The organism is Bradyrhizobium sp. JR4.1 (assembly GCF_040548605.1).
Classification (GTDB): Bacteria; Pseudomonadota; Alphaproteobacteria; order Rhizobiales; family Xanthobacteraceae; genus Bradyrhizobium; species Bradyrhizobium canariense.
The window spans coordinates 1-55,277 of record NZ_JBEPRY010000011.1 but is presented as its reverse complement, the minus strand read 5'-3'; the positions used below and the strand labels follow the sequence as shown (position 1 = coordinate 55,277).

At 63.8% G+C, this 55,277-nt stretch carries 59 protein-coding genes and 1 pseudogene (1 of these 60 running past the window's edge); 10 read left to right on the top strand and 50 right to left on the bottom strand.

Annotated elements, in window-relative coordinates; all coding sequences use genetic code 11:
* Both ABIB90_RS21740 and ABIB90_RS21735 read right to left on the bottom strand, forming a co-directional pair.
* Positions 1-63, bottom strand: the 5' end (the start) of a protein-coding gene (locus ABIB90_RS21740) for an HAD family hydrolase (protein ID WP_354201329.1). It extends 654 nt beyond the left edge of the window; 63 of the gene's 717 nt are visible here — the first part of the coding sequence; it begins with the start codon at positions 61-63; the stop codon falls past the left edge of the window.
* Positions 64-98: 35 nt separating this feature from the next.
* Entirely contained in the window at positions 99-1,181 is a 1,083-nt protein-coding gene (locus ABIB90_RS21735) for an ABC transporter ATP-binding protein (protein WP_354201328.1), read from the bottom strand.
* Between the two features lie 206 nt (positions 1,182-1,387).
* Here ABIB90_RS21735 and ABIB90_RS21730 point away from each other — a divergent pair, with 206 nt between their 5' ends.
* The gene (locus ABIB90_RS21730) at positions 1,388-2,326 is read left to right on the top strand and encodes a LysR family transcriptional regulator (RefSeq protein WP_219681241.1); all 939 of its coding nucleotides are present in this window, start codon (positions 1,388-1,390) and stop codon (positions 2,324-2,326) included.
* 61 nt (positions 2,327-2,387) lie between these two features.
* On the opposite strand, the gene ABIB90_RS21725 is transcribed toward ABIB90_RS21730, so the two are convergent.
* From ABIB90_RS21725 to ABIB90_RS21695, 7 genes are all read right to left on the bottom strand, one after another.
* Positions 2,388-3,299, bottom strand: a complete 912-nt coding sequence (locus ABIB90_RS21725) for a lipase family protein (protein ID WP_354201327.1) — start codon at positions 3,297-3,299, stop codon at positions 2,388-2,390.
* 262 nt (positions 3,300-3,561) lie between these two features.
* Positions 3,562-4,752, bottom strand: a complete 1,191-nt coding sequence (gene uxuA, locus ABIB90_RS21720; RefSeq protein ID WP_354201326.1) for a mannonate dehydratase — start codon at positions 4,750-4,752, stop codon at positions 3,562-3,564.
* A 15-nt stretch (positions 4,753-4,767) separates the two neighbouring features.
* Positions 4,768-5,817 carry an L-idonate 5-dehydrogenase gene (locus ABIB90_RS21715; protein WP_354201325.1) on the bottom strand — a complete coding sequence of 350 codons (1,050 nt, stop codon included), beginning with the start codon at positions 5,815-5,817 and terminating at the stop codon, positions 4,768-4,770.
* Entirely contained in the window at positions 5,814-7,220 is a 1,407-nt protein-coding gene (locus ABIB90_RS21710; RefSeq protein ID WP_354201324.1) for a TRAP transporter large permease, read from the bottom strand. The genes ABIB90_RS21715 and ABIB90_RS21710 overlap by 4 nt, the downstream gene beginning before the upstream one ends.
* Before the next feature lie 4 nt (positions 7,221-7,224).
* Entirely contained in the window at positions 7,225-7,803 is a 579-nt protein-coding gene (locus tag ABIB90_RS21705) for a TRAP transporter small permease (protein WP_354201323.1), read from the bottom strand.
* Positions 7,804-7,939: 136 nt separating this feature from the next.
* Entirely contained in the window at positions 7,940-8,899 is a 960-nt protein-coding gene (locus ABIB90_RS21700; RefSeq protein WP_035969018.1) for a sialic acid TRAP transporter substrate-binding protein SiaP, read from the bottom strand.
* A gap of 107 nt (positions 8,900-9,006) precedes the next feature.
* Positions 9,007-9,813 carry a FadR/GntR family transcriptional regulator gene (locus ABIB90_RS21695; protein WP_354201322.1) on the bottom strand — a complete coding sequence of 269 codons (807 nt, stop codon included), beginning with the start codon at positions 9,811-9,813 and terminating at the stop codon, positions 9,007-9,009.
* A gap of 145 nt (positions 9,814-9,958) precedes the next feature.
* Here ABIB90_RS21695 and ABIB90_RS21690 point away from each other — a divergent pair, with 145 nt between their 5' ends.
* Both ABIB90_RS21690 and ABIB90_RS21685 read left to right on the top strand, forming a co-directional pair.
* Positions 9,959-11,443 (top strand): mannitol dehydrogenase family protein, encoded by a 1,485-nt coding sequence (locus tag ABIB90_RS21690; RefSeq protein WP_354160478.1) that lies wholly within the window; start codon positions 9,959-9,961, stop codon positions 11,441-11,443.
* A gap of 99 nt (positions 11,444-11,542) precedes the next feature.
* Positions 11,543-11,950, top strand: a complete 408-nt coding sequence (locus ABIB90_RS21685) for a nuclear transport factor 2 family protein (protein ID WP_018453996.1) — start codon at positions 11,543-11,545, stop codon at positions 11,948-11,950.
* A gap of 66 nt (positions 11,951-12,016) precedes the next feature.
* Here the strand turns inward: ABIB90_RS21685 and ABIB90_RS21680 are convergent, their stop codons facing one another.
* Positions 12,017-12,733, bottom strand: coding sequence for an HAD family hydrolase (locus tag ABIB90_RS21680; protein WP_219681255.1), 717 nt, complete (start codon positions 12,731-12,733; stop codon positions 12,017-12,019).
* A gap of 145 nt (positions 12,734-12,878) precedes the next feature.
* Between ABIB90_RS21680 and ABIB90_RS21675 the strand changes: the two genes are divergently transcribed.
* Positions 12,879-13,766, top strand: coding sequence for an SDR family oxidoreductase (locus tag ABIB90_RS21675; RefSeq protein ID WP_354160476.1), 888 nt, complete (start codon positions 12,879-12,881; stop codon positions 13,764-13,766).
* Here ABIB90_RS21675 and ABIB90_RS21670 read toward each other — a convergent pair.
* Positions 13,741-14,627 (bottom strand): annotated as a pseudogene (locus ABIB90_RS21670) (dienelactone hydrolase family protein). The gene ABIB90_RS21675 and the pseudogene ABIB90_RS21670 overlap by 26 nt on opposite strands.
* A 113-nt stretch (positions 14,628-14,740) precedes the next feature.
* Positions 14,741-16,030: an MFS transporter gene (locus tag ABIB90_RS21665; RefSeq protein WP_354201406.1), complete on the bottom strand. Its 1,290-nt coding sequence runs from the start codon at positions 16,028-16,030 to the stop codon at positions 14,741-14,743.
* 426 nt (positions 16,031-16,456) lie between these two features.
* Between ABIB90_RS21665 and ABIB90_RS21660 the strand changes: the two genes are divergently transcribed.
* Positions 16,457-17,035, top strand: a complete 579-nt coding sequence (locus ABIB90_RS21660) for a MarR family winged helix-turn-helix transcriptional regulator (RefSeq protein WP_354160472.1) — start codon at positions 16,457-16,459, stop codon at positions 17,033-17,035.
* 17 nt (positions 17,036-17,052) lie between these two features.
* On the opposite strand, the gene ABIB90_RS21655 is transcribed toward ABIB90_RS21660, so the two are convergent.
* The gene (locus tag ABIB90_RS21655; protein ID WP_354201321.1) at positions 17,053-18,057 is read right to left on the bottom strand and encodes a hypothetical protein; all 1,005 of its coding nucleotides are present in this window, start codon (positions 18,055-18,057) and stop codon (positions 17,053-17,055) included.
* 817 nt (positions 18,058-18,874) lie between these two features.
* On the opposite strand from ABIB90_RS21655, the gene ABIB90_RS21650 reads away from it, so the two are divergent.
* A complete protein-coding gene (locus tag ABIB90_RS21650; RefSeq protein WP_007595845.1) occupies positions 18,875-19,645 on the top strand; it encodes a response regulator transcription factor in 771 nt (256 codons plus the stop codon).
* Between the two features lie 175 nt (positions 19,646-19,820).
* On the opposite strand, the gene ABIB90_RS21645 is transcribed toward ABIB90_RS21650, so the two are convergent.
* The 37 genes from ABIB90_RS21645 to motA all read right to left on the bottom strand — a co-directional run bounded on the left by ABIB90_RS21645 (position 19,821) and on the right by motA (position 50,589).
* Positions 19,821-20,279: a hypothetical protein gene (locus ABIB90_RS21645; RefSeq protein WP_007595846.1), complete on the bottom strand. Its 459-nt coding sequence runs from the start codon at positions 20,277-20,279 to the stop codon at positions 19,821-19,823.
* On the bottom strand, positions 20,276-20,788 hold the full coding sequence (locus ABIB90_RS21640; protein ID WP_088940978.1) for a flagellar biosynthesis protein FlgN: 513 nt from the start codon (positions 20,786-20,788) through the stop codon (positions 20,276-20,278). Before ABIB90_RS21640 ends, ABIB90_RS21645 begins: the two co-directional genes overlap by 4 nt.
* 42 nt (positions 20,789-20,830) lie before the next feature.
* Positions 20,831-21,310 carry a rod-binding protein gene (locus ABIB90_RS21635; RefSeq protein ID WP_354201320.1) on the bottom strand — a complete coding sequence of 160 codons (480 nt, stop codon included), beginning with the start codon at positions 21,308-21,310 and terminating at the stop codon, positions 20,831-20,833.
* On the bottom strand, positions 21,307-21,726 hold the full coding sequence (locus ABIB90_RS21630; protein ID WP_035995241.1) for a hypothetical protein: 420 nt from the start codon (positions 21,724-21,726) through the stop codon (positions 21,307-21,309). Before ABIB90_RS21630 ends, ABIB90_RS21635 begins: the two co-directional genes overlap by 4 nt.
* 5 nt (positions 21,727-21,731) lie before the next feature.
* Complete coding sequence (gene fliR / locus ABIB90_RS21625; RefSeq protein WP_219681265.1) at positions 21,732-22,484, bottom strand: flagellar biosynthesis protein FliR; 753 nt, start codon at positions 22,482-22,484, stop codon at positions 21,732-21,734.
* Positions 22,481-24,562 (bottom strand): flagellar biosynthesis protein FlhA, encoded by a 2,082-nt coding sequence (flhA, locus tag ABIB90_RS21620; protein WP_007595850.1) that lies wholly within the window; start codon positions 24,560-24,562, stop codon positions 22,481-22,483. The genes fliR and flhA overlap by 4 nt, the downstream gene beginning before the upstream one ends.
* Before the next feature lie 94 nt (positions 24,563-24,656).
* Complete coding sequence (fliQ, locus tag ABIB90_RS21615) at positions 24,657-24,923, bottom strand: flagellar biosynthesis protein FliQ (RefSeq protein ID WP_018453982.1); 267 nt, start codon at positions 24,921-24,923, stop codon at positions 24,657-24,659.
* Positions 24,920-25,342 (bottom strand): flagellar hook assembly protein FlgD, encoded by a 423-nt coding sequence (gene flgD, locus ABIB90_RS21610; protein WP_007595852.1) that lies wholly within the window; start codon positions 25,340-25,342, stop codon positions 24,920-24,922. The genes fliQ and flgD overlap by 4 nt, the downstream gene beginning before the upstream one ends.
* Before the next feature lie 12 nt (positions 25,343-25,354).
* Complete coding sequence (gene flbT, locus ABIB90_RS21605; RefSeq protein ID WP_354160466.1) at positions 25,355-25,765, bottom strand: flagellar biosynthesis repressor FlbT; 411 nt, start codon at positions 25,763-25,765, stop codon at positions 25,355-25,357.
* Positions 25,765-26,109, bottom strand: a complete 345-nt coding sequence (flaF, locus tag ABIB90_RS21600; protein ID WP_007595854.1) for a flagellar biosynthesis regulator FlaF — start codon at positions 26,107-26,109, stop codon at positions 25,765-25,767. Before flaF ends, flbT begins: the two co-directional genes overlap by 1 nt.
* Positions 26,110-26,176: 67 nt before the next feature.
* Complete coding sequence (locus ABIB90_RS21595; RefSeq protein ID WP_354160464.1) at positions 26,177-27,223, bottom strand: flagellar hook-associated family protein; 1,047 nt, start codon at positions 27,221-27,223, stop codon at positions 26,177-26,179.
* 3 nt (positions 27,224-27,226) lie between these two features.
* Positions 27,227-28,705, bottom strand: coding sequence for a flagellar hook-associated protein FlgK (flgK, locus tag ABIB90_RS21590; RefSeq protein ID WP_354160462.1), 1,479 nt, complete (start codon positions 28,703-28,705; stop codon positions 27,227-27,229).
* A 34-nt stretch (positions 28,706-28,739) separates the two neighbouring features.
* Positions 28,740-29,987, bottom strand: coding sequence for a flagellar hook protein FlgE (locus tag ABIB90_RS21585; RefSeq protein WP_354201319.1), 1,248 nt, complete (start codon positions 29,985-29,987; stop codon positions 28,740-28,742).
* Between the two features lie 95 nt (positions 29,988-30,082).
* Positions 30,083-30,664, bottom strand: a complete 582-nt coding sequence (locus tag ABIB90_RS21580) for a transglycosylase SLT domain-containing protein (protein ID WP_026232641.1) — start codon at positions 30,662-30,664, stop codon at positions 30,083-30,085.
* The gene (fliK, locus tag ABIB90_RS21575) at positions 30,615-31,946 is read right to left on the bottom strand and encodes a flagellar hook-length control protein FliK (protein WP_354160458.1); all 1,332 of its coding nucleotides are present in this window, start codon (positions 31,944-31,946) and stop codon (positions 30,615-30,617) included. The genes ABIB90_RS21580 and fliK overlap by 50 nt, the downstream gene beginning before the upstream one ends.
* A complete protein-coding gene (locus ABIB90_RS21570; protein ID WP_354201318.1) occupies positions 31,943-33,139 on the bottom strand; it encodes a chemotaxis protein in 1,197 nt (398 codons plus the stop codon). The genes fliK and ABIB90_RS21570 overlap by 4 nt, the downstream gene beginning before the upstream one ends.
* Entirely contained in the window at positions 33,136-34,485 is a 1,350-nt protein-coding gene (locus ABIB90_RS21565; RefSeq protein ID WP_354160454.1) for a MotB family protein, read from the bottom strand. The genes ABIB90_RS21570 and ABIB90_RS21565 overlap by 4 nt, the downstream gene beginning before the upstream one ends.
* Before the next feature lie 6 nt (positions 34,486-34,491).
* Complete coding sequence (locus ABIB90_RS21560; RefSeq protein WP_354201317.1) at positions 34,492-35,187, bottom strand: hypothetical protein; 696 nt, start codon at positions 35,185-35,187, stop codon at positions 34,492-34,494.
* On the bottom strand, positions 35,184-36,815 hold the full coding sequence (gene fliF, locus ABIB90_RS21555) for a flagellar basal-body MS-ring/collar protein FliF (protein WP_354160450.1): 1,632 nt from the start codon (positions 36,813-36,815) through the stop codon (positions 35,184-35,186). The genes ABIB90_RS21560 and fliF overlap by 4 nt, the downstream gene beginning before the upstream one ends.
* A 304-nt stretch (positions 36,816-37,119) precedes the next feature.
* Entirely contained in the window at positions 37,120-38,031 is a 912-nt protein-coding gene (locus ABIB90_RS21550) for a flagellin N-terminal helical domain-containing protein (protein WP_007595875.1), read from the bottom strand.
* A 267-nt stretch (positions 38,032-38,298) separates the two neighbouring features.
* Complete coding sequence (locus tag ABIB90_RS21545) at positions 38,299-39,207, bottom strand: flagellin N-terminal helical domain-containing protein (protein WP_007595876.1); 909 nt, start codon at positions 39,205-39,207, stop codon at positions 38,299-38,301.
* 264 nt (positions 39,208-39,471) lie between these two features.
* Positions 39,472-40,212, bottom strand: a complete 741-nt coding sequence (gene fliP, locus ABIB90_RS21540; protein ID WP_007595877.1) for a flagellar type III secretion system pore protein FliP — start codon at positions 40,210-40,212, stop codon at positions 39,472-39,474.
* Positions 40,209-40,652, bottom strand: coding sequence for a flagellar basal body-associated FliL family protein (locus ABIB90_RS21535; RefSeq protein ID WP_007595878.1), 444 nt, complete (start codon positions 40,650-40,652; stop codon positions 40,209-40,211). The genes fliP and ABIB90_RS21535 overlap by 4 nt, the downstream gene beginning before the upstream one ends.
* A gap of 42 nt (positions 40,653-40,694) precedes the next feature.
* Positions 40,695-41,390, bottom strand: a complete 696-nt coding sequence (gene flgH, locus ABIB90_RS21530) for a flagellar basal body L-ring protein FlgH (protein ID WP_354201316.1) — start codon at positions 41,388-41,390, stop codon at positions 40,695-40,697.
* Positions 41,391-42,149 (bottom strand): MotE family protein, encoded by a 759-nt coding sequence (locus ABIB90_RS21525; RefSeq protein WP_007595880.1) that lies wholly within the window; start codon positions 42,147-42,149, stop codon positions 41,391-41,393.
* A gap of 64 nt (positions 42,150-42,213) precedes the next feature.
* Entirely contained in the window at positions 42,214-43,344 is a 1,131-nt protein-coding gene (gene flgI / locus ABIB90_RS21520) for a flagellar basal body P-ring protein FlgI (RefSeq protein ID WP_354201315.1), read from the bottom strand.
* Positions 43,341-43,817, bottom strand: a complete 477-nt coding sequence (flgA, locus tag ABIB90_RS21515; RefSeq protein ID WP_219681286.1) for a flagellar basal body P-ring formation chaperone FlgA — start codon at positions 43,815-43,817, stop codon at positions 43,341-43,343. The genes flgI and flgA overlap by 4 nt, the downstream gene beginning before the upstream one ends.
* A gap of 13 nt (positions 43,818-43,830) precedes the next feature.
* Positions 43,831-44,619, bottom strand: coding sequence for a flagellar basal-body rod protein FlgG (gene flgG / locus ABIB90_RS21510; RefSeq protein ID WP_007595892.1), 789 nt, complete (start codon positions 44,617-44,619; stop codon positions 43,831-43,833).
* A gap of 15 nt (positions 44,620-44,634) precedes the next feature.
* Positions 44,635-44,964 carry a flagellar hook-basal body complex protein FliE gene (fliE, locus tag ABIB90_RS21505; protein WP_007595893.1) on the bottom strand — a complete coding sequence of 110 codons (330 nt, stop codon included), beginning with the start codon at positions 44,962-44,964 and terminating at the stop codon, positions 44,635-44,637.
* 2 nt (positions 44,965-44,966) lie between these two features.
* Complete coding sequence (gene flgC / locus ABIB90_RS21500; protein ID WP_007595894.1) at positions 44,967-45,383, bottom strand: flagellar basal body rod protein FlgC; 417 nt, start codon at positions 45,381-45,383, stop codon at positions 44,967-44,969.
* 11 nt (positions 45,384-45,394) lie between these two features.
* A complete protein-coding gene (gene flgB / locus ABIB90_RS21495) occupies positions 45,395-45,775 on the bottom strand; it encodes a flagellar basal body rod protein FlgB (RefSeq protein WP_354160444.1) in 381 nt (126 codons plus the stop codon).
* Between the two features lie 85 nt (positions 45,776-45,860).
* Entirely contained in the window at positions 45,861-46,946 is a 1,086-nt protein-coding gene (flhB, locus tag ABIB90_RS21490; RefSeq protein ID WP_354201314.1) for a flagellar biosynthesis protein FlhB, read from the bottom strand.
* 13 nt (positions 46,947-46,959) lie between these two features.
* Positions 46,960-48,000, bottom strand: coding sequence for a flagellar motor switch protein FliG (locus tag ABIB90_RS21485; RefSeq protein ID WP_354201313.1), 1,041 nt, complete (start codon positions 47,998-48,000; stop codon positions 46,960-46,962).
* Between the two features lie 2 nt (positions 48,001-48,002).
* Complete coding sequence (gene fliN / locus ABIB90_RS21480; RefSeq protein WP_007595899.1) at positions 48,003-48,383, bottom strand: flagellar motor switch protein FliN; 381 nt, start codon at positions 48,381-48,383, stop codon at positions 48,003-48,005.
* A 76-nt stretch (positions 48,384-48,459) separates the two neighbouring features.
* A complete protein-coding gene (locus ABIB90_RS21475) occupies positions 48,460-48,774 on the bottom strand; it encodes a hypothetical protein (protein ID WP_354160441.1) in 315 nt (104 codons plus the stop codon).
* Complete coding sequence (locus ABIB90_RS21470; protein ID WP_007595903.1) at positions 48,755-49,693, bottom strand: flagellar motor switch protein FliM; 939 nt, start codon at positions 49,691-49,693, stop codon at positions 48,755-48,757. Before ABIB90_RS21470 ends, ABIB90_RS21475 begins: the two co-directional genes overlap by 20 nt.
* The gene (motA, locus tag ABIB90_RS21465; protein ID WP_354160439.1) at positions 49,690-50,589 is read right to left on the bottom strand and encodes a flagellar motor stator protein MotA; all 900 of its coding nucleotides are present in this window, start codon (positions 50,587-50,589) and stop codon (positions 49,690-49,692) included. Before motA ends, ABIB90_RS21470 begins: the two co-directional genes overlap by 4 nt.
* A gap of 142 nt (positions 50,590-50,731) precedes the next feature.
* Between motA and ABIB90_RS21460 the strand changes: the two genes are divergently transcribed.
* From ABIB90_RS21460 to ABIB90_RS21445, 4 genes are all read left to right on the top strand, one after another.
* Positions 50,732-51,520 carry a DUF1217 domain-containing protein gene (locus ABIB90_RS21460; RefSeq protein ID WP_007595912.1) on the top strand — a complete coding sequence of 263 codons (789 nt, stop codon included), beginning with the start codon at positions 50,732-50,734 and terminating at the stop codon, positions 51,518-51,520.
* Positions 51,521-51,523: 3 nt separating this feature from the next.
* Positions 51,524-52,252, top strand: coding sequence for a flagellar basal-body rod protein FlgF (gene flgF, locus ABIB90_RS21455; protein WP_354201312.1), 729 nt, complete (start codon positions 51,524-51,526; stop codon positions 52,250-52,252).
* 36 nt (positions 52,253-52,288) lie between these two features.
* On the top strand, positions 52,289-53,614 hold the full coding sequence (gene fliI, locus ABIB90_RS21450; protein ID WP_007595917.1) for a flagellar protein export ATPase FliI: 1,326 nt from the start codon (positions 52,289-52,291) through the stop codon (positions 53,612-53,614).
* 839 nt (positions 53,615-54,453) lie between these two features.
* On the top strand, positions 54,454-55,089 hold the full coding sequence (locus tag ABIB90_RS21445; RefSeq protein ID WP_354201311.1) for a MarR family winged helix-turn-helix transcriptional regulator: 636 nt from the start codon (positions 54,454-54,456) through the stop codon (positions 55,087-55,089).
* Positions 55,090-55,277: the final 188 nt, after the last annotated feature.

Genomic DNA, 55,277 nt, shown 5'->3' with positions numbered 1-55,277 from the left:
CAAGGTGCCGACGACGTCGAAGGTGAGAACCTTGAAATTGCTGAACGAGGCTGCTGACGACATTTTGGCTTCTTCTCTCGGTTGGACAAGGCTTGGGTTCAGTCCCTCACCCTGGGTACGACGATGGTGTCCTCGGGGTGAAGGGTCACGGTGAGGCTGCCGCCGAGTGGCGGGATGCGGCTGTAGGCTTCGTGATGACTGGCTTGGCGCAGGCTGAGCACGATGCCGTCGGCGAGCGCCAGGAAGATGCGCAGGCTCTCGCCCTGATAGACAATGTCGGTGACCGTGCCGGTGAGCCGATTGCAGGCTGAGTCCGGCGCGCCGTCGTCGATGAGCAGCTTTTCGCTGTGCACGGCGAGCATCAGCGCGTCTCCGTCGGGAATGGCGCGGGTGCTGCGCAGAAGCACATTGCCGAGCGCAACGCCGGAGGCATCGACGCGTCGCACGGGAAGCATCGTGGCTTCGCCAATGAAACTCGCGACGAAGGAATCCGCGGGATGATCGTGCAGACGCTCGGGCGCGTCGATCTGGATCAGCCTGCCGTCTTTCATCACGGCGACGCGGTCGCTCATGGTCAGTGCTTCGCGTTGATCGTGGGTGACGTAGATGATGGTGGCGCCGATGCGCTTGTGCAGCGCGCGCAGCTCGATCTGCATGGATTCGCGCAGCTGCTTGTCGAGCGCGGACAGCGGTTCGTCCATCAGGATCAGCCGCGGCTCGAAGATCATGGCGCGTGCGAGCGCCACGCGCTGGCGCTGGCCGCCGGAGAGCTGCGCGATACCGCGCTCTTCGTAGCCGGCAAGGCCAACCATCGAAAGTGCCGTGCGCACCTTGTCCGGCCAGACCGCCTTCGGCAGCCGTCGCGCGCGCAAGGGAAAGGCGACATTCTCGCCGACGCTCATATGCGGGAACAGCGCGTAATTCTGGAAAACGACGCCGATGTCGCGCTTGTGCGGCGGCATCCAGGTGACGTCGCGGCCGCCAAACAGGATCGTTCCGCTCGATGGCAGGATGAAGCCGCCGAGGATGCCGAGCAACGTGGTCTTGCCGGAGCCGGAGGGGCCCAGCAGCGAGACGAACTCGCCGGCGGCGACATTGAGGGACACGTCGTCGAGGGCGCGAACGGCACCATAGGCCTTGCTCGCGGATCTGATCTCGACGCTTTCCGCTCGTTTGTCCAACGATCGACCTCGCCATGCAACGGCGTGCCTCACTGCACGCCATAAGCCTGGTTTATAGACAGGGAACTTGAGCACTCACGGTCGAAGCGTGCACCGCACCAACATCTTCGCTCGCAAGCCCTGTCTTTAGGCTGTGACGCCAATGACACCAGACTTGGCAAAACTCGGCAATTGCCAAATTCTCACCTGGCTCATAACATGGGGTTATGCCCGAGCTGCGCCGCATGCTGCCCTCAAGTAACGCCCTGTTCGTCTTCGACGCAGCGGCACGCAATGGCAGCTTCACTGCGGCTGCCGCCGAACTGAACGTCACCCAGCCTGCGGTGAGCCGGATGCTGGGTCAGTTCGAGGACCATCTCGGCGTCCGCCTGTTCGACCGCAAGGCGGGACGCGCGGTGCTCACCGAGGAAGGCGAACTCTTGTATCGCCGCGTGCTCGAAGGCTTTCGCAGCATCGAAAGCGGGCTAGTCGAGATCGAGCGGCGCCGCAAGGGCACCGAGACGGTGACACTGTCGGTCTCCTCCGCCTTCACCACGCATTGGCTGATGCCGCGCATCGACAAGCTGCAGAAGCAATTTCCTCAGGTCGATTTGCGCTTCCAACTGATCTCCGGCGCGCTGCGCGGACCGGTGGAGAATGTCGACCTCGGCATGCGCTTCCGCGATCGCGAGGAGCCGTCATCCGGCGGCACGCTGGTGATGAAGGAGGTCATGCTGCCGATGTGCAGCCCTGCCTATCTCGGCGAAACCGATCCCGCGGAGGGCAACACCATCATTAGGCTCGCCGAGACGCCGGGCGACTGGGCCGCGGATTACGCATCGCTTCTCACCGGGCGTCGCGGTGCGGCCAAGGCGCTGAGCTTCACGGACTATGCCGTCGTGATGCAGGCCGCCCTGCTCGGCCAGGGTATCGCGCTCGGTTGGCTGACGGTCGCCTCGCACTGGCTGCTGACCGGCGCGCTGGTGCCGGCGTCCGACACGCTTACCACCACGCGCCGCATCTGCGAATTCCTGCCACCGCGCAACCGGCCGATGCGCCCCATCGCCGCCGAGATCCGAGACTGGATCACCGCACAGATGCAAGGCGAGATCGCCGCGATCGACCGGCTCTATCCAAAGCTCGGCGCGATGGCTGCGTGCTACTAGAGCGTTTTCGGGCGAAGTGGATATACCGGCTCGCGTGAAGAAAACGCGTCAAAACCGGAGTCTAGGCGGGTGTCAGCGCGGCACAGTAACGATCGGGCAGGTGATCGCCGATGCCCGCCGGGAGCAGCACCGTAAGCCTGCCGATGACATCCGACCGCGTGTTCTCGGATACGCCGCTGAGGAGATTGCGGACCTGCTCACCAATTCCAGCATTCGCCATTGGCTCATCCGAACCAACATTCGTCGTGAGCTGGCTGGCGCTGAATTTGGCGCCGCGTGCACAGGCGAGATAACGGCCGACGTGATGAAAGCCAAGCCCGGGCGGAGGCACGGTCGGGACGATGTCGGTGCCGTGCACGAGACGATAGGTCATCCTGCCGAACGTACCGTTGTAGAGTGCGACGAAATCGTCGCGGCCCACGCGCGGACAACCGTAAAGATAGATCTGCGCATCCGCGAGTTGGAGCTGCTCCCGCGCGAAGTCCACCGTTGCCACCGCGATCGCGGCGCCGAGGCTGTGCCCAGTGATGAAGATCGGTGATTTGCGCGCCAGCGCTGCCGCCAGTGCGCTCTTCACGTCGTCCCACACGGCTGCCGCCGCATCGACGAACCCCTGGTGCACGGGCGCCTTCGGTCGGCCAAGCGTGAAATCGCTGACCCAGTTCAGGAGATGAAGCGGGTCGGTGCCGGCGAAGGCGACAATTGTTGCGTCGCCCTTGCTCGCGATGATCCCGCGCGTGTCGGTCAGCGGCAGCGTCGAATGCGCCGGCTGGCTCAGCAGCTTGACACCGGACAGATCAAAGAACGGAGAGACCCTGCTGATCGTGTCCGGCACATGGGTCTCGTAGGCGAGTTGCGACATCCACATCATCGCGCGAGCGATGTCGAGATCAAAGCCGGTTGATGTCTCGTTGAATTTTGCAAATGCCCGTCGGTCATATTGATCGGGAGGAAGTTCGACCAGAATGCTCACATCAAGCTCCTAAATGGCTTATTGCTGCAATGCGTCGATCGAAAACGGAATGGCGCTACCTTCGCATATGGCTGGAACTTTGACAATCTGTGCGCGTGCCCGGGACGTATTCTGCCGTCGCGCTTAAGAGGACAAGGTTGAGACGAGGCACCTCTCCTCCACGTCATTGCGAGCGCAGCGAAGCAATCCAGAGTCTTTCCGCGGCGGGATTCTGGATTGCTTCGCTGCGCTCGCAATGACGGTGCGGATAGAGCTTTGGCCCCTATTGATGCTCGATCGCGCGGATTGCGCCGCGCAGCTCGGCGAGACCGCGGAGGCGACCGATCGCGGTGTAGCCCGGATTGGTGCGCTTGGTCGCGGCGAGATCGTCCAGCATGCGGTGGCCGTGATCGGGCCGGAACACAATCCTCTTGTCGGGCGAACGTCGCGCGTTCTCCTTCAACAGCGCCTTGAGCACAGGGACCATGTCGACGTCACCGTCGAGATGATCGGACTCGTAGAACGACAGGCCGTCGGCCTCGCGCTTGGTCGCGCGCAGATGTGCAAAGGCGATGCGCGGGCCGAAGCGCTCGGCCATGGCGGGGAGATTGTTCTCAGGCCGCACGCCGAGCGACCCTGTGCACAGGCAGATACCATTCGCCTTTGACGGTACGGCATCAAACAACGCCTGATAGTCGTCGGCGCTGGACGCGATGCGCGGCAGCCCGAACAGCGGACGCGGCGGATCGTCCGGATGCAGCGTCAACGACACCCCGAGCTGCTCGGCCACCGGCGCGACGCGACCCAAAAACTCGGCGAGATGCTGCCGCAGGATTCTTGGCGTGACGTCGTGATATGCTTCGAGCCGGTCGCGGAATTGCGGGATGGTCATCGGCTCGGTCGTCGAGCCCGGCAGCGCGCTGGCGATCACCATGACGAGATAATCGATATCGGCTTGGGTCATCCCATCGAACAGCTTTTTCGCGCGACCCTGCTGCTCCGGCGAATACTCAGCGGTCGCGGCCGGCCGCTTCAGGATGTGCAGCTCGAAGGCGGCGAAACGGTCCTGGTCGAAGCGCATGGCACGGGCGCCGTTCGGCAGCTCCCATTCGAGATCGGTGCGGCACCAATCCACGACGGGCATGAAATTGTAGCAGATGATCTTGATACCGGCCGCGGCAACCGCCTCCAGGCTGGCGATCCACGTCTCGATCGAGCGCGTTGCCTTAGCCCCGAGACGCTTGACGTCGTCGGGGATCGGAATCGATTCCACCACCGACCAGGTCAGCTGCGAACGGCCGGGCTGACCGTTCTCGATGAAGTTCTTGCGCTCCTCGACCGCCTTGCGGGTCCAGGCTTCGCCGATCGGCACCTGATGCAGCGCCGAGACGATGTCGCTCGCCCCGGCCTGCCTGACATCGTCGAGCGAGACCGGATCATCCGGCCCGTACCAGCGCCATCCCTCCAGCATCATCGAAATTCTCCCGGATCAGTTCGCGGTCAGCACGACCTTGACGCTCTGCGAGCGGTCGAGCGCCAGCCGCAGCGCGTCCGGCGCGGTGGACAGCGGCCGCTCGGCGGTGACCAGCGACAGCACGTCGATGCTGCCGTCCGCAATCAGCTCCACCGCCGTCATGAACTCGAGCCCGAAGCGGAACGAACCGCGCAGGTCGATCTCCTTGGCCATCACCGCATTCGCGGGCACCGGAATCTGACCGCCCGGCAAATTACCGATCTGCACCACAACGCCGCCGCGCCTGACGATACCGATCGCACTGGCAAGGCCTGCAGCCGTGCCTGAGACTTCGAAAGCGACATCGTACGGGCGCGACGCGGCCTGCGCCTTCAGGCCTTCCTCGCCGGCTGCGACATTCTCGACGTGAGAGGCGCCGAGCCGGGTCGCAAAGGCCAGCGGCGCCGGCGCGATGTCGGCCACCGTGACGTCGGTCATGCCGGCGCGGCGCGCGGCGAGCATGGTCAGAAGCCCGATCGGACCGGCACCGAAGATGATGCCGCGCTTGCCTTCGATGTTGCCGGCACGCGCCACCGCGTGCAGGCAGACCGCGAGCGGCTCGGCCAGCGCCGCGGCCTGATAGGACACATGATCGGGGATTTTCACGCACTGCGCCTGGATCGCGTCGAAATAGTTGGCAAAGCCGCCCTGCATATGCGGCGTCTTCGAGGCCGAGCCCATGAAGTAGATATTTTCGCAGAGGTTTTGCCGGCCTTCGCGGCAAGCGCCGCAATGGCCGCACCAGCGCGACGGGTTGACGGCAACGCGGTCGCCGACCTTCAGGTTCGCCGCGGAGCCCGCGATCTCCATGACCTCGCCTGAAATTTCGTGACCGAGCACCAGCGGCGATTTCACCACGAAATCGCCGGTGCGAGCATGACGGAAATAATGCATGTCCGAGCCGCAGATGCCGCCGGCGCCGAAACGGAGGCGCACCATGCCTTCAGCGAGCTTGTCGAGCGGATGCTCGACCATGCGCAGGTCTTCGGGGCCGAACAGGGTTGCGGCGAGAGCTGTGGATGTCATTTGGAAAGTCCCATGTATTTTGGCAGCCAGAGGGTCAGTTCGGGAATGTAGGTGATCGCGATCAGCGCGAGCATCAGCGGCACCAGCCAGGGCAGGATCGCCACCGTCGTGCGCTCGACCGAAAGCTTCGCGACGCGCGCGAGCACGAACAACACCATGCCGAGCGGCGGATGCAACAGGCCGATCATCAGGTTCAGCGTCATGATCAGACCGAAATGGATCGGGTCGATGCCGAGCTTGAGCACGATCGGCAGCAGGATCGGCACCAGAATGGTGATCGCGGCCGTGGTGTCGATGAAGCAGCCGACGAACAGGATCAGGACGTTGGCGAGCGCCAGGAACACCCATTTGTTATGGGTGATACTAAGCATCCAGTCCGACAGCATCTGGGCTGCCTGCGACACCGTCAGCAACCAGGCGAAGATCGAGGCTGCCGTGACGATGAACAGCACCGAAGCCGTGGTCTCGATGGTGTCGAAAGTCGCCTTCGCGACCGTTTTCATCGTCATGGTGCGATAGCGCACCAGGCCGAGGAACAGCGACCAGATCACGGCGGCGACCGCGGCTTCCGTCGGGGTGAACCAGCCGAGCGTCATGCCGCCGATCAGGATCACCGGCGCCATCAGCGCCATTACCGCGGAGAAGTCGAAGTACCAGTCGAGCGCGAGCAGCGCGACCAGGCCAAGCCCAACTGCCCAATTGGTGGAGAGGCCGGCGACCGTCAGAAGCCAGACGGCCATCGGGAAGCTCAGTACGACGAGGATCTCGAGCCCCGCCGATCCCAATTGCGGCCAGGAGAACGGCGTATCGCTGCCCCATTTGTTCTTGTGCGCGAAGTAGGTGACGGTGGCCATCATCAGCAGCGTCAGCACGACGCCTGGAATGACGCCCCCCAGAAACAACGCGCCGATCGAGACGTTCGCCATCATGCCGTAAATCACGAAAGGCAGCGACGGCGGGATGATCGGGCCGAGCGTGGCGGACGCCGCGGTGACGCCGACCGAGAACTCCGTGGTGTAGCCGTGATCCTTCATCGCCTTGATCTCGATGGTACCGAGACCCGCGGCATCCGCGATCGCGGTGCCGGACATGCCGGAGAAGATCACCGAGCCGATGATGTTGACGTGGCCGAGGCCGCCGCGCATCCAGCCGACCAGCGCGACGGCGAATTTGTAGATGCGTCCGGTGACGCCGGCGATGTTCATGAGATTTCCGGCCAGGATGAAGAACGGCACGGCGAGCAGCGGAAAGCTTTCCACGCCGGCGATCATGCGCTGCGCCAGCGTGACGTCGGGCGTCACGCCGCTGACCAGGATGTAGAGCAGCGACGACGACGCCATGGCAATCGCCACGGGAACGCCGAGCAGCATCAGGACGAGAAAGCCTCCAAGCAACAGCAGCATGAAATTACCCTTCAAAACCGTCGTAGGCGCCGGGACGTTCGAGGATCGAATAGCCCTGTCGCAAATGTTGCACGGCCACCTGCACGGAGCGCACGAACATCAGCACGAAGCCGAGCAGCACCGCGTAATAGACGTAGTCCTTGGGAAGATTGATCGTGGTCATGGATTCGTCGCCGATGATCTGGATGTAGACCCAGACCAGCTTGATGGCGTAGCCGAAGAAGACGATCCGGATCAGGTCGATCACTGTCGACAACGCGCGCGCCACGAGGTGGGGCAGATAGCGATAGAGCAGATCGACCTGGATGTGCCGCGACAGCCGCACGCACATCGAGGAGCCGATGAAGACCACGCCGATCAGGCAGTAGGTCGCGATCTCCTCGGTCCAGGCGTAGCTGTCGTTGAGCACGTAGCGGGTAAAGAACTGCAGGAAGACGGCGAGCGCCATCACCCAGAAGATCGCCAGCGCCACCCAGTCCTCGAAAGCGTAGATGCCGAGATCGACCTTGGGTGCCGCCTCTTCCTCGAAGGTGTGGGCGATCTCGTCCGCGGTGATCTGCCGGTGCGTTTCGGCGGTGGACATGGGTGTGCTCTCCAAACTGGTCACGTCGTTCCGGGATGGTGCGTTAGCACCAGACCCGGAACCTCGAGATTCTCAGGTGCGCGATTGCGCACCGTAGTTCGGTCCTGCGGACCGCCCCGGGATGACGACTACGTCGTCATTTCACCGCCTGAATGCGTTCCCAGTCGGCCTTGCGATAGCCAAACGTCTCGAACGCGACGTTCTTCAGAACGGTGTCGCGGAACTCGTTCTTGTCGACCTCGGTCACGGTCAGGCCCTTCTCCTTGAAGAAGGCAACCAGCTTGGCCTCATTCTGCTTGATCTCCGCGGTCGCCTTGGCGGCGGCTTCCTGCGCGACGTCGGTGAAGATCTTCTTGTCCTCGTCGCTGAGCTTCTTCCAGAGCGCACCGGCCACCACCGTGTTGAGATGGTCGACAATGTGGCCGGTCAGCACGATGTGCTTCTGCACCTCGTAGAACTTCTTGGCCTCGATCGTGGTGAGCGGATTCTCCTGCGCCTCGACGGTGCCGTTCTGGAGCGCCAGATAGACTTCGGCGAACGCGATCGGCGCGGTGTTGGCGCCGCAGGCGCGCGGCATCGCCAGATAAGCGGGCACGTCGGGCACGCGCATCTTGAGACCCTTGAGGTCGGCACAGGTCTTGATCGGCTTGTTCGACGAAGTCTGGCGCACGCCGTAATAGGTCACCGCGAGGATGTGGTGGCCGCTCTTGTCCTCGTAACCCTTGGTGAGCTCCTTGAAGATGTCGCTCTTGGTGTAGGCGAGCAGATGATCGGCATCGCGGAAGGTGTAGGGATAATAGGTCACGCCGATCGGCGGAAAGCTCTTGGCCGCAAAGCTCGAGCCGGAGATGATGATGTCGACCGAGCCAAGCGAGAGGCCCTGGTTGATGTCGGCTTCCTTGCCGAGCTGCGACGCCGGATAGACGTCGATCGCATAACGCCCATTGGTGCGCTTGCCGATTTCCTGCGCGGCCCACACTGAGGCGGTGTGGAAGGGCTCCGAGGTCTCGTAGACATGGGCCCATTTGAGCTTGGTCTGCGCCATGCCGGCGCCAGTCGTCGCAATCATCGCCGCGGCCGAGACCGCCAGCACCATTGTCATCTTTTTCAACACTGACTTTTCCTCCATTTTTCAAGTCTGCTTCTTTTAAATCTGCTTCTTGTCCGCCCGCCCCCGACGCGGGTGCGGGCCGCACAATCTCATCACCGTCGCGCGCTGCTGCTCGCAGCTCGCTTCTTCTTCGGCGCACGTTCCGGTTTTGACGGCTTTGCCGTCGATCGCCCCGCGCGCCCGGAAGACGGTCCTGCCGCGTTCTCAGCGCCGAAGTTCTGCGCAAAGCGCTCCTGGGATCGCGCGAGATGATCGCGCATGGCATCGCGAGCCGCTTCAGGATGGTGTGCGGCGATGGCGTCGCGCACCGCGCGATGCTCGTCGAGCGCAGTGCGCCACGTGCCCGGGCTCTCGAAATAATGCGCAAGCTGCGCGAAATAGGGATTAAGGCGCTGGTCGAACAACTCGCCGACCACGCGCACCAGAACGGCATTGCCGAGGCTTCCGGCGATCGCGACGTGGAAGGCGCGGTCGTGGACCATCGAGGCTTCGCCAGGGTGCTCTACATTCTCCATCGCGACAAGGGACGCATCGATGCGAGCAACGTCGTCCTTCGTCGCCACGCGCGCGGCTTCTTCGGCGATGGCGCTTTCCAGGAACTCGCGGGCGCGCAGCAGCTCAAACGGACCCTCGATGACGGAAGCAGGCGCGGTCGCCGCAACCGCCGCGGGCTCGATCACATAAATGCCGGAACCGACGCGGATGCGGAGGCGGCCTTCGACTTCGAGCGCGATCAGGGCCTCGCGCACCGTCGGCCTGGAAATCTTGAGCTGCTCGGCGAGTTCGCGTTCGGTCGGCAAGCGGCTGCCGACCGCGTACTCGCCGCTGTCGATCAGGCTTCGCAATTGATCGGCGACCTGGCGATAAAGCCGTCTCGCCTCCACAGCTTCCAGCGGCACGCTGGTCCTCCCGAAAGGGTCATGCCGGCAGCTCTCGCTGCCCGCGGCCCGCCAATTTTGGAAAATTGGTCTTACCAATTGACCGCAGCATTGACCGAGGACAGGCGCCATGTCAAGCAGCGGCCAAACAAGGGGAGAGACGACCATGCGCCCTGATCCAACGCGCCTTGGCCGCGCCAATCTCGACCGGCTGCCACAAGGCATCCGCCGCCCGGCCTACGACCGTTCGCGGGTCACGCCCGGCATCGTGCATCTCGGCCTTGGCGCGTTTCATCGCGCCCACCAGGCCGTGGTCATCGACGATTGCCTTGCCGCCGGCGCCACCTCGTGGGGCATCGTCGGCGCCAGCTTGCGCAGCCCTGACACACGCGACGCCCTCGCCCCGCAGGATCATCTCTACACGGTTGCCGTCCGTGCAGCCGAAGCCACCGAACACCGCATCATCGGTGCGCTGCTCGACAGCGTGGTCGCGCGCGAAAGCCCGGCACGATTGGTCGAGCGAATGGCCGATCCCGCCATTCGCATCGTCTCCCTCACCGTCACCGAGAAAGGCTATTGCCACACGCCGCAGACCGGCGATCTCGACGAACGCCATCCTGATGTCGTGCACGACCTCAACAATTTCGACGCGCCGCGCTCGGCTCCCGGCTTCATCGTTGCAGCGCTGGCGCGCCGGCGAGCCCTGGGCGCGCCGCCGTTCACCGTGCTGAGCTGCGACAACCTCGCCGCCAATGGCCACACCGTGCAGCGGATCGTGACGCAATTCGCCGCGCTGCGCTCGAAGGATCTCGGCAAGTGGATCGCGGATACGGCGGCCTTCCCCTCGACTATGGTCGACCGCATCGTGCCGGAGACGACGGATGGTGACCGCGACGTGGTTTCGTCGGCGCTCGGTTTGCGCGACGCATGGCCCGTCATGACCGAGCCGTTCACGCAATGGGTAGTCGAGGATCGCTTTACGGCGGGCCGGCCCGATCTTGCCGCCGCCGGGGTCGAACTGGTGAACGACGTCAAGCCATTCGAGCTGATGAAGCTGCGGCTGCTCAACGCCAGCCATTCGGCGCTGGCCTATCTCGGCTATCTGGCCGGCTACGAGACCATCGCCGACACCATGCAGGATCCGCATTTCGCGCGCCTCGCCGCGCAGGTGATGGAAGAGGCCGCGGTGACGCTGACGATGCCCGCGGGCACCGATCTGGCCGCCTATCGCGCCTCGCTGCTCAAGCGCTTCGCCAATCCGGCACTGCATCACCGCACCTGGCAGATCGCGATGGACGGCTCCCAAAAGCTGCCGCAGCGCCTGCTCGGCGCGATCCAGGATCGTCTCGCCGGCAACCTACCGATCGCGACGCATGCGCTCGCGGTGGCCGGCTGGATGCGCTACGTCACCGGTCTCGACGAGAACGGCCGCACCATCGACGTGCGCGATCCGCTCGCCGCCGAATTCGGTGGCTTGGCGCGCGAGGCAGGTCCCGTTGCCGAACGATTGGCGCCCGCACTGCTCGGCGTCGGAAAAGTGTTCGGGTCGCTGGGCGCGGAGCCGCGCCTGCGCGAGGCCGTGACCGGAGCACTCGGCCGACTCTACCAGGATGGCGCGCGGCGTGCGGTGGAGACTCTGGTCTCGGCGTGACCACAAAACGGGCAGCAATGCTGCATTGCGGTCCAGATCGACGGAAAGTCGACGGAAGTCTTGCTTGATTTTTGTCTGTCATTGCCCCACCCGAGAGGCATGGCAAAGGACAGCAAGGTGATCGCGGCGAACGCAGCGTTCTACGCCGCCTTTTCGACCGGCGATTTCGACGAAATGGAGCGGATGTGGGCGGACGATGACGCCATTTCCTGCATTCATCCCGGCTGGCCGGCCATCATCGGCCGGGCCACGGTGATCGGAAGCTGGCGCGATATCCTGCAGAGCCCGGAACGGCCGCAGATCGTGTGCGCGGAACCGCAGGCCATCGTCGATGGCGACAGCGCGCGCGTGCTCTGCATCGAGATCGTCGACGGCACGGCATTGGCTGCGGCCAACCATTTTCGGCGCGTCGGCGACGACTGGCGCCTGGTGCACCACCAGTCCAGCCCGATCGCGCAGATTGTCGAGCAAGCTGAGGACGATAGAGCGAGCCACCGCGTCCATTGAGGGCGGCCGGCCCGCAGGCACATTCTACTGTGCATGGGGTTGTTTTTCGGTTTTTTTGTTTTGGCCTCACCCGAGCCCGGACAGATCATCCAGCACGACCCGCGCCTGGCTAAAATCGTCGTCCCGGAAGAACATGCTTCTGGTGATGAGCACGGGAATGTTCGCTCGTGAGGCCGCGATCAGGCCGTTGGCGGAATCCTCGATCGCGATGCAGTCGGACGCGTTGAGCTTCAGCCGCGCCAGGATCTCGAAATAGACATCCGGCGCAGGCTTTTTATGCCGCACGTCATCCCCGGCCACGATCGCATCAAAATCCGCGGCCCAGCTTTTTCCCAAGGCCCGCGACAGCAGCGCATCGATATTGCCGTGTGACGTGGTCGTCGCGATCGCGAGCCGCTGGCCGCGCGCCTTGGCAGCAGCGAACAGATCCGTCACCCCGGGCCGTAAGGGGCAGCAGCCGGTCTCGACCAGTTCGGCAAAATGCGCAGTCTTGATGCGGTGGAGTTCCGCGATGTCCACATCCGATAATGGCGCGGCGATCCTCAGCCTTTCATGATGGGCGCGGATCCGTTCCTTGCCGCCGGTGACCCGCAGCAGGTCCTTGTAGACGGCCCGGTCCCACTGCCAGTCGAGACCGTGGCGGGCGAAGGCATGGTTGAAGGCCTGCCGATGCAGCTCTTCGGTCTCGGCCAACGTGCCGTCGACATCGAAGATCAGCGCGGCGGCGCGGCGGACCAGCTCAGCCGCGTCAGATACCATTATGGCGGGCGCTTCTGCCTGCATGTTCGATGCGTCCCTCCGACGAGCGACCATCGCCCGCACAGGCGGGCGGGACAAATCGCAATATCTTTTGCCGGACCCAAAAATCTCTTATGAGCGGAGGGCGCGCTGCGGCGCGAACGGGAACTCCGACCTGCAAGGAAGACGTATGCGGCTCTTTATCCTGGGTCTCGGCTACAGTGCCCGGCACTTCGTCCGCCTGTTCGGTGGCGGCTTCTCGCATATCGCCGGCACGGTGCGCGATCCCGCGCAGCGGGGCGACCTCGCCGGCATCGAGGTACACGCCTTCTCCGGGAGCAGTCCGGCACGCGAGACGGTCGAACGTATGAGAGACGCCCACGTCCTTCTCATATCGATCCCACCTGGCAGCGCCGGCGATCCTGCCATCGCGACCTTCTCGGACGTCCTGGCGGCGGACCGCCACCGCAGGATCATCTATCTCTCCACGATCGGCGTGTATGGTGATCACGCCGGCGGATGGGTCGACGAGAGCACGCCGCCGCAGGCCGGCCTCGACCGCACGCGCATGCGGGTCGCGGCGGAACAGGCATGGACCGACACGACCGGTGGCGACGCCGCGATCCTGCGGCTTGCGGGTATCTATGGCCCCGGCCGTAACGCACTGGTGACGCTGCGCGCTGGAACGGCCCGGCGCATCATCAAGCCGGGACAGGTGTTCAACCGCATCCACGTCGACGACATCGCAAGCGCGATCATGGCCGCGATTCATCACCCGAGCGGCGGCATCTGGAACGTCTGTGACGACGAGCCGGCGCCGCCGCAGGACGTGATCGCTTACGCGGCGAAGCTGATGAACGTTGCACCGCCGCCGGAAGAGCCGTTCGAGACCGCCGAGATGTCGGCGATGGCCCGCAGCTTCTATGCCAGCAGCGCCCGCGTCTCCAACGCGAAAATGAAGCGCGAGCTCGGCGTCACGCTTGCTTATCCGACCTACCGTCACGCCCTAGAGACGTTGTGGCAAGCGGGGGAACGAGGATCATGCTTCGACCTCAGCTCAACACGCCATACTTCTTGAACCAGGCCTGGGCCTGCTTCCAGGCATCTTCGGCGGCGTCCTTGCGGTAGCTGCCGCGGTAGTCGGCATGGAAGCCGTGCGGCGCTTCCGGATAGATCTTGAACTCGGCCGTCTTCTTGTTCTGCTCCAAGGCTGTCTTGAGCTGCTCGACCTGGGCGACGGGAATGCCGGTATCGGCGCCGCCATAGAGGCCGAGCACCGGTGCCTTCATCTCGGGTGCGAGCTGCATCGGGCTCTTCGGCCACAGCGGATTGGCTGGATCGACGGGCGGACCGTAGAAGGCGACGCCGGCCTTGAGCGTGCCGCTGTGGGCGGCATATTCCCACACGGTGCGTCCGCCGCGGCAGAAGCCGATGATGCCGAGCTTACCGGTGTCGCCGCCTTGCGATCCCGCCCACGCCACGGTCGCGTCGAGATCGGACAGCAGCTCGGCGTCCGGCTTGGCATTGACGATCGGCAGCAGGTCCTTGATCTCGGTGACCTTGGTCAAATCGACGCCCTTGCGAAAGTAATAGTCGGGCGCGATCGCGAATGCGCCGAGCTTGGCGAGGCGCCGCGTCACGTCCTTGATGTATTCGTGCAGGCCGAAAGTCTCCATCGCCACGATGATCACCGGCGCATTGGTGTTGCCGGCGGGGCGGGCAAAATACGCAGGCATCTGCTCGGAGCCGACCTTGATCTTGGCGTCGCCGGTCTGGAGGCCGCCGGTGTCGTCGTGATCGCCTCGGCGCGCACGGGCCCGGCTGCAAGCGTGTAGCCGGCGGCGACGGCCGCAGTCGCGCTCATGAACCCGCGGCGCGAGACAGGGGCGACCTTGGTCAGCCCGACGACGTCGGATGTCATGGTGGTCTCGATACTCATCGGTTCGTCCTTCCTGATGCGTGCCCCTGATCCTTCAGGCGACGCATTCGCCAATAATTGCCAGCGAAACGCAAATCACCAGCCTGCGAGCGCGCCGCTTTCAGGCCTTGTTTTCAGGTCTTGTTCTGACGCTGTTTCACTGGCGCAGTCTCGGGCATGAGGCTCATCGCGACTAGTCCGACGATCGCCGCAAGCAGCAGGTACCAGGCCGGCGCCAGCGGATTGCCGGTGACGTGGAGGAGCCAGGTGACCACGAGCTGCGCCGTACCGCCGAAGCTGGCGATCGCGACCGCATAGACGGTCGCGAACACACCGCCGCGGATGCTCTGGGGCAGCGCCTCGGTGAAGGTCGCGTAGAACGCAGTGAACGGCAGCGAGCCGATGACGGACAGGACACCGAAACCAACCAGGAGCGACAACGCGCCGGGGGCATGGACGATCCACAGGAAGGTCGGGTAGGTCAGCAGCAGCGTTGCGAGCTGCGGCCAGATCATCACCGGCTGGCGACCGAGACGATCTGCCAGCCAGCCCCCGACCAGCGCACCGACAAACTGGATGCCATTGCTGACCAGCGACACGGCGAAAGCCAGTGTCGACGACACATGCAGCGTGTTCTGCGCATAGGTCGTCATATATTGGGTGACGTAGGTCGAGATCGTGCCGCTTGCCAGGATCATCAGTGCAAGTCCGATGACGCCAAGGTGCCGTCTCGCCTGCGAAAGATGACTGGTGTGCTCGACGGTGCGGGCACCGGCTTCGGCCTGCGGGATCGTCTCGGGCAGCGTCCGGCGCATCCAGAACCCGAACGGCAGGCACACCGCTCCGATCAGAAACGCCACCCGCCAGCCATAGGCGTCGAGCATCTCTGGCGCCATCGTCCTGCTCAGGATGACGCCGACGAGTGCGCCCGCGGTCGCGGCGATCTCCTGGCTCGCCGGCTGCCAAGCCACCACCAGCGCGCGATGCTGGGGCGGGGCGATCTCGATCAGATAGGCGGTGGTCGGTCCAACCTCCCCGCCCAAAGCAAAGCCTTGCGCCATACGCGCCGCGATCACGATGACGGGCGCTGCAAGGCCGATCGATTGATAGGACGGCGTGAGCGCGATGGTCAGGATCGATAGCCCCATCAGCGCGAAGCTCAGCAGCATGGCAGGCCGCCGGCCGATCCGGTCGGAATAGATCCCGAGCACGATTCCGCCGATCGGCCGCGTCACGAAGCCGGCGCCGAAGGTCGCCAGCGACAGCATCAGGCTGCCGTACTCGCTTCCCGTCGGGAAGAAGGTATGGCCGATCTGGATGGCGAAGAAGCTGTAGGTGATGAAGTCGTAGAATTCGAGCATGTTGCCGACGGTGGCGGCCAATGCTGCGCGCTTGACGCTGAACGGCTTCACTTGCTCGATCACGGACGACACTCTGGCATTCCCGGGCTCGATCCTATTTCGATTTAACCGCCTGGCCGCATTGCAACGCAACATTCATTAACCGAAAACGGTGGTTCCCCCGTCCCCTTTTCCGCTGCCCCAGTTGCGGCCGCCCCGTCCGCTGGCGCAATTCGAGGCGCATCGCGCAACAAATGGGCTTTGCGGTAGTCGCAACGACACATCGTGCCGCACGCACATCCCGCGCTAGCGGAATTTGCACGCAAAGCCGCGGTCATTTGACTGAAATTTTCAGAAGAGTTGAGCCGGGCGATTTACTCGAACTTTCTTCGTGACACTCTAGTTCCACGGTCGGAAGGTTCCGCATCCCTCGGGATCTTCATTATCAGCCGCCCGGATTGCGCTACCAAAAGCTCAATTGAATCAAGATTTATCCGACCTGGAATTGAAATGAACTTGGCTCGCGAATCGATCGAACTGCTGGAACAGGTCGCCCGTATCCTGTGGTTCGAAGGCGCCAAGCACGGCTTGCGCGACCGCGAGTGGATGGCGCTGCGTTTCCTTTCCCGCGCCAACCGGTTTTCCCGGACGCCGTCGGCGCTCGCGAGTTACGTCGGCACCACGCGCGGCACCGCCTCGTTCATCATTGGCGAGCTGGAGCGGCTCGGCTATCTCGAGCGAAAGCGCTCGGCCCAGGACAAGCGGTCAGTGATGCTGAGCGTGACACAACAGGGCAAGAAGTTCCTGGTGCGCGACCCCGTCAACGTCCTCGTCGAGTCCATCGCCGTGCTCGAGGACGAGGCGAAAGTCAGCTTCCGCGACGCGCTCCGCCACGTGCTGGATCAGTCGGACGCAGCCGAACAGCGGCACCATACCGACGTCTGCAAGCGATGCATCTTCCTCCGCGAAGATCGCAGCACCACGGACAGCAGGACGACCGCCGAGTTCAGCTGCCGCCTGTTTCGCGCGCCGATCGCGGAGGCTGAGGTCGATCTGCTATGCACCAGTTTCGAGCATCACCGTAAATAGAAGGCGGCGGCCCTTGATCAGGGCGTTGCCTTGCGTGACGAATAGATGACGCCCCCGCTGGACTCGACCACCAGACGTCCGTTCTCGTTTTTGATCTCCTCGATGCGGCCAAGGCCGGGCACCTGCTGCCCCAGCACCGCCTCGACGACGCCGTTCGGGCCTTGCAGGATCGCAATCCCCTCGTAGGCCTGGCGGACCGACCAGCCTTTGACCGTCTTGCGCGGAGCCGAAATGCGCTCGGACGGTGCTACCGATCCCGTGACCTCGGGCGTAGCGGCCGAGGCCATCATCGGCATTGGCTGTGAAGCGACGGGCGCCGGAGCCTGGGCCTGCACCTGGGCAAGCTTGTCGAGCTTCACCGTAGAGGACGAGCTCACCCGTTCGATGCGATCCAGATTCTCGCCAAAACGGCCAAAACGGTCATTGGTCGCCTTGCTCGACTGATCGACCGCGGTGCGCAGGCCGTCGAGATTGTCGGACACGCCCGACACCTGCCTGCGCAGTTGTGCCACCGTCTCGCGCAGATTCCTGATCTCAGTATTGGCCGCGACGTTGTTCTGGGCGGGCTGCATGGCGAAATAGGCGATCACGCCGGTGCAGGCACAGACGACCAGGATCGCAGCGACCGCCAATGTCGCGAGCGGCGCGACCCATGTCGGACGCGGCGGCGGCGGCTTGGCCACGATCACGGCCGGCTTGATCACGATGGGCGTAGGCTTGGGGATTGCCATCTTGTCGAGGCGCGCCTTGGCGCGAATACGCTTCAGACCCTCGAGCGCCTCTTTCGCCAGAGTTTCATCACTCGCTGCTGCCGGCGCAGGCTTGGTGTTCGCAGCAGGCTTGCTAGTCCCAGAAGGATTGGTATTTGCAAAAGGCTTGGTGTTTGCAAAAAGCTTGGTATTTGCAGAAGGCTTGACCGTCGGCGCCGCATTGTCTTTGGCATCGCGCGTCTCCGCAGCCGGTTTCGCCGCTGCGGAGACATCCGCGGTCGCGTTGGGACGAGCTTGTCCATCGGACAACATGCGAGAATGCTCCGTTCGGTTCGATCTGTCGAACGGTGACGTTATTTGCCGAAGCTTGCCTGAAACGTGCGCGTCCAAAACTTTTCATCACGCGCGGTGCGACGTCACATGAGTCAAACGCGTCACGCACGTGGCGAGAGTGCGACTCGAAAGACACACCCTCGCCAAGATTTCGCCAAGCTGGAGTCGCCTCGCCATACATGAGTCGAATTGTCGCATGTGGAAAGACGATGACGGGAGTCAATCCCGGGTTGAAAACCCTCGATTTGCATGAAGCGCAGCACCGCCCAAAATACCTGTAATCATACGGGGATGCGGAACTTTAGAACCGCCAAGGTGCAAAACTAGTTCGAATTCCAAATCAACTGATGCGATTGAATATACAAAGAAACAACTCGAAACGAATCAACAGCATCAAGCACGTGTAGCAAACGCTTAGTTGCGCACGCTTGATCGGAAATCGGCAATTGTTACGGTCCTACTCAAGTGATTCTCGCCAGTTAGCGAGGAGATCGACAAAGTACAGTGGCGTTCGGACGCATGAGCAACTTGGCGCAACTGTTCTAGGTCGCTTTCTCAATCCGCTCCGCGAGGTGATCCGCAAGACACCCGCCGAGCCTCACGCAGTAAGCGTTCAGTATCGAGTCGAAGTAGCAGGCCTGCGAGACGCAGGCACTGAATGCGTAGGGCTGCCCGCGAATATCGAAACCATAATAACGGTTCGCGGGAAGGAATATCGTCAAACAGCACAGTTGCCGAGCCGGGCATCACAACAACCAACCGGCCGTAACAAGTGCGAAACAGGGGCGAAAAACTGATGTATATTATCGTTGATGATCGCGAGAGCGTCACGAACAGCTATGTCGGAGGGCTCGTTCGCGAAGGTGTATCGTCGATCGGCTTCTCCTCCGGAGAATTCTGGGACTGGCTGCAATCTGCGAGTGAATCGGATCTGGCCGCGGTGGACGCCTTCCTCCTCGGGGATTGCGACACCCGCGGAAGCCTGCCGCGGGCGATGCGCAAGCGCTCCTCGGCTCCCATCATCGCCATGAGCGGCCAGAAGATGCTCAAGAACACGCTGGAGCTCTTCGAATCGGGCGTCGACGACGTCGTCCACGTGCCGATTCACCTCCGCGAGATCCTCGCCCGAACGGCCGCGATTGCGCGCCGCCGGGTCGGGGAACTGCCGCGGCCCTGCGAGACCAGGATCCAGGTCTTCTTCAACGGACGTGACCCCGAGATCGCTGGCCACGCTCTCACCCTGCCCCGCCGCGAACTGCGCATTCTCGAATATATGGTCAGCAACCACGGCAAGTGGGTCACCAAGACGCAGATCTTCAACGCGGTCTACGGCATCTTCGAAGCGACGTTCGACGAGAGCGTGATCGAGAGCCACGTCAGCAAGCTGCGCAAGAAACTCCGCGATCGCCTCGGCTTCGATGCGATCGTGGCCCGCCGTTACGTCGGGTACCGCCTCGACATCCCGGCCGGCGAAACCATCGACGTGCCGATGCAGGAGCTCGACGAGGTCGGCATCCTGCTGAACAGGGCGCATACCGCCCCAGTGGCGTATCCAGCCGGAAACTGATCGGCAGGGCGCTGCCACGCAACCGACAACGGCCTCTGCGAACCATCTTCGCAGAGGCCGTTATAGTTTCGGCGACGTCAACGGCGAACAGAGCCGCGGCAGTACCGGCGCTGCGGCTCGCGTCTAAGTATAATTCTAGAGGCTCGCTTCCGATTCAATCAGAACCGATAATGCCCTAGGGCTTCTGCTGGAATTCTTCCTTCGACACGTAATTGAAGTCCTCGACAAGGACGTCCTGGACGACTTCGGCCTGCATTCGCTCGTTGACACGCTGCTTGATGGCCGTCGTGAGGATGGAGAGGTCGTAACGAGCGAGTTTTCTGAAATCGAGGCGGTCGTCGGCATAGATCCTGCGGAAGGCTTCATCGACGACGAACGGCTCGGGCGGCACGTTGAGCTGGTGCATGGTTCGCGCCTCAACGGTGTAGACAAAGCGCGCGACGATGTAGCCCTGAACGTTGCCACCCTCGACCATGGGCACGCTCAGCGCCCGCGTCTTCTGGTACTGCAGCCCGTCAAGGTATTCGTCCTTTGCCGGCAGCAGGCTGCCATTTTCCTTCCAATAGGCCACGGCGTAGCTCGTTCCCGCGGTGAGGATGCATACCCAGAGCCCGGCTAGCACGAGTCTGATCATTTTCCGTCCTGTGCTGCGCGACCGGTATAGGTGCCGTCCGACTCGGCGTCCTTGATGGCCTTGACTATGATGGTCGCGACCTCGCGCACCGCATCGTAATGCATTTCGAGGATGGAACGGTTTCGCTCGAGCTTCTCGCGCAGCCGCTGGATCTCCTCAGTGATCTCGACCTCGCCGCCGAGGTGCATTCGTGCCCGCATCAGGCGGACGAATTCCAGCATGCTCCGGCTCTTCCGGGCGCTGAACTCGTCGAAGTCGATTTTCTTGCCCGTCGCGAGCGCTGCCGTCTCCTCTTCGACGATGGCTTCGAGCCGGCGGATCGCGGCTAACAGGCCGCGTACCTCGTCCGATCTCGCCGGGTCCGCACCGTCGTTCGCCACCTCACCACCGACATTCGGCAGCAGAACGGGCAACAGCCCATCGCCCGACACGGCTGCCATCGTCGTCGCCTCGGTGTCCACGGCCGGCTGTTCCATCACCATGGCCGCCGCGCCTTCTTGTGCCTGCATAGGAAAGTCACCCTTCAACTTCTGTCATCCATTCCCGGATCGTCATCCGGCCTTGCCCGTAGCATCCGGCCCCGCCGGATGCGCGGCGGCGAGCTGCTTGGCAATGCCAATGCCCTTGCCCTTTGCCAGCTGAGCACCAAGTTGCTCCGCCAGCATCGACTTCCAGACGCCGCCGGCCGTGCCTTTTCCAAAGACCTCCTCCGACTCCTTCGGCAACATCGTCTCGACGAAGGTCTGGAGGATGAAGGCCTCGAACTTGCGGTACACCTCGCCGGATGCCGGCGCCTTGATCACCTGCACCGGCGCTCCGTTCACCGCACCCGACTGCGGTTCCGAAAGCTTCGTCGCGGATTGATCGGCAGCCGCCGCCTTGGCCTTGCCGACCTCCGCATCCATCGTGGCGGCGAAATCCGTGTCCGATGATTTGAGCGCGTCGAGCTTCGCTGTGGCCGCGCGCTGTGTCACGGGATCGGCGGCGTCGAGGACGTCGAGAACGAGGTCGGGTGTCGCGGCCACGATCATGTCTTGGTCCGATTGGCTGGCCGTGGCGTCCACTCGCGCACGGTGAGGCTTGTTCCCGTCATCTCCTCGAGCGATCGCTTCTCGACGTCGCGAAGCTTGTCCGCGAGCGCCGCCTTCGCGACCTGCTCGAACTGCTTCACACGGCGGCTCTCCGCGCGAACCTGGTCGAGCTGCTGCGAGGCCTGGGCCTGAATCGCGCGCGCGCCGACGCTGGTTCTGGTCAGGCGCCGCGCGATCGATTCGCTCGATGATCCCGCCGGCGGCTTCCCCTCGTTGAGAGTTCCGACCAGCCATTCCTGTTCGTCCTGCAAGCTGCGCTCCTGCTGCCGCAGCTGCGCGAGCTGCCACTCTGACAACCGGAGCTGGAGCTTCACGAGCGAGACCATCCGGCCGAGCTTGTCCGCGCGCGACGTCATGGCGATCACTCCGCCAGCCACGATGAGACGCCGAGCATGAATTGCCTCAGGAGCTCGTCGCTGGTGAGGTAGAGCAGCAGGAAGCCGCCGAACAGCACGAAGGGCACCGAGATGAAATAGACCGGAATCGCCGGCGTCAGCTTGTTGATCAGGCCGACCGCCAGGTTGACGACGACCGAATAGACGATGAAAGGGCTGGCGATCCGCAGCGTCAGCACGAATGCCTCCGATAGCCGGCCGACGAGCTGGTCGAGCGGCATGCTGCCGCCGAGCCGGTCGCCGGGATGCCAGACGTCGTAGGAGTTCATCAGCCCGCGCAGGACCTGCCAGTGCTGGTCGGTCATGAAGAACAGCGTCGTGACCGACGTCATGATCAGCGGCACCAGGGCCGGCGCCGGATCGGTGTCGCCGACCGGCGTCCCCGGGATGTTGCTCAGCCCGATCGCGCTGGCCATCACGGTGGCCATGGTCTGGAGTGCGAGAAAGAACACGCGACCGCCGAGCCCGATGACGGCACCGACCACGAGTTCGGAGCAGATCAGGAGCGCGAGCGTCAGCGGCGCCGCGTTGTCCGTGAGAGGTTTCAGGACGGCGGCCAGGATCGGCGTCAGTGCGAACGTCGTCACCAGCGCAACGAACAAGCGGACCTGGGCCGGAACATTGACGCTGGAATAGCCGGGGACCAGCATCAGGCAGGCACCGATGCGGCAGAACACGATGAACGTCACCAGCACGCTGTCGGTGAGGCCGCTGATCACGATATCGCTCCGAGGGCCCTGATTTCGGTGCTGCGCGCGACTTCGACATGCGACAGGATCGGCAGTGTCGGAAAGACCCGCTCCAGGATCATCCGGACGTAGGGACGCGCTTCCGGGGTCACGGCCAGCACCACGCTGGTGCCGTTCTCGGTAAACTTGCGGATCGCGGCGCTGGCTTCGGTCGCGAACTGCTCGATCAGGCGCGGATCGGCGTCGAATTCGACGACGTCGCCCTTGGCGTCGCGCTTCAAGCTCTGGTGGAACGCGAGATCCCAGCGGTTGCCGAGACGGACGACGTTGAGCACGCCGTTGTCGGAGAGATCGCCGCAAATCTGCTGGGCAAGACGCGTACGCACATGCTCTGCCACCTGCTCGGAGCGCCGCACATGGGGCGCGATCTCGGCGATGGCTTCGAGGATCAGATGCAGGTTGCGGATCGACACGCGCTCGGCCAGCAGGATCTTCAGGATCGCCAGCAGCCCCGAATACGATATCTGCGACGGGCAGAGATCCTCGACCAGGCGCTTGTATTCGGGATCGAGCCGGTCGAGCAGGCCGCGCATGTCCTTGTAGGACAGCAGCTGGGCGAGGTTGGCCCTGATCACTTCGCTCAGATGCGTGAGCAGCACCGACAGATTGTCGACCGGCTTGCAGCCCTGACGCTTGACCTCGTCGGTGAACGCGTCCGTCACCCACAGCGCCTTCATGCCGAAGGCCGGCTCGATCACCTCTTCGCCGGGCACGTCGGGCTTGCCGTCCTTGTCGACCAGCACCAGCACTTCGCCGAGCCGGAGCTCGCCCTGGGCGACACGAGTGTCGTGGATCCGGATCTGGTATCCCTTGGGATCGATCGACAGATTGTCGGTGAGCTTGATCTCGGGAACCACGAAGCCGTACTGCTTGGCGAACTTCTTGCGGATCTTGGCCACGCGGTGCGCCAGTTCGTTGCGCGACCCGAGCAGATGGACCGAGAGGTGCCCGCCGAGCGCCAGCTCGATCTCCGCGGTCTTGAGCGATTCCTTGACGGATTCCTTGGCATCGACCTGGGCACGTTCGTCGGCCTTGCGCGCATCTTCCTTCTGCTTCAGGGCTGCCTGCCGCCTGGGCAACGAGTATCCTACGAAGGCCATGACGCCGCCGAGCAGCAGGAAGGGCGCCGTCGGCAGCCCCGGCATCAAGGCGAGCACGAACATCATCAGCGCGGCGGCCGACACCGCGCGCGGATAGCCGCCGAGCTGCCGCAACACGGCCTGCTCGGCCGAACCCCTGGTGCCGCCCTTCGAGACGAGCAGGCCCGCCGACAGCGACACGATCAGCGCCGGCATCTGCGTTACCAGACCGTCGCCCACGGACAGCTTGGTGTAGACGTCGGCGGCGCGTGCCAGCGTCAACCCGTGATGCGTCACGCCAATGATGATACCGCCGAAAATGTTGATCGCGGTGATGATCAAACCGGCGACGGCGTCGCCGCGAACGAATTTCGAGGCACCGTCCATGGCGCCGAAGAACGCGCTCTCCTCTTCCAGCTCGCGGCGCCGGCGCTGGGCTTCCTTGTCGTCGATCAGGCCCGCGGACAGATCCGCGTCGATCGCCATCTGCTTGCCGGGGATGGCATCCAGAGTGAAACGGGCGCCGACTTCGGCGATACGCGTCGCGCCCTTGGTGATCACGACGAAGTTCACCGTGACCAGAATCGCGAAAATGATCAGGCCGATGACGAAGTCGCCGCCCATGACGAACTTCGAGAAACCGGCAACGACATGGCCCGCGGCGTTTTCCCCCTCCCCGCCGCGCGACAGGATGAGACGGGTCGTTGCGACGTTGAGCGCAAGCCGCAGGATCGTCGCGATCAGGAGCACGGTCGGGAAGGCCGAGAAATCGAGCGGCCGCTGGATCCACAGCGCGACCATCAGGATCAGCGCCGACAGCGCGATCGAGAACGCGAGGCCGAGATCGATCAGGATCGGCGGTATGGGCAGGAACAGGATCGTGAGCATGGCCACGATGCCGCCTGCGAAAAAGGCGTCGGCGCCCAATCGTCGCGGGGTCGGCAGGCTAGCGGCTAACGTATCGGACATGGGTCACCGGCAGAGGATCCGGCCCGTAATCTGCCGTGCAAAGCTTACGCGGGGGTGGTGGCAGGGGTGGCAGAGGCGGCCGGGACCGTCCGGATCAGAAGCCGCGCTCGATGTGCGAATAGACCATCTCGGTGAAGGTGGAGAGATGGGCTCCGATGAAGGAGCCGGAGACGGCAACGACCACGAGAATGACGATGATCTTCGGAACGAAGGTCAGCGTCACCTCCTGGATCTGGGTCAGCGCCTGGATCAGCGCGATGATGGTGCCGACCAGCATCGCGGCACCGACGGCAGGCCCGGAGGCGACGATGATGGTCCAGATCGCCGCCTGGACGATGTCGAGAGCATCCCGTTCGTTCATGACTGGCTGATGGTGAGACCGGGGCCGATCGCGACTTTGGTGCCGTTCTCGAGCGTCGCGACCGAGCCGTCGCTGTTGATGGAGATCGAAGCGACCTTGCCGCTGAAGCTCGCTCCGGTCGCGTCCGTGAAGCTGACGGTCTTTCCGATCAGCCCGTCGGCCTGCGACAGCGACTGCGAAGACAGCAGAGCGTCGAGCTTGGTATTGGTCTGCATCGCCTGCTCGACCGACGAGAGCTGTGCAAACTGACTCATATATTGCGAGGTATCCATCGGATTGGTCGGATCCTGGTTTTTCATCTCCGCGATGAGGAGCTGAAGAAACGTGTTGTAGTCGACGCCGGTGCTCGACTTCGGCGTCGTCGAGCTGGTCGAACTGGACGACTTGCTGGTGCTATCGGTCGCGCTGGTGACGTTCATGTAGTTCTCCTGTCAGGCAGCCTCGAATGGGGAATCGATCGTGGCGCCGGCCAGGATCGCCTGCTCCACTGGAAACAGTGCCCGGATCCGCTTGAGCGCCTCGAAGTAACGGGTCGCTCCGACCAGGTCGTCGACCGCGCCAAGCCCGACCAGCATCTCCTGGCTCTCGCACACCGCGAGCAGGGCCGCGTGATGCTGCGCGTAGAGAGCCGAAGCATCGCGGACGTCAGTCGGATTCATCAGCATGAGCTGGACGATGAAATAGAGCTGCCGCAGCGCCGTGGTGGCGTCGGAGGCCTGCATGATCTGCCCTTCGAGCAGGAACATCACGTCGTTGACGAGCTCGACGGAGACCTTGCGGTCCACGCGCAGCACCGCGCCGTTGATGTAGACCCGTTCGCCCGCACGCAAGGATATCTTCATCAAAGTGCGTCTCGGATCAGGCGGTTGATTTCGATGAGCTGGATCACGTCGTTCGACTTTTCTTCACGAAGGCGGTCGGCTTCCTTGACCACCCACAGGCCGATCGAGATGATGTCGGCGCGCAGCTTTTCCGGAAGTCCGTTTTCCGGATGCGCGAGATCCTCGATGAAGATCGTCCACAGCCGCCGCACATAGAGCAGGCTCTCGACCAGATCCTCGAGGCTGAAGCGGTCCGACTGGATCCGCTCGAGCCGGTCGATGCCGAGGCTGAGCGCCTGCCGCTCGCGGCCCCGCGCCTCATAGCCGCTCTCGTCGACGACCGATTCATAGGCTTCAAACGTCATCAGGACAACTCTGCGCAGGAGACCGAACAACAAGACAAGGGTTACGCGCCTTACGAAGGAGCTGGACTCAGAGATAGTTGATGAGGCTGATCTTCTGGAGCTGCGAGGTGAGCGCAAGTGCCGTCTGGATCTGCGTCTGCAAGGTGTTGACCCTGACGGAGGCTTCCGTCGGATCGACCTTCTCTATACCGACGATCTGATTGTTCAGAATATCCTGCTGCGTCTTGAGCTTGTCGGTTGCGGAGGTGATCCGCTGCTGGACCGTGCCGATGTCGCCGCCGAGGGTCGCAAGGTCAGTGATGGCGTTTCCGACAAGGCCGATGGCCTTGTCCACGACGACCTGGAACGTCGCTTGGTCCAGGTTGGCGTTCCCGAGATCCGCCATCATGGTGTAGGCCTCGGCGAGCTTGCGGAAGCCCGGCTGATTGGCGCTGACGGAGGTATCGGCAATCTCGGTCGTGGAGATGCGGCTTTGCATCACCTGGTCGGTCGCCGATGACCAATTCGTGTTCCAGGCCGGGCTCGCGAACTCGGCATCGAAGGTGGTGTCGAGGAAGGTCTGCATCTGGGCCGGGGTGATGGTGTTCACGCTGGGCGATGATTGCGAGAAGCCGAAGGTCGCAAGGAAGTCGGCGTCGACCTGGTTCTTGCTGGCCGAGCCCGCGGTGTAGGCCGTGATCGGCGTGTTCTGCGTGTTGATGCCCGCAAAGAGAGACGAGCCGTTATAGGAGACGTTCAGCGCGCCAATCAGATCCTGGAGGTTGGAGGACGCAGGTGGCAGGATGATGCGCCCGCCGCCATCGGTACTGCGCGCCGCGATCAGGTCCTTGAGGAAGTCCGTCGCGGTCGATCCAAGCTGGGTGATCCGGCTCTGCGTTATGTCCAGTCGCCCCGCGACGAGCCCATTGGTATCGACGAGCTGATCGGCGAAGCTCAAATCCGCCCGCAGGGTGACGTCGCCTCCCGTCGTGGCACCAAGCTCGAGGCCGACATCGGCGAAGCGGCCGGTGGTGGCTTCCTTCGAAGCCTTGGCCAGCGCGGCCTGATTGTTGGTGATCGAGGATCTCAACGACGAAGACAGCATCAAGGTCGAGATGTAGTTCGCGCTCATCATGACTTAATTTCCCACGGCAGCCAGCAGACTCTGCAACATTTCGTCGACGGTCGAGATGATCTTCGACGAGGCCGAATAGGTGCGCTCGACCTGGAGCATCAACGACATCTCGTCATCCATGTTGACGCCGCTGACGTTCGACAGCGCCGCGGTGCTGCGGTCGAGCAGCGTTTTCTGGTAGGTGACGTTGGAGTCCGCGGTCTTGCGCTGGTTTTCGATCCAGCTCGCCGACGACGACGCGAAGTCGATCAAGCTGCCGCTCGGCTTGCCTTGCGTGGTCGCATCGAACGGCTGCGAGGCATCCATGGCGCCGATGAGCTGCTGCAGCCGGGCCGAGTAGCCGCCGTTGCCCGCGGTATTGTATTGGTACGCGACGTTGCCGCTGATCGCGCCGTCGCGCAGCAGATTGGGATTGCCGCCCTGGGCCGGATCGACCGATGCAGCGACCGAAATGGTACCAGCGAGGCCCACCAGGACGGTGGCGCTCGCCGGCATCGCCGGCGCGCCGGGGTAGGTGAAGAGACCGGGGACATCGGGCAGCGTCGGAACAGCCGACTGGTCACTTTCCTTGAAGGCGTCGACCAGGCCGCGCGCGATTTCGTCGAGCTGGCTCTGGTAAGTAACCGTGTCATTGTCGCGCAGCTGCGCCAAGCCAGCAAGCTTGCCGGACTTGAGCGGCATCACGGAATTGGCGCCGGTCACCGGAACACCGTCGATATAGACGGCATTGCCGGTGGTGCCGGCCGTATAGGCGTTCGTCGGCGCAAAGCTCACCGTTCGCGCCGTCTTGTCGAACAGCACGACGCCGCTGTCGGTATAGAGCGCCGCGTCGCCGTTGGGACGGAGCGACATCGAGACCCCGACCTCCTGCGACATCTGCGAGACGATGCTGTCGCGCTGGTCGAGGTAGTCCGTGATGTCGTCGCCGGAGATCGTCCCCTTCACGATCGCGGTGTTGACGGTCTGGAACTGGGAGAGCAACCGATTGATGTTTTGAACCGACGTTTGCATGTCGGCATCCGCGCCCTCACGGGCCGACTGCACGGTCAGAGTCGCCTGATTGAGCGCGGTCGCCATGTCCTTGGCGGACGTCACCGCTGCCTGCGCCAGCGTGGTGTTATCCGGGGCGTTGGCATATTGCTGGAGCGCCTTCTTCAGCGCATTGAGCTGCGCCGTCGGCGACTGGTCGAGTTCCGGATCGTCCACCGTGGCAGACGCGATCTTCTGGAGACCGTCAAGGATCGCGCTCTGCTTGGCCGACGTCGAGGTTGCGGTCAGCACGTTGGTGTAGAGACCCGAGCTCGCGGCGCGCTGGATCGCCGCCACGTAGACGCCGGTTCCCGGGAGGTTGTCCAGCACGGCAATCTTGCGCGAATAGCCGGTGGAGCTGGCACCGGCTATGTTGCGCGAAATGACCGACGACTGGATGCCCGACGCCATCAGCGAGGAGCGGGCGGATTCGAGAGCGGCGGTAAGGTTCATGATCTGCTCTTGCCGGGAACGAGCGCTGAGAGACTCAGCGCTTCAGGTTGACGACGACGTCCAGCAGATCGGCGCCGGTCTGGAATGATTTCGAATTCGCGGTGAAACCTCGCTGCGCCTCGATCATCGAGGTCAACTCGTCCGCGAGATCGACGTTGGAATCTTCCAGAGCACCGGACTGGATCGTGCCGAGCCCGCTCTTGCCAGACACATCGACCTGCACGTTTCCAGAATCCAGGTTCGGCGAATAGACGTTGCCGACTTCGGGCGTCAGATGGTCCGGGCTCGGAACGGTCGCGAGCGCGATCTGAAAGCTCGGCAGCGTGGTGCCGTTCTTGAGGACGGCGGTGACCACGCCCTTGCTGTCGATGTTCACCTTGTCCACCGCGGACGGAGCGTTGCCGTCGACCGTGGCCTTGAAGTCGAAGCTGGAAGCGACCTGGGTCATCGCCGAGAGGTCGATCGTGAGAGGGAAACTCGTCGAACCGCTGGGGACGGTCAGAGGCATCGTTTTTGTACTCGCCGCAGCGAGCGCACCCTTGCCGACGGCTGTGACGTCGAAAGTGAAAGTCGTAGCAGGACCCGGCGTCGAAATCATAGCTCCCGTCGGATCGTAAACCTCGATATCCCATGTATCGGCCGCTGTCTTTGCCGCATAGACGTTGAGAGTTATCGGGTTGCCGATGTTGTCGTAAGTCACCATTGACGTCTTCGACGTATAGTTGCCCGGACCTGCAGGCGTGGCCGGAAACGCGACGACCGCAGCACTGGGATCCAGGTTGGCAGCCACCGTCGCTTTGGTCGAAGCCGACGCCTGGAGCGCCATCTGGTTGACGTTGACGACCTGCAGGTTGCCGAAACCGTTGGCGACAGTATTGGGCACGGCTCCGTTCTGGATGTTGTAGCCCATCAGCTGGAAGCCGGCGGCGTTGACGAGATTGCCCGTGCTGTCGGGCACGAACGCACCGGCGCGCGTCAGGAAGTTGTTGCCGTTCGGATCCTGCACCACGAAGAAGCCGTTGCCTTGAACCGCGAGATCCGTCGCCGAGGTCGTGAACTGGTAATTGCCGGCATCGGAGATCGCGTAACGCACCGTGGTCTCGACCGCGCCGGAATCGTAATTGCCCGAGCCGCTCTTCAGGATCAGCGAGGAAAACTCGGTCGAAGCCCGCTTGTAGCCGGTGGTGTTGACGTTCGCGATGTTGTCCGAAACCGTCGACAGCTTGTTGGACTGCGCGCTCATCCCGGAAACGCCGGTGCGCATAACACCATACAGGCTCATGAATTAGGCTCCTTTGGTAGGTTGCAGTTACAATGGAGGCTGTTGCTTGCGCGGGGCTGATGATGGAGGCCAATGCACAACTTGGTGTCGGCCCTTCAGGTCGTCTTCGGCTGACAGAACGAGCGCGCCTTGTCGGTCCACGCGCCGAAGCCGCTCGAGACGAGATGCGCGACGATGTGACAGACGTAGCGCTTCTGTGCCGGCTGGTTGTTGGGGCCTGCATTGTAGCGGGCGACAGCCATGGTCCAGCTGCCCTCACGCTGCTTCAACTCCTTCAGGAAGCGCGCGGCGTAGTCGACATTCCCTGCGGGATCGAACATCGCCCGCACCGAGGCGAACTTGTCGCCGTGATAGTAATGGTTGATCTGCATGCAGCCGAGGTCGATCAGCTTGATCCCCTTGGCTCGCATGGCTTCAAAGTTGGCGATCGCGTCGTTCATGTCCTTGGCGAATACGGTCTGTCCTTCGGCGCCGAGCGCGTAAGGATAAAGTGCGCCGCGCCGCCCGGTCTCGGTCAAGCCGACCGCGTAGAGAATGCCGAGCGGGATTCCGTGCTGCTGGGACGCACGCGCCATCTCGCGCTCGCACGGGCGCGAATTGTCGGTTGCTGCAGCCGCAGCGCCGGCGTTACAGATAAACAGGGCCGCGACGAATCTGCGGCGCCACGTCCTGGTCATGACGCGTCTCCTGGTTGGACTGGCGCTCCTGTCGGGCTTGCTTCGCGCCGCTGTCCGCTTGTCCCGACGAATTGCTGGTACCGTCGAACGTGCCTTGCGACTGCGACGAGGGCTGTTGCTGGCCCGAAAGCTGCGGCTGCGACTGGCCGGAGCCGCTCTGGAAACCATCCAGCGAGCCGTGCTGGACGGGTGCAACATCGGCGACGTAGCCCGCCGACTGCATCAGGTCGCGGATCGAATCGCGCTGCTGGTCCAGCATCTGGCTCGTGTCCTTGCGCTCGGCGGCGAGGTGGACGGACACTTCGTTGCCGACGAGACGAAGGCGCACGGTGACATTGCCGAGCGCGGCCGGCTCGAGATTGATAGTCAGGATCTTGAGCGGCTGATCCGGCGCATTGGCTTGGGACGTGGTAAGATCTGGAGCTGCGGAGGCCGTCGGTGCCGGAGCTTCTTTCAGCTCGGCGACGACAGCGTTGGCAACCTGCTGCGGAGCGTTGAACTGCGCCGGCGGCAGATGGGTCTCCTGCTGGACCACGGTGACCTTGGTCGTTCCGGGCAATGTATCCCGCGCCGAAGCCTTGGCGGCACGCTCGACATTGGCCGCGATGGCCTCGAAGCCGGGTGCCGTTGCCGTCGGCGGCACACTGCTTTCCGGCGATGACGCCTGGTCGGTAACTCCGGCGTGCGAAGTCGCGGCCTGCGAATGCGCGGCGGCTGGAGCCACCGGAGATGGGAGCTCGGCTGTCGCCTTCGACGTGCCCATGGCCTGAACGTCGCGCTTCGTCGTGGCAGACCGCTCGTCGCGCCCGGACGCACCCTTCTTGTCGCCGGCCGGTGCTTGCATCTGCGGCATCACGACCTGCGGCCCGGCGACGCTCTCCTGCCCGATGATCCCGGCAATGCTCGATCGGCTCTGGACGTCGGCCTGCTCGGTATGATCGAGAAGTCCATGTTTCCCGGAGGGTTTGTCGACCTTTTTGTCGGAAGATTTCTCGGTGAGATTCTCGCTGGATCCGGGCTCTTCCTCGTCGCTCGCGTTGTCCTTCCCGCTCTGGTGCGCCAGGCGCGTCCGCAGCGTTCCGGCTTTGACGGCCGTGTCGCTGCCCCCGTCGTTGAGCGCCCGCTTCGCGAGATTCGAGACGGTGTGCAGCAGATCGTTGAAGGACGAGTCCGCCGGCGCTTTCGCCCCGGCGCTCTTGCCGGAGCGCGATGTGCCCCGCATGTTGAGGCTTTCGGCGAGACTCGAAAAGACCTGTCCGGAGGTTCCACTGAGCTTCGTCATGGACGGCGATCCCTGGTGAGGAGTTCGAGCTCGCCGAGCTGCTTCTGCGCGCGAGCAAGCGTTGCGGTCGACGACGCGAGGTCGAGACGCGCCGGCGTGACCGGAGGCTTGTCGGCTGCGGCGGCGGATCCGCCAGCGAACGGCTTGCGAACGTCGAGTGCGAGCTGCACCGTTGCATTGAGAAAGGGAATGTCGCGCTCCGGCAGCTTCGACCGGTCGAGCGCCTTCAACTCGGCGAGACCGCCGTCATATTCGTCGGTGAGCGCCCGCGACACGCCGCGAAACAAATGCGCCCGCTCGCGCTCCGCCGAGGCATCGGCGCTGAGTGCCAGCGCGCGTTCGCCGGCAAGCCGGGTCACGGCCAGCCCTCCGCGCACCATCGCGGTGCGCGCGATCACGAGATAGAGCTTGAGGCGGCTCGCGCGGTCGATCTGCTCCAGCAAAGTGCTGATCCGCGCAAACCGACGCTCGTCGAGCGCGAGGCTCGACTGCGTCAGACCCGTGGAAAAACGCTGCCAGAAGTCCCCCGCATAGACCGAGTTGTGGTAGTGCCGGATATAAGCCAGCGCCAGGAACTCGAACTTGTCGAAATCCTCGGCTTGCCCGACCAGCAAGATCTCTCGCCGCAGCGCTGCCTCCTCCACCAATGTGCCCGGCAGGAGCAGGCGCGCGTCATCCAGACGCTCGATTGCGAGCGATGCCTCGGCGCGTGCGAACAGCGCGCCCTGCACCAGCGCGAGCTGTCCGCCCAGGCCCGACGGAATTGTCCGCGGCTTGACGTCCTTGAGCAGTTCGCGCGCTTCGTCCTGACGACCTTCGACATAGGCAAGCGCGCCATCGAACAGCCGTCCGTCGACGTTCAGCTTGTCTCGCGGCAGCTTGCGGATGATTTGCGGTGCGCCGCCGCTGAGCAGATAGATGACGGCGGCCTGACCGTTCTGCGAATTACTCCACACGCCCGGATCGGCGGCGAGAAATTTTTCGCCGATCTGCCTGATCAATGCGCCGTGGCTGCCGTGTGCCGCACTATCGCCATTAGCGATGCCGTCCTGCACGGTCTGCAACGCCCGAACGAGCTCATACGGCTCGCTCGATGTCGATGCCGCCGGTGCCGGCACCGGCGCCGCCTCGGCGAATGCGGCCGCCGCCGTGAACGGCAGCAGCAGCGCGGCTCGGAGAAGGGGCCAGATCAAGGACGCTTCTCCCGGACCATGATCTCGATCCGCCTGTTCTGCGCGGCCGCCGGATCGTTTTGAAGCTTCGGCCGCCGATCGGCATAACCCTCGACATGCTCGATGCGCTGCGCATCGACGCCGGAGCGGACCAGCATGTAATAGGCCATCTGCGCACGGGCCGTCGACAGCCGCCAGTTGTCGTAGGTCTCCGAACGGTACGGCCGATTGTCGGTGTGGCCGCGGACGATGATCACGCCGGGACGCTTTGTCAGCAGCGGGCCGATTTTGTCGATCACACGGATGAGTTCGGGCCGCGGCTCAGCCGAGCCGACCGCGAACATGCCGAAGTTCGCATCGTCGGTTAGGCTGATCAGCAGGCCTTCCTCGACCTGACGCACCTCGGCCACCGGTCCCGCGCCGGCCTTGACGTCTGACAGCGCATCCGCGATCGCCGACTGAAGCTGTTTGACCGTTAATTGCTGGGCCTGAACCGCGTCGCGCGGCTCGGATTCCTTCGTCGCATCGTTGGGACGCGGCTGCGCGGCGGCATTGGCTTGATTACCAGCCTGGGCACCCGGCTGCGCGCTCCCTTCGCGTGAGAACAGCGACGACGCGGGCCCCGGCGGCAGCAGAGGCGACAGGCTTGCGGACGACGCGTCGCCGTTCGGAGCCACGCTTCCGCCGGCATCGTCCTGCCTGGCTCGGCGTGCCTGCGGCTCGCCCTGGCCTGTCCCGGACGCAGTGTCGCGCGTGGACGCATTCGACTTGAACTCGGGCTCTGGCTTGGGCTTGGGTTCGCCCTCGATGATGCGATCGGCATCCTTGGCCGCCTGCGGCGCAAGCTTCCAATAGCCCGGATCGAACGGATCTCGGTAGGCGTCGCCTCCCTTGAGGCCATCCTCTTCGGCGGACGTCAGGGCGCCGGCGCGCCGCTGGCCCGAGGCCTGGTTCGCACTGCTGGCGATCTCGGCGAGCGTCGTATAGGGATCGCGGAACAGGACCTTCTCCTCGTAGAAGGGCGGCTTCTCGGCCGTCGGAGAGTCACCGCGACGTTCCTCGCTCGGTCCTCCCGGCTGGCGCCTGCCGTCCTGGCCGTCGAACGACGACGGCTCCTTCTTGGAGAGATCCTTGAGTCCCTTCGGGGCAGGTGCGTTCTCCGCGAGCTTGATCGGATTGAAATAGCTCGCGACCACCTGCTTCTGATCCTGGTTGAGTGCATTGATCAGCCACATCACCAGGAAGAACGCCATCATCGCTGTCATGAAGTCCGCATAGGCGATCTTCCAGACGCCGCCGTGCGGTTTCTCGTCGTCGAAGGCGCTCCGCCGGCGGATGATGACGAGTTCTGACTTCACCTCATTCATGACGGACTACCGGCGCGCCTCTTTCAGGCGCTCGCTCCAGGCTGTGATCTGCGTCTCGATCACGGTCTGGTCGGCCACGACGCGAACCTCGAAAGTATCGGCGGCCTCATACTCGAAGCCGGTTCGACGCGCCGTCCCGAGCTGCGTCCTCACCAGGTCGAGCAGTTCGCTCGGGCCGGTGACCTTGAACACCGGCACCGGCGAATTGCCGGTCAGCGCCGCAATCTGCTCGACCAGCGACCCGATCGCCTTGTCGCGGACCGCATCGGCGAGGAACGGCAGCAATATCCGCGCAACGGAGCTCGCGATGTTGGTCTCGATTTCGCGGCAAGCCGTCTCGAAGCCGCTGACCACCGCCACCGCCTGCTGGTCGGACCACTTGGCCCGCTCTTCACCGAGCCGGATCGCGCTGCGAACTCTTTCCTCGGCGATCCTGGACTCGCCCTCCGCGACGCCGGCCGCATGCCCGCGCCGAAAGGCATCGTCCAGGAGATTGGCCGCCGGGGCTTCCGCCTTCGGCGCCGGAGGCGGCGACTGAAGCTGCGGTTGCGAATGGGTCTGGGGCTGCGGCTGAGGCTCGCGCCGGGCTTCCTTCGGCCTCGTCAGCACATCCTGGATTTTGGGCGGCGGTGGAGGCGGAGGCGATTTGACCCGCCCGTTCGCGTCGAATTGCGTCAGGAGCTTTCCGATTGCCGCGTTCATGCCGCCTCCTCGCGTCGCATCCAGTCTTTAAGGATCGCTGCCGCCTGCATCTGATCGAGACGGACGATCTGCTCCAGCCGCTTCTGCGGCGTTCGTTGCATCTTGCCTTCGAGGTCTTCGACCAGGTTGAGCTCGCTCTCCTCGCTGTCTGCCAATGCAAGGGCGCCGGCGGCAGCCTCGAGCTGGGCAGCTTCCGCCGCCTCGGTCTGCTCCTGCGCCGCGCGATGGGTCAAAATGCCGTTGACCGCAGGACGAAGTCCGAACCACACCAGCATCGAAGCGACGGCCAGGATCGTGACCGCGTTGATGACGCTGCCGAGCTGCTTGTTGATCATCTCGACGAAGCTGATCGGGGGCACCGGCGCCAGTTCGCGCGAGCCTTCGATGAAATCGACGGCCGTCACCTGGATCTGGTCGCCGCGCGCCTTGTCCAGACCGCCGGCCGTGGCCGCGAGTTGGCTGATCTCGGCGAGCTTGCTGTCGACGATGGCCTGGTTGCTCTTGTCGCCGAGGTCGGCAATGAGCCGTCCGCGGTTCACCAGCACGGCAATGAACAGCTTCTTCACCGAATAGCCGTCGCTCACCGTCGTCGTGGTCTTGGACGAGACCTCGAAATTGGTGACGTCCTCGCGGCGCGTCTTGTCCTCGCTGGAGTTCTTGGTGCCGCCGGCGTTCACCTGCTGGTCGGGAAGATTCTGCTGCACCGTGGTCGGCTGCGAACGATCCGCGTTCTGTGACTTCTCGTTCTCGCGGACATTCCGGACCGAGCGCTCGGCGCGGCTTTCGGGGTCGTAGACAGTTTCGTTGATCTGCCGCTTGTCGGTGGAGAGCTGCGATGCAACGCTCACTTCGAAATTGTCGAGGCCAAGATACGGCGTCAGCGCCTTGCGGATGTTCTCCTGCACCATCCCGCCGACCGTCTTCTGCAGGCTCGCCATCTTGGTCGGAGCAGCAGTCGCCTCGTCCTCTTCGGCAAGCAGCATCGAACCGTCGGCGTCCAGCACCGTGACCTTGTCGCGAGTCATGCCCGGAATGGCCGCCGCGACGAGATGACGGATCGACTGCGCCGTGCGTGCCTCGATCGCGCCGTCGGTGCGCAGCACGACCGATGCCGAAGGCGGCTGCTGCGTCGCGCGGAACGACCCCCGCACCGGCATCACGATATGCACCCGCGCCGCCTTCACGCCCTTCATCAACTGCACCGTGCGGGCGATTTCGCCTTCCAGCGCCCGGAGCTTGGTGACCTCCTGCATGAACGAGGTCAAACCCAGCGACCCGATCTTGTCGAACAGCTCGTAGCCGGAATTTGCGCTGGTCGGCAGCCCCTTCTCGGCGAGCAGCATCCGCGCTTGCATGGTCTGGCTCGGACGCACCGAGACCGCGTCGCCGGCCGTACTGACGTCGAAGGTGATGTTCTGCTCGCGCAGGGCGGCACCCATGCGCGTCACATCTTCGCGGGAAAGGCCCGTATAGAGCGTTTCGAATTCAGGCCGGCTCAGATAATAGGCGCCGCCCACGACGGTGACGAGAACGGCGAAACCGATCAATCCCAAGGCCATCAGGCGTCGCGGCCCAAGCTCCAGCAGATTGTTGAGCAGTTGCTGTATCTGCGCACGACTGAACAGCATGTGACCTCATACCAATGCGAACGTAGAGGACACTCTGCTGCCAACCTTGTCTGAAGGTTGCGCGAGACCACGAATGTGTCGGTTCGCAGGCGAGGCGTTGCAATTTTACAAGAGACTGAGTGACGCAATCGCGCGCGTCGGCAACAAGCGGACGGCCGGTCGCATCGCGGCGCGATCGGCGACGGCGTGTTGCCTGGAAGGTGGCGTCAGGAGATCGATGTTGGCACGTCGTGTGCCGTCAGATCCGCCGTTCATGACGGAGACCGTGCTCCCTGAGGAGCACGGTCGTTTTCGAAGCCGCGACTTAGCGGAACAGCGACAGGATGCTCTGGCTGTTCTGGTTGGCGATCGAGAGCGCCTGAACGCCGAGCTGCTGCTGGGTCTGGAGCGCCTGCAGCCGGGTCGATTCCGCGTTCATGTCGGCGTCGACGAGCTGGCCGACACCGCGATCCACGGAGTCCATCAGGGTCTTGACGAACTCAGTGTTGGTCGCGAGGCGGTTCTTGACGGCACCGAGATTGGCGGCGGCCGAGGCCACCGAGTTGATGCCGGCGGTGACCTGCGCGATGTAGCCATCGAGCGTGGTCTGGTCAGCTGCCGAGTCGGTCAGCACGGAGATGCTCATCGTGTCGATCGACGGAGAGGTCGAACCGGCCGTGTCCAGAATGCCGCCCTGCGCCGAGGTGTAAAGCGAGTAGTTGGCGGTGGTCACCGTGATGGAGCCGATGGTGGGCGTACCGCCGACGCGCGAGTACGACGACACCAGGTTGAAGGTCGTCGGCGTCGTGGCGGTCGTGCTCAGCCAGTTGATGCCGTTGAAGGTCGCCGAGTTGGCCTTGAGCTTCATATCCTGCTGGATCTGGGTGATGTCAGCCTGGATCTTGGTGCGGTCGATACCAGCGGTCTTGGCTTCGACCAGCAGCGCCTGGAGCTTGGTCAGGCCGGAGTCCTTGTCGCCGATGACCGAGGTCAGAGCAGTATATTCGGTGTCGACGGTCGCAGCCGACAGACCGAGCGAGTCGGAAACCGCGGAAAGCGCGGCGTTGTCGGAGCGCATCGACGTCGCGATCGACCAATAGGCGGCGTTGTCTGAGGCGGTCGAAACACGCATACCGGTTGAGATCCGGTTCTGCGTCGTCGCGAGCTGCGAGCTGACGTTGCGAAGGGTCTGCAGCGCGGTCATTGCAGACGAGTTGGTGAGGAGGCTAGAACCCATTTTGATGTCCCTTTGGAGATTGGATTGAGTTGGGGACATACCGGACTTGCACCGGTACGGCAGGGCGGCGTCATGCCTTTGGGCTGCGCAAAAGCGTCAAGGCCCAACCTGTCGTAACGGCGACGATAGCCCGCGAAGCTTGTGCGGGGCTTGTGGCCCTGTGTCTTGACCGCAACAGGGCAGCCGAAATTACGGCGCGCGACGTCACGGCCAAGCGAAAGGGCCGCGCTTCGCGAGAAGCGCGGCCCTCCCCGGATGGTTCGAGGTTTAGCGGAACAGCGACAGGATGCTCTGGCTGCTGTTATTGGCGATCGAGAGCGCCTGCACGCCAAGCTGCTGCTGGACCTGGAGGGCCGACAGCCGGGTGGACTCCTGGTTCATGTCGGCGTCGACGAGCTGACCGATACCGCGGTCCACCGAGTCCATCAGCGACTTCACGAAGTCCGTGTTGGTCGAGAGGCGGTTCTTGACGGCACCGAGATTGGCGGCGGCCGAGGCAACCGAGTTGATGCCAGCGGTGACCTGCGCGATGTAGCCATCGAGCGTGGTCTGGTCAGCTGCCGAGTCGGTCAGCGCGGAGATGCTCATCGTGTCGATCGACGGAGCGGTCGAACCAGCCGTGTCCAGAATGCCGCCCTGCGCCGAGGTGTAGAGCGAGTAGTTGGCGGTCGTCACGGTGATGGAGCCGATGGTGGGCGTGCCGCCGATACGCGAATACGATGACACGAGGCTGAAGGTCGTCGGCGTCGTGGCGGTCGTGCTCAGCCAGTTGATGCCGTTGAAGGTCGCCGCACTGGCTGTCGCCTTCATCTGCTGCTGGATCTGGGTGACGTCGGCCTGGATCTTGCTGCGGTCGATACCGGCGGTCTTGGCTTCGACCAGCAGGGACTGGAGCTTGGTCAGCCCGGAGTCCTTGTCGCCGATGACCGTGGTCAGAGCGGTATATTCGGTGTCGACGGTCGCGGCCGACAGACCAAGCGAGTCGGAGACCGCCGAGAGCGCGGCGTTGTCGGCGCGCATAGACGTCGCGATCGACCAATAGGCAGCGTTGTCCGAGGCGGTCGAGACGCGCTGGCCGGTGGAGATGCGGGTCTGCGTGGTGGAGAGCTGCGAGCTCACAGACCGCAAGGTCTGGAGTGCGGTCATGGCGGTCGAGTTCGTAAGCAGGCTTGACATTGCGAATGTCCCTTTATGTACGCGTTACATTTTCACGAGGGGACATACCGGGCTTTCACCGGTACGGAGGGGCGGCATCATGCCTTTGGACTGATATGGGTGGGGTCCAACCCGCCGTGCCGCATTACTAACACGCCGAATCTTGCGCGCAGATTAAGATCGGCTTGAATTACGCCGTAAAATCAGATGGTTAACAGTACCTATTGCTAACCATAGGGCGGTACTTCTCGCTAACCATAACGATCCCTCTGGCGCTCGTTGCCGTTACGAGAACGACCGCACCAGCCCGGAGGCGAGCAGGTTCCAGCCGTCGATCAGCACGAAGAACAGCATCTTGAACGGAAGTGCGAGGATCGTCGGCGGCATCATCATCATGCCCATCGACATGGTCAGCGTCGCCACGATCATGTCGATGACGAGGAACGGCAGGATAATGAGGAATCCGATTTCGAACGAGCGCCTGAGCTCGGAAATCATGAAGGCCGGAATGATGACGCGCATGTCGACGCGCTTGTCGTCGAACTTCCTGCGGAAGCTCTCCGCGGCCAGCGATTCGAACGTCTGCAGATCCTTGTCGCGAACATGGGCCAGCATGAATTCGCGGAACGGATCGGTGATCTTCAGATAGGCCTCTTCCTCCGATATCTCATTCTTCATCAGCGGCTGGATGCCGGTTTCCCAGGCGCGGTCGAAGGTCGGCGCCATCACGTAGAAGGTCATGAACAGCGCAAGGCTGATCAGCACCAGATTTGCCGGCGTGGTCTGGAGGCCGAGACCGGCCCGCAGGAACGACAGCGCCACCGCAAATCGCGTGAAGCTCGTCACCATGATGAGCAGTCCCGGCGCCACGGACAGCACCGTGATCACCGCCATCAGCTGGATGATCCGGCCGCTGGTCGAGCCGTTGCCCGGCGGCAGCAGCGAATTGAGGTCCGGAATCTGGGCCAGTGCCACTTCGGGCAGCACGACCAGGAGCAACGCAAGCAGCAGGACTCTCAGTTTCACTGAATCACCAACGTCTCAATGATCAATTCGCGGATCTTGCCCGAGGAGCGGATATTGGCGCGTTCGGTCAGGTCGTCACGCAGGTGCTGAAGCCCGCGCGATCCCTCGAACTGCGCCACCGTCGCCGACCGCAGATAGGTGACGATGTCCTCGCTGACATGGGCCGCCAGGATGCCGGCATCCTCGTCGCTCATGCTCTCGGTCACCATGGAGGCTTCGATGCGGGCCCAGTTGTTGGCCGGCGCGCCAAGATTAGTCACGATCGGGGACAGCTTCCTGAGCCGCGCGCTGCCGGCGTAGCTCGAGGCAAGAGGCGGCGGCGTGGCGGTTTTCTTCGCATCGGCGACGCGCTCGGCGGCCGCAAACAGATGCAGGCCGGCAAGCGCGCCCGCACCGATCGCGATCAGGGTCAACACCAGGATGGCTGCAATCAGGCGCATGACGTCCCCTGCCCCCGCGACGCGGCCCGACGGTCGCGCATCTCAGAACGGTGCCACGGCGTCATAGATCCGATGTCCCCATCCAGGCTGCTGCACGTCAGAGAGATTTCCGCGACCGCCATAGGCCACGCGTGCCTCGGCGATCTTCTCGTAGGAGATCGTGTTGGTTCGCGAGATATCACGTGGACGCACGATGCCGCCGACGTTGAGCACGCGCATTTCCGTGTTGACCTTGAATTCCTGCGAGCCGCTGATCATCATATTGCCGTTCGGCAACACGTCGGTGACGATGGCCGCGATCGACAGCTTGATATCCTCTGTGCGGTCGATCTGGCCGTTGCCCTTGATTTGGGTGTTGGTGTTGAGGTTGGCGCTCGCCGAGCCCTTGTCTTGCCATCCCGCAACGTCCATCAGCCAGTCGAGCCCGAACTTGATCTGCGAATCTCGCGAGCGGCCGGTCTTGTTGTCCAGCTTGGCCTTGTCCTGCATCGAGATGATCACCGTCACGACGTCGCCAACGCGCCGGGCGCGGGGATCGCGGTAGAGGTCGGTGCCATCGTCCCAGGTCGAGCGATAGCTGACGGGCGAGTGCATACGGGGCGTCACGGGAATCGGATCGGCCTGCGTCCTCAGCCCGCTCCCGACCGGCGACAATCGCGGGCCAGTCAGGACCTCGGCCGGATCAGTGACGCATCCGGCAAGCGAGAACAGCGACAGGATGAGGATCAGGTTCTTCATCTATTTGGTCTTTCCGTCATCCACGCGACGCATTCCGCCGAGCAGATCGGCGAGGTGCGCCGCGCGCCCCGTCTCCATCTCGTTGAAGATTGCGCTCGAGCTCCTCGGGCTGAGCTTTGCGAGCACGGCCGCAGCCGTCTCGTCTGCCATTCCGGCGATCTGGGTTGCGGCGGCATCCGGCTTCATGCGCGAGTAGATCTCGACGACGCTCGCTTCGGCCTTCTTCAGGAAGTCGTCGCGCAACGCCATCCACTTCTCATATTCCGCGCGCTTGGCCTCAACCTCGGCGATCCGCTCGCGAAGCTGGTTCTCGGCCTTTTCCAGCTCCTTGAGCTGCCAAGCCAGCCTTGCATCGACGGCGGGGTCGGCGACATTGCTGCAGAACAGGGCGACTTCGTTGTCCGCGGTTGCAGCGGCCGGGGGCGGCACCGGCTTCGGCGGCGCCGTGACGCTGCCGGGCTTGGCCGGTCGCGGCGCGGCTGTGGCTGCCGGCGCGGGCTTCTCGGAGGCCGGCACGGCACCCGTGGTCGCGGGTCCCGAATCTTCGGCTGCCCACGCCGTCGCTCGCATCGATGCATTGTCGCTCGGGATCGACGAGATCGGCTTCTGCGGGCCAGGCGCGCGGGCGCGTGCGAAGGACAGCAGGTTGAGCGGCTTCGACGGCTTGGCCTCATCCAGCGCCAGGACGGGCGAAGCGCTCGCGAGCGCGGAGGCCGCGACCAGGAGGAGGAGTTTGGCTTTATGATCCAGCTTCAACATCGGCCCGCGTACGATTCTCGGTCGAGAGAGCATTGAGCGACCAAGCTTGCACGGCGCTTACGCGTCATTGCACGATGACATCCGCCTGGAGGGCGCCGGCCGTCTTGATCGCCTGGAGGATCGCGATGATGCCGGATGGTTTCAGGCCGATCTGGTTCAGGCCGCGCACCAGGCGCTGGAGATCGACGCCGCTCAGGATCGCCACCTGCGATCCGGCTTCGTTGGCCTCGACCACGGTCTGGGGCACGACCACCGTCTGCCCTTTCGAGAAGGGCGCCGGTTGCGACACCACGGGAAGCTCGGTGACGCGGACCGTCAGATTGCCGTGCGTCACGGCAACGGTCGATATCCGTACGTCGCGTCCGATCACCACGGTGCCGGTACGTTCGTTGATCACGACCCGCGCCGGCGTGTCCGGCTCTACGGTCAGCTCGCCGATTTCGGCGAGGAAGCGGACCGGTCCGATATGGCGCGGCTTCGACAGCACGATGGTGCGGTAGTCGCGCTCGAAGGCGATCTGCGCGCGGTAGCGTCCGCCCGCGTAGCGATTGATGGCGTCGAGGATTCGCGTTGCGGTGACGAAGTCGGGGTTCTTGAGCTCCAGCACAAGATACTCCATTTCGTGGAGGCTACCCTGCACCTCGCGCTCGACCAGCGCGCCGTTCGGAATGCGGCCCGCGGTCGGCGAGCCCTGGCTGACGTTCTGGGCCTGGCCACCGACGCTGTAACCGGCGACCGTGACCGCGCCTTGCGCCACTGCATAGACCGCGCCGTCCGCCGCGCGCAGCGACGTCATCACCAGGGTGCCGCCGAGCAGCGAGGTCGCATCGCCGAGCGACGACACGGTCACGTCCATGCGCTCGCCCGCACCGATCGAGGGCTGCAGGTCCGCGGTCACCATCACGGCCGCGACATTGCGCGTGCGCAGCGTCGTCGGACGCGGCGGATTGTTGGTGCTCGTGGTCTCGTTCCGGACATTGATGCCCATGTTCTCGAGCATCGATTGCAGGGACTGCTCCGTGAACGGCGCATTGCGGAGCGTGTCGCCGGTGCCGTTCAGGCCGATGACGAGGCCGTAGCCGACGATCTGGTTTTCGCGCAATCCCTTGATGTCCGCGATGTCCTTGATGCGGACGGCGGCCTGGGCGCTGGCGGCGGAAACGAGCAGGACGAGCGCAAGCAGGACTCTGGTCATGACCCGTCCACGACCTTGACGGTGCCGTCCGGCTGGACGACGGCCCTGATGATCACACCGGTGTCGGTGTTTCGTATCGGGATCAGCGCGCCGGGCGCACCCGACTGCATCGCTGCGCCGTAGGTCACGATCGACAGGCCGCTGTCTTCGACCACGACCTTGACCATCGCGCCGCGGGCGACCGTCCAGGGATCCTCCACCGAGTTGGTCGGGATCGGCTGGCCGGGGAGCAGCGCGCGACGCGCCATACGGCCGACCAGGACCTGGCGTCCTTCGATGAACATGGCCACGCCGAGCACGTTCGGCGCGAAGGCGCGCTCGGTGATCATGTCGTCCCGGATCAGCTCGCCGGCGCGGATCGAGACGGCCGGCACGGGAAGCCGCTTCTCCTCGGCCGCGGCGGGACGCGCCGAGACGAGAACCAGCAGCACGGCGGCCAACCCGCGCATGATCGAGCCCATCCTGTTCAACATGGATACACCGGAACTAGCGCATGCCCTTCGAGACCGTCTGGGCCATTTCATCCGAGGCCTGGATGACCTTGGCATTCATTTCGTAGGCACGCTGGGCAGAGATCAACTCGGTGATTTCCTTGACCGGGTCGACGTTCGAGGCTTCGAGATATTGCTGGTTGATCTTGCCGTAGCCGGAATCGCCGGGCAGCCCGACGACCGGCGTGCCGGACGCCGTGGTTTCGCGATAGAGATTGCTGCCCAGCGGTTCGAGGCCGGCCTCGTTGGCGAAATTGGCGAGGTTGAGCTGGCCGATTTGCCTCGGGTTCACTTCCGTATCCAGCTTGGCAAACACCTGTCCGGTCTGGTTGACCGTGACCTGGACCGTTCCCTGCGGCACCGTGATAGCGGGATCCAGCAGATAGCCGTCGGTCGTGACGAGCTGGCTGTTGGCATTGGTGTTAAACGAGCCGGCACGGGTATACTGCACCTCGTTGTTCGGGCCGAGCACCTGAAACCAGCCGCGGCCGTTGATCGCCATGTCGTAGGGATTGCCTGTCTGCGTGAGCGCGCCCTGGATGTGCAGCTTGCGGATCGCCGCCGACTTGACGCCGAGGCCGAGATTGGCGCCTTCCGGAATCGGCGAGGAGCCGCTGGTGTTGGCAACGCCCTGCATGCGGTCCATCTGGTAGAACAGATCGGTGAACTCGGCACGCGCCCGCTTGTACGACGTCGAGTTGATGTTGGCGATGTTGTTCGCGATGACTTCGATGTTGGTCTGTTGGGCGTTCATGCCCGTGGCCGCGATAGCAAGCGATTTCACAGCGTCACTCCTTGATCAGATCGACATCCGAACGACTTCTTGATAGGCCTGCACGACCTTGTCGCGAACTGCGACCGCCGTCTGCAAGGCCTGCTCGGCCGACATCAGCGCCTCCACGACGCGCCGCGTCGATTCCTTGCCCTGCATCGCCGAGATCGAGGCAGCCTCGCCCGCCTTCAGCGTCCCGATCGCGTCCGTCGTCACCTGCTTCATGACCGATTCGAATCCGACGTCGCCGCCGGACTGGATCGCGGGCGTGGCCGCCGGCGAGATGGCCTGCGCCTCGGTCGCGCGGCTCGCCGCCTGCGCAGTTGAGATCGCCGTGGATGAAATTGCTTCAAGCATTGTCAGCTCCTCAGCAGGTCGATGGTCATGCCCAGCATCGACCTCACCTGTTTCACGACCTGGAGATTGGCTTCATAGGAGCGGTTGACTTCCCGCATGTCCGCCATCTCGATCATCATGTTGACGTTCGGCAGCTTGACGTAGCCGGCCTTGTCGGCAGCGGGATGCCCCGGCTCGTACTCCACGCGGTACGGCGTGGTGTCGACGCCGATTTCCTTGACCTTCGCCAGCTGCGCGCCCGAGGCGCGGTCCATCGCGGCATCGAAGGTGATCGTCTTGCGTTGATAGGGATCGGCGCCCGCGGCGCGCCCTGTCGACGTCGCGTTGGCGAGGTTCTCCGAGACGATGCGCATGCGCGTCGACTGCGCTTCGAGCCCGGAGCTCGCGACCGTCAACGAGGATTGCAGTGAGTCCAGCATGTCAGTTCACCTCAGGTCTTCGCACTCGACAGCAGCATGCGGTGAAACGACCGCACGATAGCCGAGTTCATCGAGTAGTCGCGACTGACGTCGCTGCCCTTGATCATTTCCTGCTCGAGACTGACGGAATTGCCGGAGTGAACCACGTCCCAGCTGTCCTTCTTCGCGGTCGCCCGGGTGTCGCTCTCGGCAGCGGAGAGCTGCATGTGGGATGGCGCCGTCGTCGCGAGCCTCACCGGCATGCCATCGAGCACCTTGTTGAAGGGCTCGACGTCGCGCGCCTTGAAGCCCGGCGTGTTGGCGTTGGCGACGTTGGTGGCGATCGTCGATTGGCGGAGCTCGAGATATCGCGCCTGCGACGATGCGAGTTCGAAGAGATAGAGCGGTCCCACGGCAGCACCATTCTGGTTCAGACGGTGTAACCTTAGGGTCGCAAGCTTTCGTCAGGCTGATGGAAGGGACGCCGTCCTCGGAATTCTACTGGACCTTCTCGGATCGCGGCGTCTGCTTGGACTGCAGGAAGTAGATGATCTCGGCGACCGGCCGGAAGAACTCCGCCGGAATCACCTGGTCGACCTGAACCGCCTCGTAGAGCGCGCGCGCCAGCGCCTTGTTCTCGATCACCGGAATTCGGTTCTGCTCGGCGACTTCGCGGATCTTCAGCGCAATCACGTCCATGCCCTTCGCCACGACGATCGGGGCCGGATTTTCTTCGCGATTGTAGCGCAGCGCGATCGCGAAGTGCGTCGGGTTCGCGATCACCAACGTCGCGCGCGATGCGGAGGCGATCATGCGCTGGCGCGAGCGGTCGCGCGCCAGCGAGCGCAGGCGCGCCTTGATCAGCGGATCGCCTTCGGCCTGCTTGTGCTCGTCCTTGATCTCCTGCCGCGTCATGCGCAGCTCGCGCCGCCAGTGGAAGCGCGCCCAGGCGAGATCGACCGCGACCAGGACGATGGTCGCGATGCAGATCGCCGAGACGATTCGCATGGCGATATTGAGAATCATCTCCGGCAGCGCGACCGGATCAGTGTACATCGCCTCGAACGCCTTCGCTTCCGACGAGCGCAGAACGAACACGACGACGATAGTCACCGCGGCGAGCTTGAACAGCGACTTGGCGAACTCGACAAGGCCCTGCGATCCAAACAGCCGGCTCCAGCCGCTGAGCGGCGAGATTCGCGATAGATCCGGCGTGATGCGCTGGAGCACCAGGCTGGGAGCATTTTGCAACAGCGAGGCTGCCAGCCCGAACGCCGACAGAGTGACAACTAGCGGCACCAGGAATCGCAATGCCTGAAGGCCTACCACTGTGAGAAGGTTGAGGGCGTCGGCCCCGGTGCTGAGAGGGAAGCCGTCGGGATCGTCGAGAAAGCCCGACAGCATCGGCGTCAATTGCTGCACGCCCTGACCGATCAGAAACATCTGGATCACCATCAGAGCCGCCATCGACGCGAAGATGGAAGCCTCCCGAGAGACCGGGATTTTGCCCTGTTCGAGCGCATCGCGGACTTTCTTCTCGGTCGGCTCTTCTGTCTTGCTCTCCTGATCGGTTGTTTCTGCCATGCCGGTTCAGCGGTCAGCGGAAGACCAGCTCATCCTCCTGCTCGGGGTTGAGCTCGATTTCGCCCTTTTCCGCGAGGTCGAGCGCGAGGTCGGTGATCACGCGCCGCGCCTCCAGCACATCGCGCTGGTTCGACGGTTCGCCAATGGCGAGTTCGTGCTCGACGACCCGGCGGACGCGCGAGGCGACCGAGGACAGGATCATCTCGCGGAAGTGCTTGTCCGTGCCCTTCAGCGCGATGACGATGCGATCGGTCGGCACCTGGTCGAAGATCATGGTGCGCGCCTTCGGCGTCAGGTTGGTCACGTCGTCGAAGGTGAACAGCAGCTCCTTCAGCACTTCGGCCGACTTCGGCCGCTTCTCCGACAGGCTCTTCAGCATGTCCTCGATGTGTCCGCGCTCCATCTTGTTGATGATGTCGGCGACGCGGGCATAAGTGTCCGCGCCGAGGTTGCGGGCGAAATTCAGCGTCAAATCCTCATGCAGCGTCTTCTCGAGGACCCTCAGGGCGTCGTCGGCGATCGGCTTGAGGCTGAGCACGCGCCGCATCAGCTCGTTGCGCAGGCTCGACGGCAGCTGGCTCATGACCTTGGCGGCGCAGGACGGCTTGACCTTGGACAGGATGAGCGCCGCGGTCTGCGGATGCTCCTTGGACAGGTAGCTTGCCAGTGAGTTTTCCGACACCGACGAGACGCGGTCCCACACGGACCGGCTCGAATTGCCGAGCAGGTCCGACATGATGGCCGAGACCTGGTCGGCCGGAAGCACGTCGCCGAGCACGGCTTCCAGGCCGCCGAGGGTGCCGAGAATGTTGGCGCCCATCGAGAATTGCTGGGCGAACTCCTCGACGATCGCTTCGAGTTCCTGCGCCGTGATCGGCCGCAGCTCGGCCGCGGCCTTTGTAACGGTGCGGATATCCTGCGGCTCGAACTGCGCGAGCACGCTCGCGGCCGCCTGCCGGCCCATGGCGAGCAGGAGTGCCGCGACCTTCTCCGTCCCGCCCAGCGTGGCAACGCCTCGCTGCTTGATGGGAGCCATGCCGACCTGTGCCGCCATGGTCAGGTATCACCCTGTCCCAACGGCCCGACAATTTCGGTGAGCGAGACGCCGAAGCGGGAATTGTCTTCTTCGACCACGACCACCTCGCCGCGGGCGACGACGCGGCCGTTGACGACGACGTCGACGGGTTCGCCGACCCGGTGGTCGAGCGGAACCACCGCGCCGCGGCCGAGCTTCATCAGGTTTGCCACCGGAATGGTGGCCGATCCCAGCACCACCTGCATGGTCACGGGAATGCGCAGGATAGCGTCGACATTGGCGAACTTGCCGGTCTCCTCCGCAGTGCGCGCGGCGATCTCCGCCAGCCGCTCCAGCGGAGATGTCTCGGTATGCCCCTCGTCGGACGCCGATGCTGACTCATAATCGAAGGATTGCGCCATCTGGTATCGCCTCTTGGTATTTCCACTCCCGGAGCGCCGCAACGTTCCGACCGTATTTATTCCGCCGGTTTCGGCTTCAATGCTTGTTCACGTCGGCGCCGCCCGCGGTCGCCGCGGATCCGAGCCCGCTCCTCGCATCGAGCGCCGCGATAGCCTCGTGGGCCTGATCGATCTTCGTGCTCAGCACGTTGGCAAGCCGTCCGAGGTTTGCGGTGGAATCATGCGCCGCGGTGATGACCGTGTCGAAGGCGCCTGCCGTCTCCTGGACGATGGTCGAGAACTCGCCCTGGTAGCTGCGCAGCCGCGCCAGCTCACGATGCATCCGGGTCACCCGCATGCTGGTGAAGGCGAGCGCGATCAGCAGCACGGCATCAACGAGATAGGATATCATCGACGAACTCCCGTTTCTGATCGACGGGATCTGCCACCTGCATGGCGTAATAGCCATCAAGCTGGCCGATCTGACACCAGAACAGCACCTGGTTGTTGCTCTCGAGCCGGGCCAGCGTGCGCGGCGTGGCTTCGAGCTCGAGCACCTGTCCGACCTGGAACTTCACGACGTCGCCGAGCGAAATCATCTTCTCGTCCAGCACGGCGCTCAGCGTCACCTCGGTGCGGTGAACCTCGGTCTCCATCTGCTCGCGCCAGCGCGGATCGGCCGCGCGGCCGTCGCTGACGACGACGGTCGCGAGCTTCTGCCTGAGCGGGTTGAGCGCGGAGTGCGGAATGATGAGGAACATCTGACCGCCGCGGTAGAGCGCCTGCAGCATGATGTTCGCGCAGATCGACATGTTGCCGCTGCGCCCGATCGCCAGCGACGCCATGGCGGTCTCGACCCGCTCGACGCGGAAGGTGACGTTGGAGGTGCCGGCGAAAGCGGATTGCAGCGCCTTGGCGAACCGCTCGAACAGCGCCTGGACCAGGCGGATCTCGATGTTCGAGAAGCTGCGCTCGACGTCGAGCGGCGGTTCGGCGCCGTCGGAGCCGAACATCGCCTCGACCATCGTGAACACGAAGTCGCGGTCGAGCATGATGATGATGCGGGAGTCCCACTGCTCGGCATAGAGCACGGCCGCGACCGCGTTCGCCTCGTAGTCCTTGACGATGTCGCCGACACGGTCGTTGGTGATGCCGTTGACCGAAAAATAGCATGGCGTTCCAGCCATCGGCTGCAGGCTGTCCGTGCACGATGCCGCCATGCGATCGAAGATCACATTGAGCATCGGCATGCGCTCGATCGAGATGCCGGCGGCGTCCAGCAGATAGTTCGGCAGCGGCTTGCGCTGATCGACGTCGAGGGCTTCCATCATGATGCGCGCGCAGCCTTCGGTTCAGCTTCGGTCACGACCGCCTTGGGGCCCGCGATCGTCTCGTTCTCGACGACGTCGATCGAGGGCCGCTCGGGGCTCGCGATCATCTTGCGGCCGTGCTCGACGGCGATCTGCGGCATGGCGCCGTTCATGAACGCCAGCAGCGTCTGCTTGACGATGATGTAGGGCCGGCAACGCTTCTCCCGCGTCATCTTCACCTTCATCGCGAAGGGCGAAATGATGCCGTAGGACAGGAAAATGCCGGCGAAAGTGCCGACGAGGGCGGCGCCGATGAAGCCGCCCAGCAGCTTCGGCGACTGGTCGAGTGCGCCCATGGCCTTGATGACGCCGAGCACCGCGGCGACGATGCCGAGCGCAGGCAGAGCTTCCGAGACCACCACCAGCGCGTGATAGGGCGCCAGCTTGCTCTTCACGATGGTGTGGATCTCCTCGTCCATCAGCGCTTCGATCTCGTGCGTTCGCGCATTACCCATGATGATGAGACGGACGTAATCGCAGATAAACTGGAGCAGCGACGGATCTCCGAGCACGCTCGGGAACGCCTTGAAGATCTCGGAGGACGCGGGATCGTCGATATGCGCCTCGACCTCGTTGCGGCCCTTGCCCCGCAGCTCCCGCATCAGCGCGTGCAGCGCGCCGAGCAGATCGAGATAGTAGCGCTGGCCGGGCACCGCCCCCGTCACTGCCTGCACGCAGGCAAGCCCGGTATCCGCGACCGTCTTCCAGGGATTGGCCATGATGAAGGTGCCAGCCGCGGTGCCCATGATGATCACGAACTCCCACGGCTGCATGAGCACGCCCAGATGCCCGCCCATGGCGGCGAATCCGCCCAGCAGTGCCGCTACCGTGATGACGATCCCCACGAAACTGCCCAACGCGCCGCTCCATCACCGATCCCATCGGGAATATCTAGTCGGCGAGCCTTGCGCGAGGCTGGCTTCCCCCTCGCCAGCCTCGCGCAAGCGATTCACGGCAGCTTGGGACGACGTCGCGAGAGCGGCCAGAGGGGCGCGGGTCATGCTATCCACCATCGCGGACTACACCAGACTGACCAAGGACATGGGCAAGTCGCTGACACAGGTCGCGACGCAGCCGGATGTCAGCCGCGATACCGATTACTTCCTCAGCCACATCGGCAACGTGAAGACCATCGACGACTTCCTGAAGGACTATCGCCTCTATTCCTACGCGATGAAGGCATATGGCCTCAGCGACATGACCTACGCCAAGGCGTTCATGCGCAAGGTGCTGACCGAGGGTATCGCCGACAACAAGACCTTCGCCAACAAGCTGACCGACACCCGCTATCGGCAATTCGCCGCCGCGTTCAATTTCGCCGCCCTCGGCGACAAGGCGACACAAACCGCCGCGGCCACGGCCGGCACGGCGACCCAATACGTCACGCAGACGATGGAGGAGAAGGCCGGCGACCAGAACGAGGGCCTGCGGCTGGCGCTCTATTTCACGCGCAAGGCCTCCACGATCACCAATTCCTACCAGATCCTCGCGGACAAGGCGATGACGCAGGTGGTCCAGACGGCGCTCGGGCTGCCGTCGACGATCAGTTCGGCTGATATCGATGCCCAGGCCAAGATGATCACGAGCAAGATCAAGCTCACCGATTTCCAGGACCCGGCCAAGGTCACCAAATTCGTGCAGCGCTTCGCGGCGATGTGGGATGCGACCCAGGCCCAGAGCGACACCTCGACCAACCCGGCGCTGGTCCTGATCGGCGGCGCCGCACCGTCGATCAGCATGGATAGCAACGTGCTCACGACACTTCAGAACATCAAGTTCAACAGGTAAGTCATGCAATCGGCCCTCTATGTAGGATTGTCGGCGCAGGTCGCCCTCGAAAAGCGCCTCCAGACGATCGCCAACAACGTCGCCAACGTCAACACGGCGGCGTTCCGCACCGACGTGGTGAAGTTCGAGACGGTGCTGTCCAAGGCGGGCGCGAACCCGGTCGCCTTCTCCTCGCCCGGCGACAACATCATCTCGCGCGAGATGGGCAGCATCAGCGAGAGCGGCAACCCGCTCGACGTCGCCGTGGTCGGACAGGGCTGGATCGCCTTCGCCGGTCCGAACGGCACGGTCTATACGCGCGACGGTCGCCTCCAGATCGCCGCCAACGGCGACCTTCAGACCGTGTCCGGCTTCCCGGTCATCGATTCCGGCGGCGCCCAGATCACCCTCGATCCGAACGGCGGACCGGTCTCCATCGCGCGCAGCGGCGCGATCACCCAGGACAACAACGAAATCGGCACCATCGGCCTGTTCAACATTCCCGCCGACGCCAATCTCGACCGCTACGGCAATTCGGGCGTCACGCCCAACCGGCCTGCGACCGCCATCGCCGACTTCTCCCGCGACGGCTTCAAGCAGGGCTATGTCGAGGGCTCCGGCGCCAATCCGATGATGGAATTGACGAAGTTGATCGCGGCCTCGCGCGCCTTCGACGGCACCAATTCGATGATCGAGGGCACCGAGAGCTCGCTCCAGAACGCAATCCGGACGCTGGGCGAACCCGGCAAATAGACTGCGCTCCGCGCGCAATGAGGTTGGACGGTTTCCTTGAACGCTCTTCGGCAACTTGAGTGGGCGCTGCTGGAGCTTCAGCAGAGCACTCCCCTGGCAAGCGTCAGCGGCGCGATCTCCGAGATCGCGTCGACGCATTTCCGCGTCTCCGGCCTGTCGCGCTTCGTCAGGCTCGGCGAACTGATTGGCGTCAACTCCGGCGGCAAGCCCCAGATCGGCGAGGTGGTGCGGATCGACAGCGAGGGTATCATCGCCAAGCCGTTCGACCGGCAGTTCGCCGGCGGCCTCGGCTCGGTCGCCTACCGGATGCCGCCACTGTCCTTCGCGCCCGATCCGAGCTGGAAGGGCCGCGTCATCAACGCGCTCGGGGCGCCGCTGGACGGACAGGGCCCTCTCACCCCCGGGTCGCGTCCGGTCTCGGCCGAGGCGGAGGCGCCTTCGGCCATGAAGCGCGCGCGGGTCCACAAGCCGCTGCGCACCGGCGTACGCGTCATCGACCTGTTCGCCCCGATCTGCGCCGGCCAGCGCGTCGGCATCTTTGCCGGTTCCGGCGTCGGTAAATCGACGCTACTTGCGATGCTCGCCCGCAGTCAGGGCTTCGACACCGTCGTGCTGGCGCTGGTCGGCGAGCGCGGCCGCGAGGTGCGCGAGTTCATCGAGGACGTGCTGGGCGCCGATCGTCACCGCGCCGTCACGATCGTGTCGACGGGAGACGAGAGCCCGATGATGCGACGACTGGCGCCGAAGACGGCCATGGCGGTCGCCGAATATTTCCGCGACCGCGGCGAATCGGTCCTGCTCATGGTCGATTCGATCACCCGCTTCGCCCACGCAGCCCGTGAAGTTGCGCTCGCCGCCGGCGAGCCCGCGGTCGCACGCGGCTACGCACCCACCGTCTTCACCGATCTGCCGCGCCTTCTGGAGCGCGCCGGCCCCGGCGAGGAGGGGTCCGGGACGATCACCGGGATTTTCTCCGTGCTGGTGGACGGCGACGATCACAACGAGCCGATCGCCGATACCATCCGCAGCACACTCGATGGACACATCGTGCTCTCCAGGCACATCGCCGACCAGGCGCGCTACCCGGCGGTGGACGTTCTGGGTTCGGTCTCCCGCCTCGCCCATAACGTCTGGGATCCCGAAGAGCGCGAATTGGTGAGCAAGCTGCGCGCCATGATCGCCAAATACGAGGACACGCGCGACCTTCGCCTGATGGGCGGATACCAAACGGGACGTGATTCGGGGCTCGATCAGGCGGTCGACATGGTTCCGAGAATCTACGGCGCGATGCGGCAGGACGCCTCGGCCGCGCCAAGCGCCGATCCGTTTCGCGAACTGCGGGATATGCTCAAGGGCGACTAGCAAGTCTCAACTTGGGTCGGCCGCGAGGCGCCCGCGATCGCACCTTGCTCGTTGTTTTCGACAGGCGATTGCGCATGCCGCCACGCTTACAGCGCATGCGCCTGCGCGACCGTCTCCGGTTTCGGCCGTGATCTTCTCCACCGTTCGGGTGAGGCAGCCGCGCCGAATGCGACTCCATCCTCCGGCCCGGACAACCGCCGCGTGTACTTCCTGTGAGTTCCCTCGGACAATTCTTGGCAGAACGCACAAGTTGTGGATGACATGCCGAGGCACATCGTCGTCGTGCACAAGCTTCGATCAACTTGCATCAACGACTGCCAACAATGGGCCGTGCAATAAAACTGTCGCATAGTCGCGTGCATGTTGCTGGTGGGACAGCGTATTGCGTTCACCATCATGTGTCCCGAAGCGCGAGATTGTCTTGAACGTTACATTCGCCTGCGACGACATCCAGTCTCCGAGAGGGTCTCTACTTGATTTTGTTGAGAAGCTCATTCATCGTTTCGTCGAAGATAAGAAACGTCTGCGTGTGACTTGAACCTTAGGGGCTTCGGTTGAACTACTCCGATCCATCGTCTGCTGGCGACGGCTACTCGGGCTCCCGTGCGACGACGCCGCGAATGGCATACCATCAGCAACACCGCTTCCCGCGCCATAGCTTGCAATGCCCATCGGTCCGGGTCGGGCCCCGGGCAGTCCGTGCCTTCATGCGAGAGAAGAGCACGGTGCATGTATCGGACATTGCCGGTGCTGCAGCTTCTCGCGAACGGCTGGTGCGCAACGACCGAAGGCGGCTCCGGGGCGCCGCAAACGTTTTTCCCGGGGCAAGGTAGGAATTCATGCCATTGGCAAGAGAAGCCGTGGAGCTGCTGGTTCAGGCGGCGAGGGCTTGGTATTTCGAAGGCAATCAGCATGGGTTGCGCGATCGAGAATGGATGGCGCTGCGCTTCCTCGGCCGCGCCAACAGGTTTTCGCGCACGCCGTCCGCGCTGGCCGGCTTCATCGGCGCCACCAGGGCCACTGCATCGCAGATCGTGAAGACGCTGGAGGGCAAATCCTTCCTGGTGCGAAAGCCGTCGCACGAAGACAAGCGTTCTGTCGTGCTGCACGTCACTGCGCAGGGCGAGAAGTGCCTGAGCCAGCACGATCCGATCAATCACGTGCTGAACGCGGTCACCGCGCTCGGACCCGACGAGTGCGTCAGGCTGCGCGATTCGCTGCGCGAGATCCTCAATCACCTCGACGCGGCGCATCAGCGGCTCGATGCCAGCATCTGCCGAGACTGCATGTTTCTCGCCGAACGCGGGCCGGGTACCGGCAAGGGACGCGCAACGGCCGAATTCATGTGCCGGCTGTATCGCGCGCCGGTTTCGCTGGAGGAGACCGAACTGCTCTGCACCAGTTTCGAGCGCACCCGCGACCGTCCCAAGATCGAGGAGCACCTCGACCGCGCGCGCGTCGCGAACCGAGGGTAAGGCACGCGTTATTTCCGCGCGCGGATTCTGCGCTACTTGCGGAAGATTGCGCAGCGTTGGCGAGAACGAAATGTGGCGCACACTCCGTCAAACCGTCATGTATGGACGGCCCCCTCTCGGCAAGGGCTTTTTGATGCTTCGGCAAACGGATCGGGGAGCGGTCATGTATACGGCCTCGAGAAGCGGCC

What these genes read in the sequence shown, in the direction of transcription:
- ABIB90_RS21685 (WP_018453996.1), top strand. Translation starts at nt 11,543, where the DNA reads ATGGCAAAGGACAGCAAGGTGATCGCGGCGAACGCAGCGTTCTACGCC.
- ABIB90_RS21675 (WP_354160476.1), top strand. Translation starts at nt 12,879, where the DNA reads ATGCGGCTCTTTATCCTGGGTCTCGGCTACAGTGCCCGGCACTTCGTC.
- ABIB90_RS21485 (WP_354201313.1), bottom strand. Translation starts at nt 48,000, where the DNA reads ATGGCGGCACAGGTCGGCATGGCTCCCATCAAGCAGCGAGGCGTTGCC.
- ABIB90_RS21640 (WP_088940978.1), bottom strand. Translation starts at nt 20,788, where the DNA reads ATGCAGGCACAAGAAGGCGCGGCGGCCATGGTGATGGAACAGCCGGCC.
- ABIB90_RS21700 (WP_035969018.1), bottom strand. Translation starts at nt 8,899, where the DNA reads ATGGTGCTGGCGGTCTCGGCCGCGGCGATGATTGCGACGACTGGCGCC.
- ABIB90_RS21715 (WP_354201325.1), bottom strand. Translation starts at nt 5,817, where the DNA reads ATGACATCCACAGCTCTCGCCGCAACCCTGTTCGGCCCCGAAGACCTG.
- fliN (WP_007595899.1), bottom strand. Translation starts at nt 48,383, where the DNA reads ATGGCGCAATCCTTCGATTATGAGTCAGCATCGGCGTCCGACGAGGGG.
- ABIB90_RS21460 (WP_007595912.1), top strand. Translation starts at nt 50,732, where the DNA reads ATGCTATCCACCATCGCGGACTACACCAGACTGACCAAGGACATGGGC.
- ABIB90_RS21705 (WP_354201323.1), bottom strand. Translation starts at nt 7,803, where the DNA reads ATGTCCACCGCCGAAACGCACCGGCAGATCACCGCGGACGAGATCGCC.
- uxuA (WP_354201326.1), bottom strand. Translation starts at nt 4,752, where the DNA reads ATGATGCTGGAGGGATGGCGCTGGTACGGGCCGGATGATCCGGTCTCG.
- ABIB90_RS21710 (WP_354201324.1), bottom strand. Translation starts at nt 7,220, where the DNA reads ATGCTGCTGTTGCTTGGAGGCTTTCTCGTCCTGATGCTGCTCGGCGTT.
- flgK (WP_354160462.1), bottom strand. Translation starts at nt 28,705, where the DNA reads ATGAACCTTACCGCCGCTCTCGAATCCGCCCGCTCCTCGCTGATGGCG.
- ABIB90_RS21580 (WP_026232641.1), bottom strand. Translation starts at nt 30,664, where the DNA reads ATGACCAGGACGTGGCGCCGCAGATTCGTCGCGGCCCTGTTTATCTGT.
- ABIB90_RS21445 (WP_354201311.1), top strand. Translation starts at nt 54,454, where the DNA reads ATGCCATTGGCAAGAGAAGCCGTGGAGCTGCTGGTTCAGGCGGCGAGG.
- ABIB90_RS21560 (WP_354201317.1), bottom strand. Translation starts at nt 35,187, where the DNA reads ATGAACGCGGCAATCGGAAAGCTCCTGACGCAATTCGACGCGAACGGG.
- flhB (WP_354201314.1), bottom strand. Translation starts at nt 46,946, where the DNA reads ATGGCAGAAACAACCGATCAGGAGAGCAAGACAGAAGAGCCGACCGAG.
- flgH (WP_354201316.1), bottom strand. Translation starts at nt 41,390, where the DNA reads ATGAAGAACCTGATCCTCATCCTGTCGCTGTTCTCGCTTGCCGGATGC.
- flhA (WP_007595850.1), bottom strand. Translation starts at nt 24,562, where the DNA reads ATGTCCGATACGTTAGCCGCTAGCCTGCCGACCCCGCGACGATTGGGC.
- ABIB90_RS21660 (WP_354160472.1), top strand. Translation starts at nt 16,457, where the DNA reads ATGAACTTGGCTCGCGAATCGATCGAACTGCTGGAACAGGTCGCCCGT.
- ABIB90_RS21565 (WP_354160454.1), bottom strand. Translation starts at nt 34,485, where the DNA reads ATGAATGAGGTGAAGTCAGAACTCGTCATCATCCGCCGGCGGAGCGCC.
- ABIB90_RS21525 (WP_007595880.1), bottom strand. Translation starts at nt 42,149, where the DNA reads ATGTTGAAGCTGGATCATAAAGCCAAACTCCTCCTCCTGGTCGCGGCC.
- flgC (WP_007595894.1), bottom strand. Translation starts at nt 45,383, where the DNA reads ATGCTGGACTCACTGCAATCCTCGTTGACGGTCGCGAGCTCCGGGCTC.
- flgA (WP_219681286.1), bottom strand. Translation starts at nt 43,817, where the DNA reads ATGTTGAACAGGATGGGCTCGATCATGCGCGGGTTGGCCGCCGTGCTG.
- ABIB90_RS21585 (WP_354201319.1), bottom strand. Translation starts at nt 29,987, where the DNA reads ATGAGCCTGTATGGTGTTATGCGCACCGGCGTTTCCGGGATGAGCGCG.
- flgF (WP_354201312.1), top strand. Translation starts at nt 51,524, where the DNA reads ATGCAATCGGCCCTCTATGTAGGATTGTCGGCGCAGGTCGCCCTCGAA.
- ABIB90_RS21635 (WP_354201320.1), bottom strand. Translation starts at nt 21,310, where the DNA reads ATGATCGTGGCCGCGACACCCGACCTCGTTCTCGACGTCCTCGACGCC.
- ABIB90_RS21595 (WP_354160464.1), bottom strand. Translation starts at nt 27,223, where the DNA reads ATGATGAGCGCGAACTACATCTCGACCTTGATGCTGTCTTCGTCGTTG.
- ABIB90_RS21475 (WP_354160441.1), bottom strand. Translation starts at nt 48,774, where the DNA reads ATGATATCCTATCTCGTTGATGCCGTGCTGCTGATCGCGCTCGCCTTC.
- fliK (WP_354160458.1), bottom strand. Translation starts at nt 31,946, where the DNA reads ATGACGAAGCTCAGTGGAACCTCCGGACAGGTCTTTTCGAGTCTCGCC.
- ABIB90_RS21645 (WP_007595846.1), bottom strand. Translation starts at nt 20,279, where the DNA reads ATGATCAGACTCGTGCTAGCCGGGCTCTGGGTATGCATCCTCACCGCG.
- ABIB90_RS21650 (WP_007595845.1), top strand. Translation starts at nt 18,875, where the DNA reads ATGTATATTATCGTTGATGATCGCGAGAGCGTCACGAACAGCTATGTC.
- ABIB90_RS21680 (WP_219681255.1), bottom strand. Translation starts at nt 12,733, where the DNA reads ATGCAGGCAGAAGCGCCCGCCATAATGGTATCTGACGCGGCTGAGCTG.
- ABIB90_RS21545 (WP_007595876.1), bottom strand. Translation starts at nt 39,207, where the DNA reads ATGTCAAGCCTGCTTACGAACTCGACCGCCATGACCGCACTCCAGACC.
- flaF (WP_007595854.1), bottom strand. Translation starts at nt 26,109, where the DNA reads ATGACGTTTGAAGCCTATGAATCGGTCGTCGACGAGAGCGGCTATGAG.
- fliF (WP_354160450.1), bottom strand. Translation starts at nt 36,815, where the DNA reads ATGCTGTTCAGTCGTGCGCAGATACAGCAACTGCTCAACAATCTGCTG.
- flbT (WP_354160466.1), bottom strand. Translation starts at nt 25,765, where the DNA reads ATGAAGATATCCTTGCGTGCGGGCGAACGGGTCTACATCAACGGCGCG.
- ABIB90_RS21535 (WP_007595878.1), bottom strand. Translation starts at nt 40,652, where the DNA reads ATGCGCCTGATTGCAGCCATCCTGGTGTTGACCCTGATCGCGATCGGT.
- fliQ (WP_018453982.1), bottom strand. Translation starts at nt 24,923, where the DNA reads ATGAACGAACGGGATGCTCTCGACATCGTCCAGGCGGCGATCTGGACC.
- flgD (WP_007595852.1), bottom strand. Translation starts at nt 25,342, where the DNA reads ATGAACGTCACCAGCGCGACCGATAGCACCAGCAAGTCGTCCAGTTCG.
- ABIB90_RS21690 (WP_354160478.1), top strand. Translation starts at nt 9,959, where the DNA reads ATGCGCCCTGATCCAACGCGCCTTGGCCGCGCCAATCTCGACCGGCTG.
- ABIB90_RS21550 (WP_007595875.1), bottom strand. Translation starts at nt 38,031, where the DNA reads ATGGGTTCTAGCCTCCTCACCAACTCGTCTGCAATGACCGCGCTGCAG.
- ABIB90_RS21655 (WP_354201321.1), bottom strand. Translation starts at nt 18,057, where the DNA reads ATGTTGTCCGATGGACAAGCTCGTCCCAACGCGACCGCGGATGTCTCC.
- flgI (WP_354201315.1), bottom strand. Translation starts at nt 43,344, where the DNA reads ATGACCAGAGTCCTGCTTGCGCTCGTCCTGCTCGTTTCCGCCGCCAGC.
- ABIB90_RS21470 (WP_007595903.1), bottom strand. Translation starts at nt 49,693, where the DNA reads ATGATGGAAGCCCTCGACGTCGATCAGCGCAAGCCGCTGCCGAACTAT.
- ABIB90_RS21730 (WP_219681241.1), top strand. Translation starts at nt 1,388, where the DNA reads ATGCCCGAGCTGCGCCGCATGCTGCCCTCAAGTAACGCCCTGTTCGTC.
- ABIB90_RS21630 (WP_035995241.1), bottom strand. Translation starts at nt 21,726, where the DNA reads ATGACGTCGCGCGCGGACAAGCTCGGCCGGATGGTCTCGCTCGTGAAG.
- fliE (WP_007595893.1), bottom strand. Translation starts at nt 44,964, where the DNA reads ATGCTTGAAGCAATTTCATCCACGGCGATCTCAACTGCGCAGGCGGCG.